The following is a 54,306-nucleotide window of genomic DNA, read 5'->3' as shown; positions in this document are numbered from 1 at the left end:
TACCGTTGTGGGACAGTTCTACTTCGACCCAGCCCAAGAGGCGGTCGGCTTCATCGGGGATCAAGTCGCCGGCAAGGTTGCGATGGCGGCCAAACACCGGCAGCAGATAGCGCGTGGCGTCATTGTCGGTGCGTTGCAGCAGGTGAGAGCTGTTGCCGGCCGGCGGCTGGTTGAGCATGGTCGGGCCAGCGTGGGCGAGGGGCGTACGGTCCGGCGCAAGGAACGACACGGTGCGCACGTCCAGTTGTTCCAGGGATTGAGTGGCGATGCGCTCCAGCAGGTCAGTGTTCTTGCTGCTTAAAGCAGGAGCCACCAGAGGCGCCAATTGCTCGGTGATCATTTCGCCGCGCTGCAGCAATTGGGTCTGCAACTCCGAGAGTTGCATCCAGGTGAAGTAGCCCCCCAACAATAAGGCCATCAGGCTGGTCGGTAATAAGCTCAGCAACAGTACGCGGCCTTTTATCCCCATTCTTCTAAGCACGCCACTCTCCTGCTACCACACTGAAATCAATCTTCCGCGCCGGCATCCGGCCCGCGCCACCTGCGCAGTGTAGCCATTTGCACGGCCTGGAATCTCGCAAATTGTTGAGAGAGGGCAATCTTCGGCTCGTTTGGCCCCGTAGCGATTGCCTGCGCCAGGGTAATCTTGAATAATCGGCGATTGAGAATGACTTGCAGACGCTAATGAATCCCGCAGCAGTTGGCCTACCCAATATCCTGACCATCGAAGATGATCCCGTGCTGGGCGCCTATGTCCACGAGCATCTGGGGCGCTGTGGCTTCCAGGTCACCTGGTGCCAGAACGGCCAGCAAGGGCTGGCGATGGCGCGCGAACAGGCGTTCGACCTGGTGTTGATGGATATCCTGCTGCCGGGGCTGGATGGTTTGTCGATCTTGACTCATCTACGCCAGAGCCATTCGATCCCGGTAATCCTGATGTCGGCATTGGGTGCCGAGGCCGATCGCGTCAGCGGTTTTCGCCTGGGCGCCGATGACTACTTGCCTAAGCCGTTCAGCATGGTCGAGTTGCGCGTGCGTATCGAAGCCATCCTGCGCCGGGTGGCCCTGGATCGACGCCCGCTGCCGACGCTTGCGCCGGTGCGTGGGGATGCTCGCACACTGCGTTTCGACGATGAGCTGTGCGATGTGTTTCATCAGGAACACTGGGCAGGCCTGACCCGCAGCGAATACCGCCTGTTGGAAACCCTGCACCGCAACACTGAAGAAGTCCTCAGCAAAGCATTCCTTTACCAACATGTGTTGCAGCGCGGCTATGCGCCCCATGACCGCAGCCTCGACATGCACATCAGCCAGATCCGTCGCAAGCTCAAGGCGATCGGCTACAGCGAGCGCGAAGTGCGCACGGTGTGGGGCAAGGGCTATGTGCTCAGTGGTCACGACGATGGGCTTTGAAAGGGCGCTGAAACGGCTGCCGGGCAAACATTCATTATTTTGGAAGCTCGCCTGCCTGTTGATTGCCTTCTGTTTGCTGATGATCTGGCTCAGTTGGTCCTGGGGCCGGTACATGGAGCAAAAGAACGCGTATTTGTCCGACGAGGCGAGGGTCACGCTGAGTGGTTATGCGGTGAGCGCCGAGCAGGCCTGGAACCGTGGCGGCCATGCCGGTGTTGATGCGTGGCTGCAGGCGATGGGCAAACAGGAAAGCACGTGGATCGGCGTAATAGGCAACGACTTGCAGTCGTTGAGCAGCTACCCACTGACCGCTACGGAGAGCCAGCGCCTGACGTTCTTGCGGGGCCTGGATTGGCCGGTCAGCCGCCACGTCAAGGGCTTGCCGTGGCTCAAGATCCCGTTTGCGGTAGATCCGGGTGCCGGTTCGCTGGTCATTGAATTGCCACAGCGTTTTATGCCGGGGCGTTATCAAGTGGTCTGGCGCGTGGTGACCAATGGTGTGATTCCAGGCCTGTTTACCTTGTTGCTGTGCGTCGGCCTGTACCGGCTGCTGATCATGCCTCTCAATCAATTGCGCGAGCAGGCCAATGCCTGGCGTGCCGATCAATTGAACACGCGGATGCCCCTTGACGCCACCAGTCGACAGGACGAATTGGGCGAGTTGGGCCGTGCGTTTGACCACATGTCTGAGCGTTTGCAGGGCACTGTTGTATTGCAACAACAACTGCTGCGGGACATGTCCCATGAACTACGCACTCCGTTGAGCCGCTTGCGCGTGGCCTGCGACAGCGAGCAGGATCTTGCTCAGTTGCGTGAGCGGTTGGGCCGAGAGATTGACGCTATGCAGCGCCTGGTGGAAGACAGCTTGCAGCTGGCCTGGCTGGACACCGAGCGGGCGCCACTGCCCAAGGAGGATCTTCAGGTACAGGCGTTGTGGGACATGCTGCGGGAGAATGCCTGCTTTGAAAGCGATTGGTCCGCATCGAGACTGCCGTGCCTGCTGGGCGCTGACTGTTGGGTGCGCGGTAATCTAAACGCCCTGGCCCAGGCCTTGGAAAATATCTTGCGCAACGCCATACGCCACTCTCCGGAAAACGGGGTTGTGTGTCTGGACGGGCGACGCGATGGGGAGTACTGGCACCTGTGGTTGGAGGATCAGGGCGGGGGGATTGATGAGCGTGATCTGGAGCGGATTTTTGCGCCGTTCACGCGCTTGGACGGCTCACGGCCCGGTGATGGTGGTTTCGGCCTGGGCCTGAGCATCGCGCGCAATGCCGTTCAGCGTCAGGACGGCAGCCTTTGGGCGCAAAACACCGGTCAGGGCTTGCGTGTACACCTGCGGTTACCGGCGCGCTAGGGCTCAGCCCCGGCGCAGCTTGCGCTTCTTCCATTGGCGCGCGACCCACCAGCGCCAATAGCCCATCGTCAGGCAATAGGCCAATGCGCCCAGCACCAGCCCCAACACCACTGAGCCGAGCAAGAAGGGTTGCCACAGCGTACTCAACTGGCCGCTGATCCATTCCCAGGTCAAGTCATCGGGCAAGCTGCGCGGGGGCACGTTCATCAACCAGGCGCCGGTCATGTAAGTACAAACAAATACCACTGGCATCGTGATCGGGTTTGTCAGCCAAACCAGGCTGACGGCGATGGGCATATTGCCGCGCACGGTAATTGCCAGCACCGCAGCCAATAGCATCTGCAACGGAATGGGGATAAATGCTGCGAACAGACCCACCGCCATGGCGCGCGCCACCGAGTGCCGATTCAGATGCCAGAGGTTCGGGTCATGCAGCAGCGTGCCAAGAAACTGTAATGACTTGTGTTCCCTGATACTGGTGGGGTCGGGCATGTACCGTTTGAATAAGCGCCGTGGCATAAGGGGTCCAGGTCAGTTCGAGGGGCAAGTATGCCCGCATTCTATAAACAGAAAATTCAGACTTTGTGACAAAACATCATAGGACTTACCGAGCACCCAGCTAAGACTGAGTGGATCACTTGAAAAGGATGATTCATGAAGACAGGGATGTTCGCGCTGGCGCTGGGCTTGCTTGCCCTGCGTTTCCTACCTGAGTTACCGACCACTGGATGGCTGATAGCCATGCTGGTGCTGGTTTTGATGCTGCTGCCATTTCGTACGTCTCCCTTGGCGTTTTTCCTGCTGGGCTTGAGCTGGGCGTGCATCAGTGCGCAATGGGCGCTGGATGATCGCCTGCCACCGGCGCTCGATGGCCAGACGCGATGGTTGGAGGGGCGCGTCATTGGGTTGCCACAACAGACCGGCACCGGGGTGCGTTTCGATCTGGCCGACAGCCGGTCGCGTAACGCCCGGTTGCCCAAGCGCATCCGTGTGTCCTGGCACGGTGGGCCCGAGGTACGCAGCGGGGAGCGCTGGCGCCTGGCAGTCACGCTTAAGCGGCCGTCCGGGCTGCTAAATTTTCACGGTTTTGATCAAGAGGCATGGTTGCTGGCCCAACGCATTGGCGCCACTGGCTCGGTAAAAGATGGTGAGCGCCTGTCGCCGGCCCGCCATGCCTGGCGCGACACGGTCCGCCAACGGTTGATTGCCGTCGACGCTCAAGGTCGCGAGGCGGGCCTGGCAGCTTTGGTGCTGGGGGACGGTTCCGGGCTGGCAGCCGAGGATTGGCAGGTGTTGCAGGACACCGGCACGGTGCACCTGCTGGTGATTTCCGGCCAGCATATCGGCCTGCTGGCGGGGCTGGTCTACGGGTTGGTCGCGCTACTGGCACGCTACGGTTTCTGGCCCCGAATGTGGCCATGGCTGCCTTGGGCATGTGGCCTGGCGTTTGCGTCCGCGCTGGGTTATGGCCTGTTGGCGGGGTTCGGTGTGCCGGTTCAGCGGGCCTGCGTCATGGTGGGCCTGGTGCTGCTGTGGCGTTTGCGCTTCCGTCATCTGGGCTTCTGGTGGCCGTTGTTGCTGGCGCTCAATGGTGTACTGATCCTTGAACCATTGGCCAGCCTGCAACCGGGGTTTTGGCTTTCTTTTACGGCTGTTGCCGTATTGATCCTGGCTTTCGGCGGGCGCCTGGGGCCGTGGGGTGTCTGGCAGGCCTGGACGCGTCCTCAATGGTTGATTGCCATTGGCCTGCTTCCTGTGTTGTTGGTGCTCGGGTTGCCCATCAGCGTCAGTGCGCCGCTGGCCAATCTGGTGGCCGTGCCTTGGATCAGTCTTGTGGTGTTGCCGCTGGCGTTGCTGGGGACCGCCATGCTGCCGCTGCCATATTTGGGGGAGGGCTTGCTGTGGCTGGCGGGTGGGGCGCTGGATGCGTTGTTCCTGGGTCTGGCATGGCTCGCAGGGCGAGTGCCCGCGTGGATACCTGCCGATGTGCCCTTGGGTTACTGGCTGATCAGTCTGATGGGAGCGGTGCTGTTGTTGATGCCCAAAGGTGTGCCGTTTCGGCTGTTGGGCTGGCCGATGTTGCTGTTGGTAGTCTTTCCACCGCGTGAGCCGGTGCCCCATGGGCGGGTGGAGGTGGTGCAGTTGGATGTGGGGCAGGGGCAGTCCTTGATTCTGCGTACCCGGCATCACACGTTGCTTTACGACGCAGGCCTGCGGTCTGGCACAGTTGATCTTGGGGCTCGTGTGGTATTGCCGTCGCTGAAAAAACTCGGCGTCGAGTCACTGGACATGATGTTGCTCAGTCACGCTGATGCCGATCATGCCGGTGGGGCAGCGGCTGTTGCCCGAGGGGTGCCGATCAAGCGGGTCGTGGGCGGCGAAACCGAAGGGTTGCCAGCGTTTCTCGGAGCCCAGCCATGTATCAGTGGCGAGCAGTGGGAATGGGACGGTGTGTCATTCGAGTTGTGGCAGTGGTCTGAGGCTATTAATGGCAATCCAAAGTCTTGCGTTCTGCAGGTCCAAGCCAATGGTGAGCGGCTATTGCTCACCGGGGATATTGATCGCGCCGCCGAACGGGCATTTCTCGACTCACCACTGGCCGTGCGGACCGATTGGCTGCAAGCCCCTCACCATGGCAGCCGGAGTTCGTCATCCTGGCCTTTTCTACGGCGGGTGGCACCCACGTCAGTGCTGATCTCCCGTGGGCGTGGCAATGCGTTCGGCCATCCTCATCCACAGGTGGTTGAGCGCTACCAGACGCTGGGCAGCCAGTTATATGACAGTGCTGAGCATGGAGCGGTGCGCTTGCAATTGGGGGCTTTCCTGCCACCCATTGTTGCGCGTAGTCAACGCCGTTTTTGGCGCGAAGCGTTACCGTAATTCGACGTTACTATAAGGCTGGAGCCTACGACAGGCGAAGCCATGGCTGACGAACCCCGTTGCCGAACCTGTATGGTAAAGTGGCGCACTTTTTCGAGGGGACATTCACTGTGTGGGAATTGGTCAAATCCGGCGGCTGGATGATGTTGCCGATTATCTTGAGCTCCATCGCCGCACTCGGCATCGTTGCCGAACGCTTGTGGACCCTGCGCGCCAGTCGAGTCACGCCCGAGCATCTATTGGGGCAGGTCTGGGGCTGGATCAAGAACAAGCAACTGGACAAGGAAAAACTCAAGGCATTGCGCGCTGATTCGCCTTTGGGCGAAATCCTCGCCGCGGGCTTGGCTAACTCCAAGCATGGCCGCGAGATCATGAAAGAGTGCATTGAAGAGGCCGCCGCCCGGGTTATTCATGAACTGGAGCGCTACATTAATGCTCTCGGCACCATCGCTGCCATGGCACCGTTGCTCGGTCTGCTGGGAACGGTATTGGGCATGATCGATATTTTCAGCTCATTCATGGGGTCGGGCATGACCACCAACGCGGCGGTGCTCGCCGGGGGGATTTCCAAGGCCCTGATTACCACGGCAGCAGGCCTGATGGTCGGTATTCCTGCGGTGTTCTTCCATCGTTTTCTGCAGCGGCGCATCGATGAGCTGGTGGTCGGCATGGAGCAGGAGGCCATCAAGTTGGTGGAAGTGGTGCAAGGCGACCGTGATGTGGACCTGGTTGGGGGCAAAGCGTGAAATTTCGCCGCAAGCAACGGGAAAATGTCGATATCAACCTCGCGTCGCTGATCGACGTGGTATTTATCCTGCTGCTGTTTTTTGTCGTCACCACCACCTTCACCCGGCAGACCGAACTGCGTGTCGACTTGCCGGAAGCGGTGAGTGGTTCGCCAGCGGAAGACCAGGAAATCAAGCAACTGGACATCGCCATCAGCGCCGACGGCGTGTTCTCGGTGAATAACCAGTTACTGGAGAAAAACGATCTCGCCAGCCTGATGGTCGCCCTGGAGAAAGAATCCGGAGGAGACACCAAGATGCCGTTGTCCATCAGTGCTGATGGCAAGACCCAGCACCAGGCCGTTATCACCGCGATGGACGCCGCCGGCAAGCTCGGTTTCAGCCATCTGCGCATGAGCACTGTCGAGGCGGCGAGCCAACCCTGATGTCCATGTCCGATCGTTTGCTCAAGGCCTGGTACGAGGGTCATCCGGCGCTCGCGTTATTGCGGCCGTTGGAGTCTTTGTATCGCCGCGTAGTGCAGCGCAAACGCGCGCGGTTCGTGGCGGGCGAGGGCGACATTTATCAATCACCCGTGCCGGTGGTGGTGGTCGGTAACATCACCGTAGGCGGTACCGGCAAGACGCCGTTGATCCTGTGGTTGATCGAACACTGTCGGCGCAATGGCTTGCGTGTAGGTGTGGTTAGTCGAGGGTACGGCGCCAAGCCTGCGCAACTGCCATGGCGCGTCGAGGCCAGCCAAAGCGCCGAAGTGGCGGGTGACGAACCTTTGTTGATCGTGCAGCGTTGCGGCGTGCCCATGATGATCGATCCCGATCGCAGCCGTGCGGTCAAGGCACTGTTGGCCAGCGAGCCGCTGGACCTGATTCTTTCCGATGATGGTCTGCAACACTATCGCCTGGCCCGTGACCTGGAACTGGTGTTGATCGACGCCGCCCGTGGCCTTGGTAATCGTCGTTGCCTCCCGGCCGGGCCGTTGCGCGAGCCGGTCGAGCGCCTGCAGAGTGTAGATGCGCTGCTCTATAACGGCGCAGTATCAGATCGCGACGATGGCTTTGCCTTCCGCCTGCAGCCTACGGCACTCGTCAACCTGTATACCGGCGAACGCCAGTCGGTGGAGTATTTTCAAGCAGGTCAACGGGTGCACGCGGTCGCCGGTATCGGCAACCCGCAACGTTTCTTCAACACCCTTGAAACGCTACACTGGCAACCGATACCCCATGCGTTTGCCGACCATGCGCCCTACAGCGCCGAAGTCTTGAATTTTACTCCGTCAGTGCCGCTGGTAATGACCGAGAAGGACGCGGTGAAGTGCCGCGCCTTTGCCCAGCCCGACTGGTGGTACCTTGCGGTGGATGCGGTGCCGTCACCGGCGTTCGTCGCGTGGTTCGACACGCAGCTGACGCGCTTGTTGCCCGCCCGTCTCTTGCCTTAAAACACTTCTTTCCAGGAAACATTCATGGACACCAAACTGCTCGATATCCTTGCTTGCCCGATCTGCAAAGGCCCGCTCAAGCTCAGCGCCGACAAAACCGAGCTGATCAGTAAAGGCGCGGGCCTGGCATATCCGATCCGTGATGGCATCCCGGTAATGCTGGAAAGCGAAGCCCGCACCCTGACCACCGATGAGCGCCTGGATAAATGACCACCGCCTTTACCGTTGTCATTCCCTCGCGTTACGCATCGACCCGCCTGCCAGGCAAGCCGCTGCAATTGATCGGCAGCAAGCCGATGATCCAGCTGGTGTGGGAACAGGCCTGTAAAAGCAGCGCTGATCGGGTGGTTGTAGCGACTGACGATCCACGCATTATTGACGCGTGCAAAGGCTTTGGCGCCGAAGCGGTATTAACCCGCGAAGACCATAACTCCGGCACCGACCGCCTGGCCGAAGTGGCCACGCAGCTTGGTCTGGCGCCTGACGCCATCGTGGTCAATGTACAAGGCGACGAACCGTTGATTCCGCCGAGCGTGATCGACCAGGTGGCCGCCAACCTGGCTGCCCATGGTGAAGCGCGCATGGCCACCCTTGCCGAGCCGATTCACGATATTGAAACCCTGTTCAACCCGAACGTGGTGAAGGTGGTCAGTGATGTGAATGGCCTGGCGTTGACCTTCAGCCGTTCCACCTTGCCCTGGGCGCGTGACGCCTTTGCCAAGAACCGAGACGTGTTGCCGGAGGGCGTACCGTACCGCCGGCATATCGGCATCTATGCCTACCGCGCAGGTTTCCTGCATGACTTCGTCAGTTGGGGACCGTGCTGGTTGGAAAATACCGAATCCCTGGAACAACTGCGGGCCCTGTGGCACGGCGTGCGTATTCACGTAGGCGATGCGTTGGAAGCGCCGCCTGCCGGTGTCGATACCCCGGAAGACCTTGAGCGCGTCCGTCGCCTGCTGGGGGCCTGATGGAGGTTCTGTTTGTCTGCCTGGGCAATATCTGTCGCTCGCCCACCGCTGAAGGCGTCCTGCGCCATAAATTGCGCGAAGCCGGGCTGGCCGGACAGGTCGAGGTAGCTTCTGCTGGCACCGGCGACTGGCATGTCGGTAACCCGCCGGACCAGCGCAGCCAGCGTGCAGCGTTGGTCCGCGGTTACGATTTGTCGGGCCAGCGTGCCCAGCAGGTCTCCCGTGCTGACTTTGCGCGTTATGACCTGATCCTGGCGATGGATAGCAGCAACCTGCGCAACCTCAAGGCGCTACAGTCAGGGCAGGGTAAGGCCGAACTGGATTTGTTTCTGCGCCGCTACCACTCGGAAGTGGACGACGTGCCAGACCCGTATTACGAGGGCGAGCAAGGCTTCGAGCGAGTGCTGGACCTGATCGAGCGGGCCTGTGATTTATTGGTGATCGAATTGAAGGGGCGATTATGACCTTGCAAGTGCATACGCAGGTTTCGCTCAAGCCATTCAACAGTTTTGGCATCGACGTGCGCGCCCGGCTTTATGCCGAGGCCCGCAGCGACGCCGATGTGCGAGAGGCATTGGCTTACGCTTCGGCGCAAACGTTGCCCTTATTGGTGATCGGCGGTGGCAGCAATCTGCTGCTGACCCAGGACATACCTGCGTTGGTGCTACGTATGGCCACCCAGGGCATTCGCGTGCTGCACGATGACGGCGTGCATGTGGTGGTTGAAGCCGAGGCGGGCGAGGCGTGGCACCCATTTGTACTTTGGACATTGGCGGAGGGCTTTTGCGGTCTGGAGAATCTCAGTCTTATCCCTGGGACCGTTGGGGCTGCCCCCATGCAGAACATTGGCGCCTACGGTGTGGAGATCAAGGATGTATTTGCCGGCCTGACCGCACTGGATCGTCATACCGGTGAGCTACGGGACTTCAGCCTGCAAGAATGCAACTTTGCCTACCGTGACAGCCTGTTCAAGCACGAAACCGGACGCTGGTTGATCCTGCGGGTACGCTTTGCCCTGAGCCGCGTCAGCCACCTCAAACTCGACTATGGTCCGGTACAACAGCGCCTGGCAGGACAGGGCATCACTGACGCGACGCCAAGCGATGTCAGTCGCGCGATTTGCAGCATTCGCAGCGAAAAATTGCCAGATCCGGCAGTACTGGGCAATGCCGGCAGCTTCTTCAAGAATCCGCTGGTGACCAGGGTATTGGCTGAAGAACTTCGAGCGCAGTATCCGGACCTGGTGGCCTACCCCCAGGGGGATAGGCACATGAAGCTTGCCGCCGGTTGGCTGATCGACAAGGCCGGCTGGAAGGGCTTTCGTGAGGGTGACGCGGGCGTGCACAAGCTGCAGGCGCTGGTGCTTGTCAACTATGGCAACGCCACAGGGCATGATATTGCGCACCTGGCCCAGCGTATCCAAAAGGATATCGTTGAGCGTTTCAAGGTCGAACTGGAAATGGAACCCAACCAGTACTGATGCCTTGCTGCTGATAAGTAAAAAATAAAAATGCCCCGTATCTTTCGATACGGGGCATTTTTTATTCGGCTAACAATCAGTCATCGCGGCTCATGATGCCGAAGATCTGCAACAGGCTGATAAACAGGTTGTAGATCGACACATACAGGCTAACAGTGGCCATGATGTAGTTGCGCTCACCGCCGTGGATGATGGCGCTGGTCTGGAACAGGATGCACACCGAGGAGAACAGCACAAACCCCGCGCTGATCGCCAGTTGTAGGCCACTGATCTGGAAGAACATGCCTGCAACCACCGCTGCCAGCAACACGAAGAAGCCTGCGGTGATAAAGCCGCCCAGGAAGCTCATGTCCTTACGGGTAATCAGCACGTAGGCCGACAGACCGCCAAACACCAGGGCCGTCATGGCAAACGCCGAGCTGACCACTTCCGCTCCGCCAGCCATGCCGAGGTAACGGTTGAGGATAGGGCCGAGGATGAAGCCCATGAAACCGGTCAAGGCAAACGCCGACACCAGGCCCCAGGCCGAGTCACGCAGCTTGTTGGTCAGGAAAAACAGACCATAGAAGCCAATCAGCACGACAAAGATATTTGGATAGCCGACGCGCATCTGCTGCGCTACGAACGCCATCACGCCGCTGAATGCGAGGGTAAGGGCGAGCAGGCCATAGGTGTTGCGCAACACGCGGCTGACTTCAAGCTGCTCAGCCTGCGCGTTACCATTCACTGCGTAATTCTGTTCGCGCATGGCGACACTCCTTCGGTTTTGAAACGTTCAGTCGCAAAGATCATAACAGACGCTCTGTAACAAGCGATGGCGAGAGTTTGACAGTGTGTTTCATTCGGGTATTATGGCGCCCGCTGAGACAGGATGACCTACTATAATCCTGTGACGCAAAAGGGAAATTGGCAGAGTGGTTGAATGCACCGGTCTTGAAAACCGGCGGACGTTAATAGCGTCTCCAGGGTTCGAATCCCTGGTTTCCCGCCAAGATTCAAACGAAAGCCCCGCGAACGCGGGGCTTTTGTGTTTTTGGGGTTTGGGTAGATAACGCCGGTTTTGGATAGGCGTTCCGAAACTTTCGGGCAGGGGTTCCGAAACTTTGTCTATTTTGATGGTTTAGCAGTGGCGCCAATCCTCCTGTAAACCCGTTTGGTGATCTCCTGTTTGCTATGTCCCAGCAGTAGGCTTGCGTCGCCAATATCGATGATTTCCGATGCCGCCTTGGGTCGGATGTCACGAAACTGAAACCCTCCAATCTTTGCTGCGAGCATAGGGTCGCCCTGATCCAGCGCTTTTTGCTGCGCCTTCTCCCTTGCCTTATCCCAGCGCAGGCGCAACATGCCTTTCGTCATCCTTTTTCCGTACTGGTTGATTAGTAGGTACTTGGAGGGGTGGTGTGCATTTCTTTCGGTTATCTCTCTAACCAATTTCCCGAGACTGTTTTCTCCGGATTCTGTCCGCATCAGAATTCTGAGTTTCTGCCCGGTTTTACCCTGGGTGACCAGGAAATAATCACCCTCAGTATCGTCGCTACGCATGATGATCACATCGGCAGGTCTCTGGCCGGTCAGGTAGGCCAGGTCCATGGCTTCCTTGAGTTCCGGGCCCGCCATACCGTAGACGGCGTCCCAAACCACCGCATTGGCGTAGTAGTCGCGTGGCACCTCCTTATTCTTCCTGACGCCTTGGCAAGGATTCTCCCTCTCAGTGAGGCCCCACTCGCGTGCCATATTGAACACGTGAGACAGAAGGGCAATTTCCCGGTTGGCCCTAACCTTGGCCGTGCGTGCATCGCGATACCCGGCGATATTTGCCGGCGTGATTGAATCGATGGGAGCCCCATCGAACGTGGGGCGTAGCTGTTTTAGTTCGGCCAGATTGTCTTTTTGGGTACGCTCTCCTTTTTTCGGAATGACGTCGCGGGCGTACCGATCAAAGATCCCCTTCATCATCGTCAGGTCTGCGGGTTTTTCCTTAGCCTCAAGCTCTGCCCACTTCAATCTCGCTTTACTCAGATCTCCACCTAGCGGGATCTCCTTTCCTGTCGAGTCTTTGTAGTAGTAGCCGACCCACACTTTGCCATTCTTGCGAGGGCGTTTGCGCCGCACCATTCCAGGCGGTAAGTCCCTGTTTTCTGTGTTTCTAGGTCGCATCTCAGTTCACCCTGGAGAAGTCAGGCGTCCAAACTGGTCGCGCCGGCGGCGGGCTTTGTTCAATGGGGGCTGTATTGATCATGCCAAGCTTCATGCGAGCGTACATGCGCCCAACCAGCGGACGACCCCCGCGACTCTCAACGAATACCCAATTGCGGTCAGTTAGCCACTTCCGTTGATGGGCTCGCTGCTTATAGCCAGTAAGGTCGGCCAGTTCATCGTCCGAGAAGATTTCAGCCTCTATTGCTTTGGGGAGTGAACGGTGCGTATACCCCACGACAGGCTGCGCGAGCGGGCGTTCCTGAGCGTTTAGCGTCGCATCAGCGAGCGCTGCCCCGCGCAGCTTTTCGTGGGGTATAAGTGCCTCTGCGGTGGCATTAGGAGGAGCAATAATGCCTGCTGCTGCGCAGCAGAGACTGTTTGTTTCTAGCGTGTCGACGCCTCTGTCAGCGCGAAGCAAAGCGGGCAGTGCGCTGGTGTTATCCTGGTGGTTCTTCATGCCGCTTTCCTCCGGTGTTCGAGAGCAAGTTGGTCCATCAGCCGCTGGTGGTAGATGAGTCGGGCTTCGGCGGCCGGCCAGGGGCGGATGGTTTCAGCCATAGGTTCGATGCCGACCAAGCAATCCCAGATAGCCGGATCGGGTGGCATGAGGTCGCGGCGTTCGGTAGCAAGTGCAATCAAATCGGCCTTGGAGATGCAGGCGGGGAGTTCTGGAGCGATGTCGAACCGCTCGCACACGCGCCACCAGATACAATCCTCGAAGTGCTGGTAGGCGCTAATCCACTGCTTGAGTGGCCGCGTCATGTCGCCCACGTACGCCTCGGCGGCGTCGTGAAGTAAGGCCGCGAGTTTCTGTTCTTCCGGCACCAACTCGGCGACGATGCAGCTGTGTTGGGCCACGCTGTAGAACTCACGGGTGTGGCCGTTGAATCGGCACAGGTGGGCCAGTGCGTGCGAGATGTCCCGTGGGTCGATCATGTCGGCGTAAGGCTCGAACAAGTCGAAGCGCTTGCTGGTGGAGGTGAGGATCCAATTCATGCGGCTTCCCTCACAATGTCGGCCAGCAGCAAGGCGTCGTCGGTTGCCTTGTGCAATTGGTGCAGAGCTTCATAGCCGATCGGGGCTTTCAACTGGCGGCCGAACTCTTTGCTGTAGCGGGTCAGAGCGCGCAGTTCCTTGGTGGCCTTGGCGTGTTGCTGCTGTAGTGTGCCGGCGGCTTTGGGTGTCAGGCGCAGCATAGGGATGGCTCGGCTCATTCTGCATCCCCCTTCAACTCGAAGCCATCCATCATCGCAGCCATATTCAGTGCCTTGTCACGTAGCGCAAGCGCCTGAGTTGCTTGGGTTTCGGATCTGACAGCGCGGAAGGTGTCTGCGGCGAGCTTCAGCTTTTCGGCTATGGCCAAAAGGGTGTAGCGGTCTTGCGGTTCCCGGCTCAATAGGAGTTCGGTGCGCATGTATTGATCTGACATATCTTTGAGAGAGGCCGCGTATGCGGCTGAAGCGTCCTCTCGGCCCGAGACGTACTCGTCGGCATAGCGTTCGTCGTAGCCATCATCTTTGCCGTCGGTAAGGCCGCCTTGGTAGCCGACCCAGTAGAGGATGCCGGCAGCGATTACGATGCCGATCAATGCGCAGATTTGGATTGCAGTCATGTGGTGTGCTCCTGGTAGTTACGTTGGCTGGTGGTGGCAGCCGTTGGGGTTACTGGTCCTGCTCGGTTAAATCGTTTTGCGGTCGCGGCATGTCCTCGTCTGCTCTGTAGGCGCGGATGTCGATCAGAGCTGCGACGTGTTTGATATGGGCGTAACGCAACGCCTTGACGCTATGGTCCAGAGTGGTCACCGGCAGTTGAATCCGCCCGCTGTTGATCGCCTCAGTGAAGGTCTTTTCGTTGAGGTTCTTGAAGTAATGCACGCGCAGCTTTTCCAGGGGGATAAGCACGTCGCCGAAGAGTTGGTGCAGCATCTCGACGGTTGCGCTATCCGGTGCGGGTTGCAGTCGTAGCGGTGTTTGACTGGTGTTGCTCATGGGCGGCGGCCTCCTTGCGTTTGAGTCGTGAAGGGTGGTTCCAGGCATTCAGGCAATGACGTTTGGTCAGCTCCCGCAGATGCTCCGGCACTTCGAGGAGCGCAGCGTTGCGCTCCTCGCGTGTGCCCATGGCGACGATCTGGCGGGCGTACTCCCTAGGCCACGTCACGGTTGTCTGCCGGGATGGCTGGCAGTTCGAGCCCCAACTGTGCGGCGAGCCATCGGATACCGGCTTGGCGGACCTTGGTCGACTGGCTGTACTGCATGCCGGCGGTTTCGTGGTACCAGTTGCTGTCCTTGACTCGTAGGTACTCTCGATCACGCACCGGGAAGGCAGGTAGGTTGCGGTCGTTGAGCAGGCCCTTTGCACGCATGAGTGCGATCAGCTTGGGGCGAGTGAGGCCGAAGTACTTGGCGGCTTTTTCCAGGCTACGTTCCATCGCGACCTCCTAGGCTGCATGCGCGGCGGGTGTCGACACGGCAGCCAGGTGGGTGATGGACTCGGCCACCATGGAGTAGATCTCCACGTCACTGCCGTACACCGTGAAGCACTTGGTGTGCGGCTTTCTGACGCCGATGCTCATGATGGTGGTGATGCCGGCGCGGGTTTTGCTGCGGTGGATTGCCAAGTTGATCGGTTGCTCGAAGCCCATATCGATACTGAGAGCGCCACCGGTTTGCACCAGGTCGAATACCTGCTGCTTGTGTTCAGTCTTGAACACGCCGTAGCGGCGGTCTGAGTGCGGCAGGGACGATGGATCGGTTGGGGTGGTTGGCCCGTTGACGATCTCCTCAATGAAGTCCGCAAGCTTGAGGTGCATCTTCTTGGTGTTGGCCAGGGTTAGCGTGTGGCGTTCGCTGCCAAGCTCGACGGTGAAGTGCGTGTCGATTTTGCGGCGCTCGACGTTCAGGCGGAAGGCTAGGGCCTCACGCTGCGTTTCGGTGCGCAAGAGGTGGTTGAAGGTTTCGGTCAAGCTGACTTGGGCCTTGAGTAGGCTCAGGATGCGTTTGTCGAGTTTGTACTTTTTCATGCCGCGTGCCCTCCACCGTTTGGATCAAATGGGACAGGCGCGGAGCGGTGTTTCAGCTTGGGTTTGGACGCGATGAAGGCGCAGCCGCAGTCTTGTGCCAGGCGGCGGATTTCGAAGATGCGGGAGGGTTTAGCAGCGGCCGGATGGACGTGCAGGGTGGCTGTGGTGTGCATGGTGTTGCCTCGCTCTGTGGTGGAAGAGTGAGGAAAATATCAACCAGCGGTTGTTAAATGTCAACTGATGGTTGATTGTTTGTTTGTGCTTACTGGTAGATTTTTTCCGTAATGCAAATCATGATTCAGGCAATGTGATACGGAAGTCTTGAGAGGATTAGTTAGTGACCAATCGTTATATAGAAAGTCTACATGTTGATCATGTAAGAAAATTTAGTCGATTAGATATGAGTTTTGGACCTGGATTCAATTTTATTGCGGGTCCTAATGGATGCGGAAAAACATCTGTACTAGTGTGCATTGCCCATTGTTTTGATACGTCAGGATTGAGCTACTCTACTGTTAGTAAGGAATCTGCATTCTGGGTAGATATGACTGATGGGAAAGAAAAACTTCGGATTGGTCTCGGACGCAATAACGTTCATGGCGGCTATCGACAAGGCTCTCTGAACTTAACGGGAGGTGTGCCTTTACAAGGAGAAGGGCGGGTCGTTATCAGACCTTATGAGGATAAGGTGAAATTCCTATGTCCATTATTTATTGGTGCGAGCAGAAATATAACCTATTCTTTGATAGGTGGCGTTTCGCGTGAACTGCCACCCGATGAGGCTGCTAAGCGATATAAGCAAGGTAGTGTAAAGTCGTTATATGGCGAGTGGGATGGAAATATAAAGCAGTGGCTCATTAATCGATATTTTATTATTGATAAGCCTTGGGCAGAGGTTGAAAGGAAAAATTTTGAGCGGTTAGAAGCGGCGCTTAAATATATTGGTCCCAGCGATAGTGAATTTGCATTTGTTGAAATTGGCCGTGATCTTGAACCTATTTTTTCAATTTATGGTCAGCGTTGCTATTTGGAAGAATTGTCTTCCGGTTTTCAGGCGGTATTTACAATTATTGCGATGATTTTCGAGTGGATTGAAATAGGCGGCAATAGTGAGCGTTTAGTCGAGTCTGCGTATGGCACTGTGCTTATTGATGAGTTGGACTTGCACTTGCATCCTGAATGGCAGTTTACGCTGCGTGACGGGCTAGCAAAATTGTTTCCAAAACTGCAATTTATTGTGACCACGCACTCTCCCCATTTGCTTGCTTCTGCAAAAAAAAGTGAAGTACTCATAATGCCTGTTGGTTCGGTTGAGCGCGATATCCACGCCTCTGATCAGATTTACTCAGGATGGACAACTGATCAGATTCTATCTGAAGTTATGGACGTAAAAAGTCTAGAGAATAAAGATCATCATCGCTTAGTTACAGCTGCTTTGGCACAGGCGGAACTTAAAAGTTTGAAAGGCTTAGAGCAGGCTATAATAAACTTGGAAGCAGTATCACATCCGAGCGATACTATTGTGACGGTTCTGAAAACAAAGCTAGCTTCACTGGTGGCGCTTAAAGATGATTAAACTTGCCAGAAGTCCTGAGCCGCAGTATTTAAAAGACAATAAGAACGAGTTTTGGGTTTCGTTGGAAGATGCAATTAATAAGTATGGGTCTTACAAGCTGATTCCTAAGCTCGAAAAAGAAAAGTTGGTTGGGTTTTATCGGCATCCTGAAGTCAAGGTTCCTCTAGTTAAGTCTTCAAATGGAAAGTGTGCATTTTGCGAATGCATCCCATCTGAAGGAGGCAATGTTGAAGTTGAGCATTACAGACCCAAATCGCTTTACCCTGAACTGACATTTGAGTGGGGGAATCTTTTACCTGCATGTCATCGTTGTAATGGCGACAAGTTTGACCATGATACAGGCGTTGAACCTATTGTTAATCCATTCGATTGTGATCCTAAAGATTACTTTTATTTTGATGGATTAAATATAAAGGGCTTGCAAGGGGTGGGTAATGAAATTGCTGAGCGCACAATTGAAGTGTGTGGATTGAATTCGTTGCGTCTTTGGGAGCCTCGCTCAAAAATTTATGTAAGTTTGCATGATTTTGAAGCGTCTCTTTTTACAGCGATAAATAACTATAATGAGGCAGTTACTCCAGTTAAGAAAAGAAATAGATTGAAGTCTATCCGTGAGTCGGTTGATAGGATCGAGATGTTGGCTAGGGAGGGTGAAAGGTACTCTAGTTTTTGCGCCTCTTATTTAAATGGGTCTGAAATATATAAGGGCGCTAAAAAATTAATTTCCGAGTAGTTTGATTGTTTATTTGTTATTCTGGAATGAATGATCCAACTACTTTCCCACAGATGTGTGTTTCCTCCGTAATGTCAATGATTGGATATTGCGGATTAATTGGCCTCAAAAACTGGCGCCCAGCGTCCGCCACTAATATTTTGAAGGTTGCTTCATTCGTGCGAGGAACTCGGGCTATTACACGATCTCCTGTCTTGGTTTCAGCTTCAGGATCCACAAAAATAATGCATCCCGTTGGGTAACTTCGGCCAGGTCCAGGATTCGTCATTGAATCCCCAAGTACTTTCAGCGCATAACCGCTCTCACTAATCGGTACCGGGCACGACAGCCATGATTCTCCGTCATGCTGTTCAAAATTCGACTCACACCATGCGCCGGCCTGCACCCAAGAGATTAATGGGACTTTTCCAAAGCGTCGAGTTATCTCTCTGACATTGCTGTCACTGCCTGCGCCCAACTGATGGATATTGTTACCCCCGGTTGGCTTTTTAGGTAGCACTCCGTACTGCAACCATTCCTGCCTCACCTTCAACCACGAGCACAACACAGCCATGCTGTCCGGCCCAGGCACAGCGTCGCCATTCAGCCACTTGCTAATAGCCTGTGGCTTTTTTTCAGCCCCAACCTTCACTAAATGTCTATGAATGTCCGCCCCACGTCCCCGGGCGCGTACACCGGCATCGTCGAGTGCTTCGTGAAGGCGCGCCGTGAAAGCTGCCCGTAGCTCGTTCTTATCAACCATGAGTTGATACTCTCACAGGGGGTGCGCAATAGTCAGTTGATGTTAATATCAACCGAGAGTTGATAAATGGAGGTTGCCATGTTGGACCCCGCAGATTTTCCGAACGCCATCGCGTTCGCATTTGAAGCAGTAGGCGGCATTGGTGCCGCCGCCAAGGTGTGTGAAAGGAGTTATCAGGCGCTCAACAAATGGCGCCTGGCAGCCAGTCTTCCCCGCACCGATTACACCGGTGAAACCCACTACGCCAAACTTTTGGCGAACGCTGCAAAGCAGAAGGGCAACGCGTTTGACGCTGCCTGGTTGCTTGATGCATCGCCGCCGCAGAAAGCGGCAGTGTAGATAGAAAAAAGGCGACCCAAAGGCCGCCCAGTTCCTCCCGGCACACACCACCACAGTGCTGTCGGGTCGCGATAAAGGTAGGAGGGCACACCACATGCAAACCACCTCCCTTTATCGCGCTGCCAAGACACGGATGTCTTGGGTTGCTGCCTTTTCCACCACAGATTAGGCAGCTGTTGCGCCAGAGGTGAGCAACGGATTGTTCGCCTCGGCACGGTGCCGGTTTCGATCCCTAGATCTACCCGGCGTTTGGGCCCTTTCAAGCCTCGCGGCAAATGTAACACCACTGCATGTCGCGGGGCACTGGCAACTTAGTAGGATTAATGCCATGAGCCGAGTAGCTTTAAGCTGTGTTGATCGAGCGCAAAGGGAAGTACTGACGCTCGAATTAGCGCTGTACCACGCCGCACGGGACTATCCCGGTGGTGCCGCTGCAATCGCGGCCACCACCGGTAGAAATGCCACCACGCTGCAGCACAAGTTGTCTCCCACCCATCCTTCCCACACGGTCAACATTCAAGAGTTCGGCGAAATCCTTGAGCTGACTAAAGACCGGCGCATTCTCGATGCAGTGCACGGCCTTGTCGGCGACACGATCTGGCAGGAGCTGGCCGAGGCCTACACCAATGACATGCCCGAAACCCTCACCACGGGTATCGCGCAGTTCTTCCGGCAAGTCGCGGATTTGTCTGAAACCTGGGCCAAGCACATTGGCGACGGCAAGGTCGACGATGGCGAGCTGGCCGAGATCCGTCAGTTGGTGTTTCGCGGCATTCAGGGATTGTTGGGCATGTACAACCGCGCCCGGTACGTCAACCAGACGACCCGCGGGGTGGAACGTGGCTGATATCGCTGACTTTGCCAACGACCTGGTGCAAGAGCGCCTGGATCAGGCACTTGCTGCACGTAATGCCAATAAACCTGCCGTTGCTCCGCATTCATTCATGTTCTGTGAAGGATGCGAGACGCCAATCCCATTGGAGCGCCGCCTTGCCATTCCTGGCTGCACCCAATGTGTGATTTGCCAATCCATCGACGAAGCCAGGAAGGCCCGCCATGCTCGATGATGTACTGAATCAGTTCGCGGACTACGGACTTGAACCCGCTCAACCTCTGGTGTTCGGCAAACTCACCCGCTGCAAAACCACCCAGGATAAGGGCAAGGAAAAGAATGGCTGGTACGTCATCCACGAACACCGCACCGAAAAGAACGATACGCTAATCTTCGGCAGTTTCGGTGACTGGCGCTCCGGCGACACCCAAAAGATCAAGGTCAAAGCAGGGCGTATGAGCCCCGAAGAGCGTGAAGTCATGCGCGCTCGCCAGGAAGATGCCAAGCGTAAGGCCGCCGAGATCGCGACCAATGCTTCACGTCGAGCGGCCAACCGTGCTGCCGGCCTGTTCAAGCGCATGCCCGAAAAGGGCAAGAGCGCCTACTTGGATCGAAAGCAGATCGTCGGCTTCAAGGTTCGCTATGCGCCACGTACTGGCGCATTTTTAGTGCCCATGTGCAACGTGCGCGACCATATCGTCGGCCTGCAGGTAATCTTCCCCACGAAGCAAGGGGACACTGGCCGCGACAAGGCGTACTGGCCCTACGGCATGTCAAAGGAGGGCGCATTCCACCTGATCGGCCCTCACCCCGAACCGGGCGAGCCGGTGCTGGTGTGTGAGGGCTACGCCACGGGCGCCAGCCTGCACATGGCGACTTCGCTCACCGTCGCCATTGCCTTCGACGCGGGTAACCTGCTGCCGGTCTCCAAGGCCATGCGCGAGCGCTTCCCCGGCTGCCCGCTGATCATCTGTCGAGATGATGACTGGAAGACCAAACGCCCCAACGGCGATCCCTGGAACCCTGGCGAAGAGAAGGCCAACAACGCCGCGCTGGTTGTCGGCGGCCAGGTGGTTGCCCCTGTGTTCTCCTGCGAGCGCGAGATCAAGTGGACGGACTTCAACGACCTGCACGTCGCCGAGGGTTTGGAGGCCGTCCGCCGCCAGGTGCTGGCGGTGGTCAAGCCTCCTGCTGCTGGGGGCTGGAAAGACCAACTCGCCCGCACCGAAAACGGCTCCCTGATCGCGCACATGCAAAACGTCGAGCTGATTCTGGGCAATGATGAGCGCTGGTCCGGTGTCATCGGTTACAGCGTGTTCAGCTCCAAGATCGTCAAGCTGCGTTCCGCGCCCTTCGGTGGCGGTGCCGGCGATTGGGCCGACATCGACGACATGCGCGTGATGAAGTGGCTTGCGCAGCAATACAACCTGCGGGTCAAAGCCTCCCACGTGATCGAAGCGGTCAGCGTGGTTGCCCACGACCATGCCTTCCACCCGGTGCGCGAGTACCTGGAGAAGCTGGAATGGGACCGCGTACCCCGCATCGAAACCTGGTTGACGGACGTGCTAGGCGTCCAGGCCAGCGAGTACTCGGCCAAGGTCGGTAAGCGCTGGCTGATCTCGGCTGTTGCGCGGGTGATGCGCCCAGGCTGCAAGGCCGACTCGGTGATGATCCTCGAGGGCGGGCAGGGCGCTGGTAAGTCCACAGCCATGGGCGTCCTCGGCGGCGAGTGGTTTATGGACACGCCTTTTGCCCTCGGCGATAAGGACAGCTTCCAGGCGATTCGTGGCAAGTGGATCGTCGAGCTGGGGGAGCTGGACAGCTTCAACAAGGCGGAAAGCACCAAGGCCAAGCAGTTTTTCTCAGCGTCCACCGACACCTACCGCGAGAGCTACGGCCGCAGAACGAACGACGTGCCACGCCAGTGTGTTTTCGTGGGCACCACAAACCAAGAGGAATACCTCAAGGACGCCACGGGCAACCGTCGCTACTGGCCGGTGTTCTGCAACAAGGTTGATCTAGAGCAACTACGCGAGATCCGCGACCAGCTGTGGGCCGAGGCACTGTTTTGCTTTGAGGCCGGCGATATCTGGTGGGTGACCAAGGATGAGTCCTGGATGTTCGCTGAGGCCCAGGACGAGCGCTTCGTGGTGGACGAGTGGGAAGGCCCAATCCTGAACTGGTTGGAAGAGTCGCAACTGGGCGAAACCGCCACCGGCAACGAGATCCTGACCCAGGCGCTCAAGCTGGACTTCGGCCATTGGGGCAAGCCTGAGCAAATGCGCGTCGGGGCGATCATGCACCGGCTGGGCTGGCGGAAGAAGCGCATGCCAGCGCTGGCGAAGAGTGGTGTGCGGCCTTGGTCCTACCAGAAGCCCGCGACCTGGGGACGGACGTCGGCATTGCAGCAAACGGAGATCGAGGAGCCATGCTTCGATGATTAAGCGAATCGACGAGATGCTCAAACTATGGGCGCAGGATCTGCATTCGCCTGTGCCGGAAAACGTAGGTGGCCCGAGTGGCGGCAACATGATCGCCATGCTGATGGAGTGCAAAGGGGAGTTGATACGTGGCACGCGTGGTAGTCGGGTGCTGCTGGATGAATCGGCCGACATCGAGCTAATCGTCAACAAGCACTTGCCGCCGCAGCTGTCGGTCGTCGTGCGCGAGCACTACTGCAACCACGAAAGCCTCCTGTCGCAGAAGTACACCCACTGCGGATGCGGTCGGGATACCTACTACCAGCGTCTGCACGAAGCCCACCTGCACATCGCCGGCATGCTGATGGGGAAGGCTGCATGACCCCTGGCGTCACTCCGCGTGCCTATGTCCTACTGTCCGGCCTTGTCCGACTGCCATTTAGCGCAGTAGGACAGGTACAGGCCGCGCCGTCGTTGGTCTGTCCTACCGTCCAACCTTCACCCGCCCCACGCACACATGAGCATAGCGGGCACGTAATCGCGCCCATGGCGCGCACGCGTGCTTTTAGCTTTATCTCTATACACAAGAGAAAAGTAAAAAAGGTAGGACAGTAGGGCAGAGCCCCTAATCTAAGCGCCTGTAGCTGTCCTACTTCGATCAAGAATAGTGGGACAGGTCAGACAGGGCACCAGAAGCGATAGCCGACTGAATGCGTTGTCCCTGTGTTGCACCTGCGTCATACCTGTATTGCACCCGTATTGCGCCATGGCATTAAAACTCCCTTGCTGCCACCGGAATCGACCTGTAAAAAGTACCCATCTTCGATAGGTGCGACCAGATCAAGTAGTACAGAGAACCGGCCAATAGCCGGTTTTTTATTGCTTGTTTTTTGCGCCTCGCCCCAGGTTTGCAAGTAGGTAGAAACCAGCCCATGTGAATCCACAGATGGACAGGATGTTGATAATGACATCAATGATTTCTAGTCTCGTAATCAGAGCCTTGCTGCGTGCGAATTGGACGACTTCTTGCCCCGACATGTAGATAAGGGCTGCCAAGACTATGTAAAAAGCTCCGATCATTACGGTCGAGCTAATGGCACGTAAGCCGTTACGTAGCTGCTTTCTTCTTTCAGGCTCTAAGCCATACAGCCCCAACAAAATCGCAATGACTGCGCATGCTGTCTGGATCAAATCGTGTACTGCCAAAGGTTATTCCTCTTCTTGGGGATAGTCGTGCCAAGTCATGTTTGAAAGATCGTTCTAAGTTTTACGGCCACACATCCTTTTTCCTTAATTTTCCGAGGGTTCGCTTATGACGAACGAGCAGCAAGCGCTTATTGAGATGCCGATCTGGATGGTGATCGTACTGTCCCTGGTCGGCGGAATTTCCGGCGAGGCATGGCGGGCCGATAAGGCGGGGGTGAGCGGTTGGTCTTTGGTTCGCCGCTTGCTGCTTCGATCCGGGGCCTGTGTGGTCTGCGGAGTTTCCACCGTGATGTTGTTGCACGCCTCTGGCATGTCGGTCCTGGCGGCGGGGAGCATCGGCTGCCTCACCGCGATGGCCGGTGCCGATGTCGCCATCGGCCTGTACGAACGCTGGGTCGCCAAGCGGTTGGGCGTGTGCGATGTGCCGCCCTCCGGTGGTGGTCAGGGGTGATTTTCTGAAGGCCACGGAATACGTGGCTTGTAGCGACTCGCACCAAAATGAAGCGCCGAAAGATCGCCGGCGACCCTGGCGGCATTCGAGGGACACGGGGCATGAAACCCGCGGGAAAGCGTTAGCGGGTGATTTTTCTACGTTGGTTGACAGAGGTTGACGGTGGTTGACAGTCCTAGGTTGACAGGAGGTTTACATGACCATTTTAAGTCGCACGGAGTACGCGAACAGTAAGGGGTGGTCCCGGCAATACGTTGGAAAGTTGGTGCAGCGTGGCCGATTGGTACTCACCCTCGACGGCAAAGTGGATGTTGAGGCAAGTGAACGATACCTGGCGATGACCAGCGATCCCTCCCGTAGTAACTCTCTTGGCAAGGTGCCGCTGGTTCTCGGCCACCAAGAGCCAGAGTCCGCGATCCCGTATGTAACACCTGCCGCGACTTCCACGGCTGCGCCGGACTACCAAAAAGCTAGAACCAGGCTCGCGCTGGCCCAAGCCGAAAAAGCCGAGAGCGAGGTACTGCAAGCGAACGGTGAGTTGGTAGAGAGAGCAGTTGTTGATGAAGCTGCTTTCGCATCGGGCCGGATGGTGCGTGATCTACTCCTGGCGCTGCCGCCCCAACTCGCCCCCGAACTGTCCGCAATGAATGACCCTTGGGATATCGAAAAATATCTAATGAAAGAACTTCGTGGAGCGCTTGAGGATGCCGAGCGTATTTCCACCGAGGACTTTGTTCACGCCTTAACAACTACGAGTTAGACCTATGCCTGCTGAATATGCCAATGGTGCAGAGGTGTACCGCGAGGCGTATTACCGTGGGCTGCGCCCGGAGCCAGCGCTCTGGGTTGATGAATGGGCCGACGAGTACATGCGTATCCCGCGTGATACTGGTGCTGCCGAACCAGGTAAATATCGTACATCCCGAACGCCTTATGCCCGTGAACCTATGCGGTGTTTGTCACCTTCACATCGCTGTAAACGTGTCGTCACCATGGTGGCGTCGCAGTTGATGAAAACGCAGATTGCTTTGAACTGGATAGGCGGCTTGATTCACATGGCTCCGTCCAACATTCTGACCCTATTGCCAAGCCTCGGTCTGGCAAAGCGAGTGTCCTCTCGAATCGGCAAGACGATCAAAGCCACTCCTGTTCTGCGGGAGCGTGTGGCGTCTAGCCGCTCGCGAGATTCGCGCAACACGATGGACACCAAGGAGTTCGAAGGCGGCTCGCTGTACGTCACCACTGCTGGCTCTGCGGCCAACTTGGCGGAGCTGTCGGCACGGTATGTGTACGGTGATGAGATCGACCGCTGGGAAGTCGACGTAGGCGAAGAGGGCGACCCCATCGAGCTGGCAGAAACGCGGGGCAGTACCTTCGGCCGTAACGCCAAGTTCTACTTTTCCAGCTCGCCGACGATCAAGGGCGCCTCGCGCATCGACGATCTGTTTGAGGGCAGCGACCAGCGTTATTACTACGTGCCGTGTCCGACGTGCGGGCACATGCAGATCCTGGAGTGGGAACGGCTGCATTATTCCCAGGACTTCAACGTTGTGCACTACGAGTGCGCTGGGCCTGACTGCGATGTGCTGATCGAGGAACACCACAAGGGCGACATGCTCGCCCGTGGCGAGTGGCGTGCCCATGCCAAGGGCGACGGCGAGACGGTAGGCTTCCACCTCAACGCGCTCTATTCGCCGTTGGGTTGGACGGGCTGGAAGTCGCTGGCGAAGCAATTTGAGAAGGCGAAAAAGGCCCAGGCCAAGGGTGATCTTGAGCCCATGCAGGTGTTCTACAACACCCGACTGGCGAAGGTCTGGGACAGTGCGCAAGAGCAGACCAAGGCGTCGGTGCTGATCGAACGGGCACGCCGCGAGGGGTTCTCCCTCGGTGCAATGCCTGCCGCCGTGATGATGGTCACGGGCTCCGTGGACGTGCAGGCCGACCGCTTGGAGTTCATGGCAATGGGCTGGGGCGTAGGGATGGAGCGCTGGGTCATCGATCACCGGGTGATCGCGGGCGACCCTTCGGACGAGCGCACTTGGGCTGTTCTGGATGAGCTGCTCAAGGAGCGCTACCGACATCCGTGCGGCGTAGGCCTGGGCATTCTCGCGGTCGCCGTTGACTCCGGCGGTCACCACACCGATGAGGTCTACCAGTTCTGCCGTGTGCGGCGCTGGCGCAACATCTTCGCGATCAAGGGCGCGAGCAAACCCGGTAAACCGGTAATCGCTCAGCGGCCGTCCATGGTCGATGTGACCTGGAAGGGCCAGACCGAGCGGGGCGGCGCAGAGCTGTGGTTTGTCGGCACCGACACGGCAAAGGACTGGATCTACAACCGCTACCCGTTCGAATCCGGGCCAGGCGCGCTGCACTTTGCCAACGACCTGCCGGACGAGTTCTTCGCCCAGTGCGTGGCTGAGCGCAAAGTCGCCAAGTACGTGCGGGGCCACAAGAGAATCGAGTGGATCAAAGGCAAGGCCGAGCGCAACGAAGCGCTCGATCTGATGGTGTACAACCTGGCAATGGCGCATTACCTCGGCATCAACCGTTATCAGGAACATGACTGGGAGCGGGTGCGGAACTCGCTGGCCCAGGCCGGTTTGTTCGATGAAAAGGTGGTTGCAGCCGAACGTGTCACTGTCACCGAGCAGGCCCCCGCGACACCGAAGCCAGCACCGCAACCCGTCGTCCCCCCACAACGCCGCAGCTCCACCAGCGGTTATCTGAAGAGACGCTGATATGTCGTTTACCCCCAAGCACCTCGAAGCCATCGAGCGCGCCATCGCACGCGGTGAAAAAACCGTGCGCTACAGCGACCGCACGGTGGAGTACCGCTCTATCGACGAACTGCTCAAGGCCCGCGACGAGATCCGCACGTCGCTGAGCCAAGCCGCCGGGCCGCGCTCTCGCGTGATCCGGCTCACCCATGGAGGCAAGGGAATCTAATGGCCCGACATTATCCGACGCTGACCCGTAACGGATTCTTGCTGCCGTCGAATATCAAGGCCAGTTACGAAGGCGCCGGTGAGGGCCGCCGCTCGGCCAGTTGGGAAGCCACCGAAAACGGCATCAACAGCATCAACACCCCAGCGCTGCGCAACCTGCGGGCGCGCTCGCGGGCGGCGGTGCGCAATGACCCGTATGCGTTCAACGTCATCGACAAGCGCGTCAGCAACCTGATCGGCACGGGCATCACGCCCAGGCCGACGACTGAAGACGCCGATCTGCGCAAACTCCAGCAGCAGCTTTGGGATGACTGGGTGGACGAAGCGGACGCCGATGAGTTGACCGACTTCTACGGCATGCAGGCACTGGTGGCGCGCACCGTGGAAACGGCCGGCGAGTGCTTTGTGCGGTTGCGACCGCGCAGCCCCAGTGACGGTTTGGCGGTGCCGCTGCAGCTGCAGGCGTTAGCCCCTGAGTTTGTCCCACACGACAAGTTCGAGACGGCCAAAAACGGCAACGTGATCCGCGCCGGGATCGAGTTCAACCCGGCCGGCAAGCGTGTGGCTTACTGGATGTACTTGTCGCACCCACGCGACTCGTCGTCGTTGAATGCGGGTTACAACCAGTTGGTGCGTGTGCCGGCGGCGCAGGTGCTGCACATCTTTGAACCGATGGAACCGGGGCAGTTGCGCGGCGTGCCGCGTTTGGCCCCGGTGCTGAAGCGCCTGCGCAGCCTGGACAACTACGACGACGCGGTGCTGTTCCGCCAGGAAGTAGCGAACCTGTTCGCGGGCTTCATCAAGCGCCCTGCGCCGGACGCTGTGCAGCAGCCTCGCGATCCCACTACTGGCATGCCATTGGTCCTTGATCGCGACGGTTTCACGCCGATGGTGGCCTTGGAGCCCGGCACCATGCAGGAGCTGGCACCAGGTGAAGAGGTGGAGTTCTCCAAACCACCGGACGCCGGAAACAACTACCCGGACTTCATGCGTCAGCAGCTGATGGCTGCGGCGGCAGGTTCGGGCACGCCTTACGAGATCCTCACCGGCGATATGCGCGAGGTCAACGACCGGGCGCTTCGGGTGGTGCTCAACGAGTTTCGGCGCCGTTTGGAGCAACTGCAATTCGGCGTGTACGTGCATCAGCTGTGTCGCCCGGTGCGCGCTGCCTGGATGGACATGGCGGTATTGTCCGGCGCCCTGGTGCTGCCGGACTACGCGCAACGCCGCCGCGAATACCTGCGTACACGTTGGGTGCCGCAAGGCTGGGCCTACATACAGCCAGTCCAGGACGTTCAGGCGCGGCGCATGGAAGTGCAAGCGGGCTTTGGTTCACGCAGTGAGATGTGTCTGCGCAACGGTTACGACGCGGAAACCATCGACGCTGAAAACGCTGCCGACCTCGCTAGGTCCACGGATCTCGGCCTCAACTACACGACTCTTGATGCCATCGAGCCTATTGATGACAAGGAACAACCATGAGCAAAAAAGCCAAGCCCCGCGTTTATGACAAGGCGGGCAAGCAGGTCAAGGTCGCCGACAAAAGCTGGTACACCCTCCAGGCCAGCGGCGAGGCTGAGCAACGCAATATCGAGATCTTCGTGTACGGCGAGATCGGCGCCTGGGGCGTCACTGCCAATCAATTCGTGCAGGATCTGCGCGCCATGGATGACGGCGCGTCCCCGGTGATAGTCGCGTTCAACAGCATTGGCGGTGATCTCTTCGACGGTCTCGCGATCCACAACGCGTTGTCCCGGCTGGGCGAGCGCTGTACGGGTCGTATTGATGCCCTCGCGGCGAGCGCGGCCAGTGTTGCGGTGTGCGGCGCTCACCGGGTAGTGATCGCGGCCAACGCCATGCTGATGATCCACAACCCCTACACCTTCACCGGTGGAGATTCTGAAGACTTCCGCCGCGTCGCCGATGTGCTGGACCAAACGCTGGAAGCAATCATCGCTGCCTACAAAGCCAAGGCGCCCGACATCGACGAAGCCGAGCTGCGGCGCATGGTCAACGCTGAAACCTGGCTCACGGCCAACGAAGCGGTGGCGCTGGGCCTGGCCGATGAAGTGGGTGACGGCCTCAAGGTCAGCGCCTGTCTAGGCCAGGGTAGCGTCCTGCAGCGTTTCCAGAATGCCCCGCCTGAATTGCTCGCCCAGTTGGATGAAGAGCCGGAAGTAGAACCGTCTGAGCCAGATCCAGCGCCCGTGTTGGACGCGGCCAAGCTGGCGCTTATGGTCACACAGGGATGTGCAGCGGCGGGCATCAGCAACCTGGTGGAGCCATTGCTTGCTACCACAAAGCTGGAAAGCGAAGCCGTGGTCCAGGCCGCGCTGACCAAGGCCAAAGCGCTGCACGGCCTGTGTGTCGCGGCGCGCCTGCCTGAGCTGACCGGTGAGTTCGTCTCGGCGGGGCTGGATGAAGCCGCAGTCCGCGCGCGCTTGTTCGACAAGCTGGTGGGCAGCGGCGGTGGCTTTGAAATCAATAACAGCCTGCCGCTGGACGACGACCCCGCACCCACGGTCAAGGCCAAGCAGGTCGACAGCCAGTCAATCTGGGCCAGCCGTCAGGCGGCACAGAACGGTAACTCGAAAGGAGCAAGAGCATGAAAATTGAATCGATGCACGCAGGCGAGTTCCTGCTGTCTGAGGGCGCTGGCAATATTTCCCGCGAAGCGATCAACGTCGCTGCCGGTGCCGCGCTGGAACCCGGCCAGATCCTGGGCCTGGTCACGCTCACCGGTGAGTTCGCGCCGTATCAGCCAACCGCCGAAGACGGTACCGAAAACGCCATCGCGATCCTCTACGGGCCGCTGGGCGAATCTGACGTGCCGCGCCGCGGTCGTGCCATCGTGCGCTTGGCTGAGGTCAGCGAAGCGCATTTGACCGGCCTCGACCCAGCCGCCGAGAAGGCCCTGGCTACCCACTTCGTGATCGTCCGCTAAGACGCTCACCCTGTTTATCCATCCCGCCGAGTGCGGGATTTTTCGTTTCTGGAGAGTACCCCCATGGCCGAGATCGCCATTTTTGAAGACGATGCGTTCAGCGTTTCCTCGTTGACCGCTGCAATCAATGACCAGGAATACCTGCCGGGCCGTATCAGCAGCCTTGGCCTGTTCCGCGAAGAGGGGATCAGCACCCTGACCGTACAGATCGAGAAGGACGGCGACACCCTGGCTCTGGTGCCGTCGGGTGAGCGTGGCACTTCGGGCATGGTGGTCGGTGCGCCCAAGCGTCAGTTGATTCCGTTCAACACCGTGCACCTGCCGGAACGCTTCACCATCAAGGCCGACGAGATCCAGGGCATTCGCGCCTTCGGCACGCGCACCGAATTGCAGGCCGTGCAGGACGTGGTCAATAAGCGCCTGGCGAAAGCTCGCCGCCAGTTGGATGCCACCCACGAATTCCAGCGTATGGGCGCGTTGAACGGCCAGGTTCTGGACGCCGATGGTAAGACGGTCCTGTTGGACATTTATAAATCTTTCGGCGTGAATCGCCAGAAGCTTCAGATGGGCTTGAACAGTCCAGACACCGAGCTGCGGGTCAAATGCGGCGAAGCGTTGGACATGCAAGAGGAAGCCCTCGGCAGCGTCACTAGTAGCGGCTCCCGCGCAATGTGCGGCAAGAACTTCTGGAACAAGCTCATCGTGCACAAGTCGGTCAAGGAGACCTACCTCAACACCATGCAGGCCGCATCTCTGCGTGGCGATGCCCGTGAAAGCTTCGAGTTCGGCGGGATCGTCTGGGAGCGTTATCGCGGCAAGGTAGCGGGTGTTGCTTTCGTCCACGACGATAAGGCCCTGCTGATCCCTGAGGGCGTGCCGGATCTGTACATCTCGTGCTTCGCGCCGGCCGACTACATGGAAACGGTCAACACCCAGGGCATCCCGTACTACAGCAAGATCGAGCCAATGCAGTTCGGCAAGGGCGTGGCCGGTGAAGCCCAGTCCAACCCGCTGCACCTGTGCACACGACCTCGGGCGCAAATCCTGCTGGAACTCTGACCGTGGCCTTCCGCGAGCTGATCGACGACATCGACGACGTGGTGTTCGACACTTTGGGCGACAGTGCCCTGATCGAGGGCCGCGCCGAGCCGGTACTAGGCATGTTCGCGGCGCCCTGGAAAGCGCCGCAGTTCGGCAAGGTCCACACCGGATTACGCGAGCCTCGCTTTGAGATTCGCGTGAAAGATTCGGACGGCCTGAGCAAGGGCCTGCGGGTCACCATCGACTTGCCGACACTGGACGGCGGGGGCGACTACGACCTGCTGCAGCTGGAGCCCGGTGGCGATGGCCTGGTTGCCCTGATTTTGAGGAAGCGTCCATGAGTGTCGGCACTTACGTTCAGCACAAGCGCGACAGCGGGATGATCAACATTCAGCCGTCAGCGGTGCATTCCCAGGCCTTGCGCGAGTTCGGGCAGTTGGTGCCCAAGGCTGCTGCAGCGGCTCAGCGGCGTGCAATCAACAAGACGCTGGGCTGGCTGCGTACTCATATCGCAAGGGCCGTGGGCAAGCAGGAACGCATCGCCATCGGCGCCGTCCGGCAACGCCTACGGGCTTACCCGGTCAGCGGCGGGGCGATGCGCGGCAAGTTGTGGTTTGGGGTCAACGCCATCGAGGCCAGCCGGGTCGGCAAGGCTCGGCAAACCCGCGCCGGCGTCTCGGTGGCGGGGCGGCGTTATCAGGGGGCGTTCTTCAAGCAAGTGTATGGAAGCAGTCCTGACATCTGGATCCGCACGTCGAGCAAGCACTTCAGCGCCTCGGACTACCCCGGCAGCACTCAGGGCCGGCGCAGCTCGGGCTTTATCGCGGAGAGCGACAACCGCTTCCCACTGGCGAAAGCCAAGGTCTCGCTGGACCAGGTGCGACCGCACTTCGACAGCTGGGTGAAACGCGCTGACGAGCGCTTGCTGGAGATCCTCAAGCAAGAGCTCAACTTTGAACTGCAGAAGTACCTCAAGGGGACCGCCCGTGTCTGATCAACCTTTTAGCCTCGAAAGGCTGTATGAGGCCATTGAGCAGCACCTGCAGGAGAAATTGCCGGGGATCCAGGGGGCATCGTTCTGGCCGGATCTGTCAGCTGACACCAGCATCCCCACGCCTGTGGTGCTGCTGGAAATGGCCGAGATGGAACCCGCACCGGATATCGGTACCGGTGAAACCTCGCTGACCTGCAAATTCGAGGCGCGGATCATCGTCGATTCGATCAGCGGAGATCCGCAACGGCAGGCCGTGCAGTTGGCCTCCCAACTTGCGGTGCTTCTGCGGGGGCAGAGCTGGGGGTTGGAAGTCGACTGCGCCGAGTTCGTGCGCTCCACCCAGGACTGGACCAAACCCGAACTGGACGGCTACTTCGTCTGGCTTGTGGAATGGGACCAGACGGTTTACCTGGGCGCTGAGGAATGGCCTTGGCCGGATGAGCCGCCGGGCTCGCTGGTTATCGACTTGGGACCGGGCGTTGGGCAGATCAAACCGGAGGATCTGCAATGAGCTACCCCAGTGCCCAGCATGACCGCATGATCGCCTCGATGGTGATGCCTTGCGTGGTGGTGGCGGTGGATCTGACCACCGCCATGGTGCGTGTGCAGTCGGGTGACTGGACCAGCGCCTGGGTGCGTTGGCACAGCCAGGCGGCAGGCAAGGCGCGCCACTGGCGGGTGCCGAGCTTGAAAGAGCAGGGCGTGTTGATCAGCCCAAGCGGTGAGCCGGCGATGGGTACCTTCATCCCTGGCTTGTACGGCAATGCAGGCGCCCAGCCGGACAACCGCGACCACGTCGAGGTGTGGCGTTTCGACGACGGTGGTTCGTTGGTCTACGACTGGCAGGCCCATAGCTACACCATCGACCTGCCTGCCGGCAGCGTGACGGTAAAGGTCGGCGGGTCTGTGCTTGAGATGACGCCGGACAGTACGCGCTTGGTGTCGGGCGAGATCAACCTGGTGGGCGCGGTCACCATCGACGGTGCAACCCAGATCAACGGCAAGTTGAATACGACCGGCGACATTTACGGTGCCGGCAAGATCATTGATGCCGGCGGTAACTCGCCGAACCACAAACATTGATTACGACCCGCCCTGTGCGGGTTTTTCGTTTTAGGAGCATTTGTTGATGAGCAAGAACAAAGCCGATGGTCAGGAAGATGCACCGCCTGGCCGCGTTTTCCGCGACACGCTTTACACCTCTCGCACCTTGGTCTTTGCCGATGGCAGTACTGCAGCGGTTGCCAAGGGGCGTGTGACAGCCAGCAGCGATGAGCAATTCGCGCAACTGCAGGCGCATCCGGATCTGGAACTGCTGAAGGAGTAATCCCGATGATCGGAATGGATCGCCACACCGGCAAACCGCTGTCCGGTCTCGACCATCTCCGGCAGTCCATTAGGGACATTCTCGGGACGCCCGTGGGCAGTCGACGGATGCGACCCGAGTACGGCAGCCAGATCCGGCGCTTTGTCGACCTGCCGGTTAACGCCGGTTGGAAGAGTGCGGTGCAGGCCGAGGTGGCTCGCTCGTTGGGGCGCTGGGAGCCGCGACTGAAGCTGGAACAGGTGCAGGTCGTTGCCGTCGTCAACGGCCGCATCGACTTCAAGTTAACGGGTGAGTACCTGGGCGAAAGCCTACTGCTGGAGGTGTCGGCATGAGCACGGTGGATTTATCGGCGTTGCCGGCGCCGCAGGTGCTGGAGTCGCTGGACTACGAGGCGCTGTACGAAGAGGGCCTTGCCGCTTTTCGCGAGTACATGGGCGATAACTGGTCCGCCGCGCTGGAAAGCGACCCAGTGGTCAAGCTCGTCGAGCTGGGCGCCTACGGCAAGATGCAAAATCGCGCACGGGTCAACGACGCGGCCAAGGCGCTGATGTTGGCTTACGCGGAAAAGGAAGATCTGGATCAGCTCGCGGCCAACGTAAAATTGCAACGGCTGGTGATACAGCCGGCCAACCTGTTGGCGGTGCCGCCGGTCGAAGAAGTTAAAGAGTCTGACGACGCCCTGCGTGAGCGTATCCAGCTGGTCTACGAAGGGCTGACTACAGCAGGCCCCCGTAACAGCTATATCTTCCATGCACGCAACGCTTCGGCGCTGGTCGCCGATGCAGCGGCAGAAAGCCCATCACCCGCTGTCGTGGTAGTGACCGTACTAAGCCTGACCGGTAGCGGACTGGCTGATCAATCATTGCTCAACACGGTGCATGCCAAGCTCAGCGACGACAACGTCCGGCCGGTGGGTGACCGCCTCATCGTGCAGAGCGCCGAAATCCTGAACTATCGGGTTGATGCCGTACTGCACATGCAAGGCGCTGGACCGGAAAATGACGCCATCCTGGCCGAGGCAACCCGGCGGCTTGCTGTCTGGATCAACCCGCGCAAACGCTTGGCATTGGAAGTTGCTCAATCTGGTGTCAACGCCCAGTTGCACATCAGCGGTGTTGGCCGGGTAGAGCTGAAGAACTGGAAAGACCTCAAACCCAGCAAATCCCAGGCGGCGTATTGCACAGGCTACAGCGTCGTTCTTGGTGGCACATCATGACCAGTTTACTGCCGCTGAACAGTACGCAGTTGGAGCGCGCTATTGAGGCCGCGCTAGTCGAGAAAACCGCTATTCCTTTGCGCACGCTGTACAACCCGGACACCTGCCCGGCGCACCTGCTGCCGTGGCTGGCCTGGACGTGGTCGGTGGATCGTTGGGACAACAAATGGTCCGAAGCAGTCAAGCGTTCGGCCATCCGCTCCGCGTTTTACGTGCACGCGCACAAAGGAACCATTGGCGCCCTGCGTCGGGTGGTGGAACCGCTCGGTTACCTGATCGAGGTGCTGGAGTGGTGGCAGACCACGCCCAAGGGTATTCCCGGCACCTTCGCCTTGAAGGTAGGCGTGCTGGACACCGGCATTACCGAAGAGATGTACCTGGAGCTGGAGCGCCTGATCGACGACGCCAAGCCCGTCAGCCGCCCCTTGACCGGACTGGCTATCAGCCTCGAAACCCAAGGCGCCATACACATCGGTGTCGCTCTCTATGAGGGCGACGTAATCGACGTCTACCCACCCGTGCAGCGTGACATTGACGTCACCGGTTACATCGGTGTGGTCGGGCGCGAACACAGCATAGACACTCTGGATGTTTACCCATGATTGATCGCAACTCGCAATTTATGGCGATCCTCACCAACGTGGGGGCCGCGAAGTTGGCAAATGCCAATGCCTTGGGGATTCCCTGGAACCTGACACAGCTCGGGGTAGGGGATGCCAATGGCACTGATCCTATGCCCAGCGCAACACAGACCAAGCTGATCAACGAGCAGCGACGTGCGCCGCTGAATCAACTGCGCGTTGATCCGGTTAACGCGGCCGTCATCATTGCCGAGCAAGTAATTCCAGCAGACGTTGGTGGTTGGTGGATCCGCGAGATCGGCTTGTACGATTCGGACGGTGACCTGGTTGCAGTTTCCAATTGCGCACCTAGCTTTAAACCTGCGCTGGATCAGGGTTCAGGCCGTACGCAAATTGTGCGGATGAACTTCATTGTCTCTAGCATCAGCAATATTGTGCTGAAGATCGACCCGGCAATTGTTTTGGCGACCCGCGAATACGTTGACCTGTCGATTACTGAGGCGCTCAACAAGCAGGACTTCAAGCATTCGGTACTCGTGGCTACCACTGCGAACATCGTCCTGAGTGGCCTACAGACTGTCGATGGCGTGGCGCTAGCTGCAGATGACCGCGTACTGGTGAAAGACCAGACTCAGGCGAAAAACAACGGTGTTTATGTTGTCCCGGCAGCCGGTGCGTGGAAGCGCGCTCAGGATGCTGACGCTAGTGTCGAGGTGACACCGGGGCTGTTCGTCAGCGTCGAGAAAGGTACTACAAACGGCGATAGCGTTTGGCAGCTCGTGACAGATGCGCCGATTGTACTTGGCACCACTGCGCTGACCTTTGAAGTGGTTGCCGGTCGCACGGGTATTGTCGCTGGCACCTACCGCAGCTTGACGGTGGACAAGCTAGGCCGCGTTATTGCTGGTACGAACCCCACTACTCTTGCTGGGGCAGGCATTACTGATGCTATCTCGTCCACGCCACAGGGTGTTCTTACTGGGGCAATTGCTGATGTTGCAAAGCATGATATCGGGATTTATTCCGGCCCTACGACCGACAAGCCCACAACTGGCGGTCTTTACGTGCGGTGGAAGTATCCCGGCGCAAATCCATTGGCGTTCGATCTTTATGCTCACATGGCCAGCGGCGCGGACACTTTCGGATTCAGGCGAGTAGGTGCGGACGGAGTTTATATCTGGCGTGAGGTTTATCACTCCGGCAACTTTGACCCGTCTTCAAAAGCCGATAAGTCGCAGCTTGGAACGGCTGCTGCCCTCACAGCGACAACCACAACGTCAGACACTACTGCGGGGCGCGCTCTTAGAGTTGCCGACTTTGGTTTGGGCGGAGCAAGCGCACCCGGTGTTACTGGCGGTGATTGCAACAGCATCGAAGCGACAGGGGTTTACTCTATTGCTGGAGCCACCTTGAACGTGCCTTTGGGTGCGGGCTCTGGATCCATGCTCTTCCATATGAACTACTCGTTGGCTACGGGGAATCGGACGGCGACCCAGGAGATAGTTACAAGGGGCATTCCCGCCCGGAAGTTCTGGCGTGCGCGTGTTGTTGATGTCTGGGGTGGCTGGGTTGAAGGGGCTACGACCGGCGTAAACAGCAGCATTACCGCCCTTACAGGCCTGACTACACGACCTTCGTTTGGGGGGAACTTGGCGTGGGACGCGGGGAACTTCGACCCGTCGTCGAAAATTAACAAAGACCAATCTCAGGCAGTCGGTTTTTTTGGGGGAGCTAAGACTGCGCCTTACCTCCTGCACGCTGACGGGACATTTGTTTATTTGCAGGTTGATCGGCCCAAAGATACCGCCCTACTTACGGCAAATGGCTGGAGTAAGAACGCAGACACCGGCGAAATTATTCAATGGTGTGAATACGCTATCGGCGACGCACAAGGTGCTGCCAGCTCTATCGCTGTGACTTGGCCTTTTCAATTCCCAACACAATGTCTAAACATCCGAACGAGCTTTAGAGTTGCATCAGGTTCGCCTAGCCGGATGGTTGCGTCGTCATATCCTCTTACTCTTAGTGGCACCACGATCCTACTGGAAGAGGCGACGACTGCGGTTCAATCAGGACTTGTTTTGATGATCGAAGTAAGGGGCAACTAGGCAATGATAATTTTCTACAGTGCAAAGCAAAACGCGTTCTTCAACGATGTTTTTCACGGCACTCGGACTATTCAGATTTCCGATCCCGAGTGGATACGACCAACCATATCTGTTCCCGACCCGGAGTGGACTCACCCAAACATTTCAGTGCCCAATCCGGCGTGGTTTGAGGGGGAGGAACCCGATGCTCAAACTGAGCCTGAAACTGTTTTGATTCCTGACCCTGATGCAGTGCATCCAATGATTGAGGTGCCGGATGAGCAAGCCTCGGCCCCGCTCATTACCGTACCCAACCCCGCATGCTTGCTTCCACCTGAGTCGGAGCTTGTCGACGTATCGCAGGACGAGCATGACGAGATATTCCGAGTGCTTGCGCTCGGCGGCTCGGTGCTTGCGCCTGGTAAAAAAGGGCGCCCAGGTACAGCTCCAGCGCCGCCGCCGACAGAGGAAGAGCTTAAAAGCCGTGAGCGTGCAATCCGCGACCGTGCGCTGCTGCTCACTGACCCGTTGATCTCGCGTCACCGAGATGAGGTAGAGGCCTCGCGGCCAACAACTCTCACTGCTGAGCAGTACACGCAGTTGCAGGGCTACCGACAGGATCTGCGGGGCTGGCCTGAATCGGTGCACTTCCCAGCAGTTGGGTACAGGCCAGAGCAGCCGGTGTGGCTGGCTGAGTTGATTCAATAACGCCCGGCACTTACCGGGCGTTTTCTTTCCCGGTTCACGTAACAAAGCATATTCCCATGGCCTCGCATTTGCGGGGCTTTTTCGTTTCTGGAGTTCAGCTATGAGTACTGCAGGTGGTTTTTTTCACGGCGTCACCGTGACCAACGTCGACACGGGCACGCGACCTATCGCCGTGCCGTCGTCGTCCATCATTGGCCTTTGCGACACCTTCACCCCTGGTCCTGATGCCAGTGCCTTGCCCAATCAACTGGTGCTGATTACCCGCGAGAGCGAAGCCATCGCTGCCTGGGGCGCAGAAGCTGCAATCACCAAAGCGGTGCAGGCCATCTACGTTCGCTCCAAGGCGGTGATCGTAGCCTGTGGCGTGGCGAAGGTGGCAGACGCCGCCGCGCAGACCACGGCCATCATTGGCGGCGTCCTGGCGAACGGCACGCGCACTGGTATGCAGGCGCTGCTCGACGGCAAGAGCCGATTCAACGCGCAGCCCCGCTTGCTGGCCGCACCCAAGCATACCGCGACCTTGCCCGTCGCCACGGAGCTGGTGGCGCTGAGCGAAAAGCTGCGTGCCATGGCGATCATCGACGGACCTAACACCACCGACGAAGCCGTCATGGAGTACCGCGAAAACTTCGGCAGCAAGCGCGTGTTCCTGGTCGACCCCGGCGTGCAGTACTGGGACACCGCACTCAGTGCCACCGTCGATGCACCAAGTTCTGCCTGGGTGGCCGGACTCTTCGCCTGGACCGATTCGGAGTACGGCTTCTGGGCCTCGCCTTCGAATAAGGAGTTTGCCGGCCTCACCGGTACCGGGCGGCCTATCGAATTCCTCGACGGCGACGAAACCTGCCGGGCCAACCTGCTCAACAACGCCCAGATCACCACGATCATCCGGGATGACGGGTATCGCCTGTGGGGCAACCGCACCTGTTCCAGCGATCCGAAGTGGGCGTTCGTTACCCGCGTGCGGACCATGGACATCGTCATGGACGCGATTCTCTACGGCCATAAATGGGCTGTTGACCGCTCGATCACAAAGACCTACGTCAGCGACGTCACGAACGGCCTGCAGGCCTTTATGCGTGACCTAAAAAATCAGGGCGCGGTGATCAACTTCGAGGTGTTCGCTGACCCGGAGTTGAACACGGCCAGCCAGCTGGAGCAGGGCAAGGTGTACTGGAACATTCGTTTCACCGACGTGCCGCCGGCAGAAAACCCCAACTTCCGGGTCGAGGTCACCAACCAGTGGCTGACCGAAGTTCTCGACACCAACGCATAAAGGAGAGCCCTCGATGGTTCCGCAAACGCTCTACAACATGAACGCCCATATCGATGGCCTCAGCTTCAACGGGGAAATCACCAGCCTAACGCTCCCCAAGCTCACCTTGAAAACTGAGGAACATCGAGCTGGCGGCATGGATGCCCCGGTGGAGATGGATCAGGGCATGGAAAAACTGGAGGCCAGTTTCGCTGGCAAAGGTGCGCGGCCCGAGATCATGAAGTTTTACGGCCTGGCCGATCAGACTGCGTTCAACGCGGTGTTCCGGGGTTCCTTCAAAGGCCAGAAAGCCGCGACTACGGCAGTGGTCGCCACCCTGCGCGGCATGCTCAAAGAGATTGATCCAGGCGACTGGAAAGCCGGTGAGGCCGGTGAGTTCAAGTACGCCGTGGCGGTCAGCTACTTCAAGCTCGAAGTCGGCGGCCGGCTGATGTACGAGATCGATCCAATTAACTGCGTCCGGGTTATCAACGGTGTCGATCAACTTGCCAGCGTTCGCCGCGACCTGGGCTTGTAAAGGAATTGCTCTCATGAAAAAACTGAAACCACTGCCTTCCTGGCTCATCATTGAGGCGGATAGCGCGACCATCACTTTGACGCGGCCCAGCGATGTTAACGGCGTGAAGGTCGACCAGCTGACCCTGCGCGCGCCGCTGTTGCGCGAGGTGCGCGCCTCTGACGCCATCAGTGGCAATGACGCTGTGTTGCGCGAAGTGACTTTGTTCGCCTCGCTGTCTGATGCCGGCACCAAGGACATCGAAGGGCTCAAACTGACGGACTATGCACGGGTACAAACCGCGTATTCGCGGTTGATCTTGGACGCGGGTATCCCTGAGAAAAAAGACGAGACCCCGACTTGGTTGGTCGTTGGCACCGACGGCGCCATCGTCACGCTGTCCAAAGCGTATGACTTCAAAGACATGAAGCTCGACCGCCTGCCGTTGCGCGCCCCCACTGTGCGCGACGTGCGGGCCGCGACCTCGGCGTCCAATGGCGACGACGAGCAGCGCGAGACCATCCTCCTGGCCGACCTGTCTGAATCCGACACCAAGGATCTGGAGGGGCTCAAGTTGACGGACTACCAGCGGCTGCAAGCCGCCTACTTTCGCCTGGTGCAGGACGACGGGGTTTAACGCCGAACTGCAGAAGCAGGTCGCGAAGCGCTTGGCGACGCAGTATTCATTTGCCGCCAATGAAATCGAGACCATGCCCTTTTCCACGATGATCTGGTGGCTCATGGACTGAGCCCCGCATCTCTGCCTGGAGTGTTCTCATGGCAAATAACCTGGCGCTCGGCCTGGTCATCGGCGGCGTCGTCAGCTCCACGGTCGGCGCCGCCTTCAAGGATGTTGAAGGCCGTATCAAGAAACTCGGCGAAACCGGCACCAAGGCTCGCGTGCTGCAGAGCACTATCGGCGACACCATCCGCTTGCGGGATGAGTGGAAAAAAGCCCACGACACCGGTGCGGCGTCGGCTGATGGTCTGCTGCGAAAGCTCGAAGGCAACCTCAAAACCCTAAAAGAGCAGGGCATTGAGGTCAGTAAGTTGCGCAAGGAATACCAGGCTCTTGGGCAGGTAGCGCGGGGTGCTGAACTCAAGGCGCTGGGCCATACGCAGATCCAGCAAGGCAAAGAGGGGATGAAAAATTCCCTCGGCCAAGCGGCGGTACTCACGGGCGCGTTGGCGATCCCGACTAAGATCTCCGGCGATTATCAGGCGCAGGTCCGCCAAATGTCGTTGTGGGCTCACACGGCCGGCACTGGCGATGAGGCGGAGCTGGCAGCCAGCATCAGCAAGGTCGCGGCTGATAAGGGTATGAGCCAGCAACTGTTGGCGCAGTCGGTGGGTGCCTTGATTGAAAAAGGCGTCGAGTGGGACGTTGCCACTAGTTACGCCGGTCAGATCGCTGACCTGATCGACGGCCAGGGCATGGAGCCCGATACGATTGCAACGCTGATCAACTCCTTCAAGGAAGCCGGCGTAAAGCAGGGTGACATGGCGGCCATGCTTGGTCAGGTGGCTGCGGCGGGTGACATCGGCGCGTTTGGTCCAAAGGAGATGGCGAAGTATTTGCCGGCGATGCTTGGCAATATCAAGCGTCTGGGCATGGAAGGCCCCGAGGCAGTGCGTTTCCTCGGTGCAAGCCTGCAGTCGCAATACTCGCAAACTCAGGATTCGGCGGCTGCAGCCACCAACATGAACAACCTGCTCAACGCAGTGATCAGCAGCACCAGCCAGGAACGGTTCGCCAAGGAAGGCTACGACCTAACGGGCTCGATCCTCGCTGCGACTAAAAGCGGTAAGGCTGCCAACCCGGTCGATGCGTTCATCATGCTCAGTGAGCAGTTGATCAAAAAGCAGGATCCGGCAAAGGCCAAGAAAATTGAAGCGCTCAAGGCCAAGATCAAGTCGTCGGTGGATGGTAGTGCCGAGGAAGAGCAGGCCATGATCGCCCTGACTGAAGCTGCCGGGCTGGCGACCATCGTCAGCGACCAGAGCGCCAGTGCTGGTCTGCTTGCGCAGATCAAGTACGGCGACAAAATCAAGGCTGATATGTCGACCATTGAAGCCACGGACGGCAAGGCTAAGATTGAGGCGGATGCAGCGAAGGCGAGGGAAACGTCCAACCGGAAGTGGGCAACGGCAACTGCCGGCATTGAATCCTCGATGACTCGCATCGGTGATGCGTTGCGGCCGCTGACGGATGTGGCGGCAGACGGGCTGGCGAAAGTTGCCTATGGGCTTGGCGAGTTGGCGGGTCGGTTTCCGACAGTGGTCAGCGGGGCGGCTGTGCTGGCTGCTGGTGTTGTCAGCCTGGGCGCCGCGATCAATGCGATCAAGATCGGCAAGGGCCTGCTGAACGTTGCTCGTGGGTCGCTGATGGGCAATCCAAACGTGATCCAGCGGGTCTTTGTCACCAACCCCTCTGGCGGCGCTGGCGGGGTCGACGTAGGTGATGGAAAGCGGCGACGTGGAAAGGGCAAGCGTGGTCGTGGTGGTCGAGGCGCGCCCGTCAGTCCCCCTGCACCTTCAGCGCCGATTGGCCCAACGGCCAGCCGGTTCGCGCCCAAGACCATGATGGGTAAGGGCCTCGGGTTCGCTAAGGTCGGCGCGCCCATGGCGCTGATCGAGGCGGGTTTGATCGCTGCTGATACCTATCAAAATGCGGAGACCCGCGATGAAAAAGCCGAGGGCTACGGCAATGCCGCTGGCACCTTGGCCGGAACGTTGGCGGGTGCTGCAGCGGGTGCCGCGATTGGTTCGGTGGTGCCGGTGATCGGGACTGTCGTTGGCGGATTGATCGGCGGATTCCTTGGCAGTTGGGGCGGCGGCGAGTTGGGCGGCGCTGTGGGCAAGGCTGCCTTCGGTGGTCCGGACGCCCCGGCCGAGCGATTGGTGCTGCCGGATCAGCCGTCGCCGTTAAGGTTGCCACCACCAGGTGCGGCGGCTATGCCGCTTCTGTCCCAGATGGCGCCGGCGTTATCGCCCGGTCCGTTGATGCTCAAAGCACCGGCAGCACCGGGGCCAGCCTTGGGGGATGTCTCGCGTTCGTTGGCGGCGGCTCCCACAGCAACTACGGCTCCGGCCGTGCTGGCTGCTGGACTCGCCGCGAAACCGGAGCCGACTCGGGTAGACCAGCAGTGGACGTTCTCCCCGACCATGCCGGTTACGGTTCAGGGTGACGTCAAGGATCCACGGCAATTGGCGCAGGAATTGATGCCGCACATGCGGCAAATGTTTGAGGAGTTCAGCCGAGAGCAAGCCCGGCGCAACCTGTTCGATGCCCCTCACGTTTAAGGAGTTGTCATGGCTTACATGGAGCAACTGCAATCGGGCTTCAAATCCCTTGTCCAGGCCGGCGAGGCGGGGCGCCATAGCATCGACGACATGGTCGGCCCGGTGAACGGCGCCATTGGCGAAATCACCGGGGCGGCGGATGAGCTGTCCAGCATTCCCGGCGTGCCACCCGGTGTCGGCGAAAAACTGCAACGGGTGATGCGCGGGATAAACGCGGCGCAGGCTAAGGTCGGCACGGTACTGGCGACCTACAGCAAAGCGACGCGCGCGTTGTCGGCAATTGACGAGCGCCTGGGCACGTTGAAGGAACAAGCCGCCCGTGCCAGCACCGCAATCAATCAGATCGCCGGCAAAGTCAGTCCGCGCCTGGCGAACATTTTGCCCACCAGCGCATTGGCGCCCAATGCCACGCCCCTGGCGGAAGCGGTCAAACCGTTTCCGCACCTGCTGATCCTTCAGCCGCTGCAGGCGAATGCGCAGCCGTTCTACTTCAACCTGGACACAGCAGCGTTTAACGAACTACGACGGCAGACGGAATTCCGCTGGGCCTCGCAGGAGCGGCTCAGTCGTCGGCCAGCGCAGCAAGCCGTGGGCGTGGGAGAAGATAAGCTCAGTCTCAAGGGCGTAATTTTTCCCACGTTCAAGGGTGGGCTGAAGCAGCTCGACACCCTACGTTCAATCGGTGGGCAGTTGCTGCCTTTGAACCTGACCACCGGCTACGGCGTTGTACTCGGCACCTGGTGCCTGCGCAGCATGGATGAGGAGCAAGGCGTGCTGCTGGCCGGCGGGATCCCGCGCAAGCAAACCTTTAGTTTGGAGTTCTCGCGCTATGGCGATGATATGCAGAACGTCTGACGGCGACCTGCTGGATACCCTGTGTTATCAGCATTACGGTCACCTAAATGGCACGGTCGAGGCGGTGCTTGCTGCGAATCGGCTGCTGGCAGATGAGCCGCAACCGTTGCGTACTGGGCTGCTGATCACCTTCCCGGATATTGAGCGGCCAACAGTCGAGCAGGTGCAGTTGTGGGATTGATGGCTCGTTGCCCATGAAATCGACGCGCTGATAGACTCCTTCGTTTATTTGCATGGATGGAGTCTTCTATGGAAAGAGTCAGCGAAATTCGGCTGGTCAAACGGAGTTTTTGGGGCGAGCTTAGCTACCGCTCAAACTGGTTTGTCTTCGGTCTGATTGCGTGCATTCTTTTGGCATTCATTCCGATTGTCGGTTGGTTCATGGCTGCCGGCGTGTTCCTGGCGATGGTGTGGAAAACCCTCGGTCTCAGGGAAAAGCAGAAGGTCGGTGACTGTCCTGTGTGTACCCAGACCCTGTTGATTGAGCCCAAGGTTGAAGGCATTGATTGCCCTGTTTGCCAAAGCTACGTCGAGATCAGCGACAACCGGTTGATTGTCGATGACTGATGTCGCCGTTCGCAATACCACTTCCAGCCCCGCCATCGTGCGGGGCTTTGTTGTTTTGGAGGTTTACTTTTGAAGCCAATCTTTCGGATCGTCGCCGACGGCGCTGACATTACAGCGTTGATCAACGACCGCCTGTTGTTGCTGCGCACCCTCGACAAACCCGGCATGGAGTCCGACGAGTTCGAGCTGCGCATCGATGACCGTGACGGCGCCGTGTCCCTCCCCAAAAAAGGAGCTGCCATACAGATCTACCTGGGCTACGACAGCAAAGCACTTGCCCGCGTCGGCCGCTACACGGTCGACGACATCGAGGTCTCCGGTCCGCCTGATACCCTCGTCATTCGCGGCAAGGCTAGCGACATGCGTGGCAGCGGCAAGACCACCCGTAGCGGCAGTTGGGAGAATGTGCCGCTGTCGAAGATCGTCAGCGACATTGCTGCGCGCAATGGGTGGAAGCCTGAATGCCCGGTCGCCACGGTCGTGCCCAGAGCTGATCAGATGAACGAGTCGGACTACAACTTCATCACCCGGCTCGCCAAAGATCACGACTGCACAGCCAAGGTCGCGGACAGCAAGCTACTGGTGCTGCCTCGCCAAAGTGGACAGACCGCCAGCGGCAAGAGCCTGCCGGCGATCACCCTCCGGCGCAGTGACGTCAGCCGCTGGCAATTCCGCTTCCCCGACCGCACCACCCAGAAGGCCGTCAAGGCCAAGTACCAGGACAAGAAAACCGGCGAACTGGTCAACCTGACCCTGGACAACGACGACGCACCTGCCGGCTTACCGCCGGTTCACACCGACCGCCATATCCATCCGAACAAATCCGCCGCCGAGCAAGCGTTGAAGGCCCGGCTCGCCGCGTTCAACCGCTCGACCGCTGAGGTGCGGCTGGAGATGGTGGGGCGCACGGACCTGTTTGCAGAACGGCAGATCAACGCGCAGGGTTTCAAGGACGGATTGGACGGCGAGTTCCTGGTCGATTCCGTGGAGCAGGTGTTCACCCAGTCCGGCTGGAGTACCACGGTCGAATGCAATGCAGGGAAGAAGGGCAAGGCCAAGGCGGCTCGCAAGAAAAAGAAGAAGTCCAAGGAGGTCAAAGTCCTGGAGTTGTAACTGGCCGAACCTGCTTCACCACCCGCCGCCATCGAGCGGTATTTTTTTGCCTGGGAAAAAGCGATGTCCATTACCGAGCAACAACTTCAACGCATCATGCCCAACGCCCGCCGCCAAGCGGGCGTTTTTGTATCCGCGCTCAACGCCGCCATGACCAACCGCAAGATCGATACGCCGAAGCGGCAGGCAGCGTTCCTCGCCCAGATCGGCCACGAGTCAGGCCAGCTGCAATACGTGCGTGAACTGGGGGGCGATCAGTACCTCAGCAAGTACGACACCGGCCCGCTGGCCGCCAAGCTGGGGAACACGCCGGCAGCCGATGGTGACGGCCAACGCTATCGCGGCCGTGGGCTGATCCAGATCACCGGCCACGACAACTACCTGCGCTGCAGCCTGGCGCTGTTCGGCGATGAGCGATTACTGCGCACGCCGGAACTGCTCGAACTGCCGCAATGGGCCGCTGAGTCGGCCGCGTGGTTCTGGTCGATAAACGGATTAAACGCGCTCGCGGATCAAGAGCAATTCAACACCATCACCCGGCGGATCAACGGCGGCCTCAACGGCCTGGAGGATCGGCTGCAACTGTGGGCCAGGGCGAGGGCGGTGTTATGCGTCTCTTCGACCTGATCCCCACGCAATACCGGATTGCGGCGGTCGGCCTGCTGCTGGTGATGTTAGCTGCCGGATCTGCTGTCCTGGCCTGGACCGCTCAAGACTGGCGCTACGGCAAGCAGCTGGAGCACCAGGCCCGACTCCATGCCGACACCCTCGGCGAGTTATCCCAAGCCGCTGCCGCCCTGCAACGCAAAGAGCAGGACAAACGCTTCGCCCTGGAGCAGCGCCTGCACAACAACGACGAAACCCACCACAAGGAATTGACCGATGAGCAAACGAAGCAGGCTCGTCTGCGTGATCGCCTGGCTACTGCTGATCTGCGGCTGTCAGTCGTTCTCGCCGCCACCGAAACCACCAGCAGCTGTGCAGTGCCAACCACCACCGCCGCCGGCCGCGTGGTTCATGGCCCCGCAAGAGCCCAACTTGACCCAGCGCATGCTCAACGAATTATCGGCATCACCGATGCCGGTGACCAAGGACTGATCGCGCTGCGGGCCTGTCAGGCGTACGCAAAAGAAATCTCTACACCGAAGTAAAAGGAGCGGCCGGGCCGGATGCGTCAACATCCAGCCGGCCACCTTCCCCGCAGATTGTCCCTGCAAGTCCAGCCAAGGCTCCTGCTTCGTGCACAAAGCGGAGCGAGCCTAGCACTGTTTATCCATACAGCAAAGGTCTTGCTTTTATATGTCCACACCCATCATCCCTTGGGTGGGCGGCAAACGCCGCCTGGCCGACCGCCTTATCCCGCTCTTCCCACCTCACGAATGCTACGTCGAAGTGTTTGCCGGCGGAGCTGCGCTGTACTTCATGCGTCCCCAGGCCGCGCCGGTTGAAGTCCTCAACGATATCAACGGCGACCTGGTGACGCTGTACCGCGTCGTGCAGAACCACCTTGAGGAGTTCGTGCGCCAGTTCAAATGGGCGCTGAGTTCTCGGCAGGTGTTCGAGTGGCAGAAGATGACCCGTCCTGAAACCCTCACCGACATCCAGCGTGCGGCCCGGTTTTTCTATCTGCAGCACCATGCGTTTGCTGGCAAGGTGACGGGGCAGACTTTCGGCAGCGCGACGACTGGGCCGGCAATCAACTTGCTGCGGATCGAGGAAAACCTGTCTGCAGCGTGGCAGCGGTTGTCCGGCACCTACGTTGAAAATCTTCCCTGGCTTGCTTGTGCTGAGCGCTACGACCGTGCCCATACCTTCCACTACATGGATCCACCCTACTGGCAGACCGCCGGGTATGGCGTGGATTTTCCCTTTGAAAATTACGAGCGCATGGCGGACTTTATGCGCCGCTGCAAAGGCAAGGTCATGGTCAGCATCAATGATCACCCGGACATTCGGCAGGTCTTTGATGGCTTCCATTTTGAAACCGTTGATATTCGTTACAGCACAACCAACCAGCGGCTCAGTAAGGTTGAACCCAGTGGGGAGTTGGTGATAATGAACTGGGAGCCAGCAGCACTGGGAGGGTTATTCTGCTGAAACATCACCCGCGGCGTGCTTGAGGCCTTTGTGAGTAGATCAGTTTGCGTTATCGTGTGATGGGGGGCTTGGGAGAACATACCGGCGACTTACCCAAAGCCCGTCATGTACGGGCTTTGGTGTATGGGTGTATAGATGCTCCTGCATATATTCGCTATAGACTGTATTAAACAGCCAGTTGTAGTTTTTTAAATGTATTTTCAAAGCAGAGTGGTATTAGTTTGGGAAACTCATCGTAAATCCGGAATAAGACTTTTTCTGTCAGTTGGCCGTTTTTATGATATTGTTTCAGTCCGTCGATTTTAGTAATTAATATTTTTTCAAGGTCATGCCCTCGATATGTCAGGTATGACCTGGGGATCGAAATTTTTTGTCCTCCGGAATACTTGCATTCTATTAGTTCTGAGTCGAGGTTATCAATGTGTGGTTTAAGCTGTTGTATGATGTAATTTGCAATTTTTTGTAGCCGTGAGTCGGGCATTTGTATTATGTCGGAAGCTGTTTCATTCTTGGCTAATCCCAATTTTTCTCTGTCAATGCTTTTGTCTTGGAATAAAAGTAAAGCTACTAATAAAGGATCTAGGATGTAATTTTCTATGGAGTGTCTTCTGTTTTCTCCTAGAACTTCTATGTGGGAAGTTGAGGTGTTATTGCAGTCCCAGTCTATCAATCCTTTGATGGTGTTGTTGCCATGTAAAGCAAGATTTTCAACAATGGTTTTTACGTGTTCGCAGCCTCCCGCTGCTGTTTTTGATTTCTTTGATGCGATAAAGCTGAGTGAGACTTCTGGGAGGAGGCGGTGTTTAATTTTTTCTAGTATTGCATCATAATATTTTGCATCCAAATAGCTTTCTACGAATACTTGTCGTCTGTTTTCGTAGCTAATGCTAATGCTAGGAACGCCTGATAGCAGTAGAGATAGGGCGACGTCTTTGCTGGCTTTTTTTAAGCGGTCGGGACCCTCTTTGTTCATGACGTAAACAGCCTCGTCTGGGCATAAAGCCACAGTGGAGGGTGAGTGTGTTGTTAATATTACTTTTATTTTTTGCTCATTTACTAATACTGTTTGGATTGTATCCAGTAACGATTTTGTCATCGACGGATGCAGTGGTGCGTCGATCTCATCAAAAAGTAGCACTGAGGGATAGTTGGTTCTGCCTTCTGTACCCTTTGTATAGTAAAGACACAATGCAAAAGACATCAAAATCCTTTCGCCAGACGAGAGGTCGTTGAATTTGACTTTTGCGTTAGTAATGGTGTCAGTCAAGATTGGTTCGTAAGGTCTATCCTCAGTCTCGTGTGGTTTGTTTATTCTGAAAGGTAGATTTCCAGTTTCAAATATGTCATTCAGAAAGTCCCATGGTGGCATGCCGTATCTTTTATAAAACTCCACTTCGCTGAGTGCTGTTATATCCTCTCCGCGTGCGTTACGTCGGTACTCACTAACTAAGTTTTCAGTAAGTTTTCCCTGATACTCTGAAAATATTTTTGCGAAAGACTGTTGGAATATATCAACTTGCTGCCATGATATAGGATAGTTATCGTAAAACATGTCAGCATCGAAGCCGATTAAAGGTGTTGAGCTATTATTTACTAGGAGTTTTACAAGGTTTGGGTAGTGATCGCGGTTCTGAATTATGAATTGATTGGTTAGGTTTTGGTCGATGGCAGAGAGATTGCTTTTTAGTTCTGAAAAAATTGTATCTAATTCTAGCTCTGGAATGTCGTATTTGCGTAGGTCTTCTCGATTGATTTTTAATAGGTCTGTAATTTTTAGCAAGGCTAGTTTTGGGTGCTGTGCAGTGTAACGTTCAAGTTCGGCTCTGTTGTTTTCTAATAATTCAGATAGCAAACTCCATATATTGTCTCTCTCTTGTCTTGCTTGAAAGCTTGAAGATGTTCCAGTATCTTGTGGTACTAAAGTATTTGCGTCGAATAATTTTATGGTTACAGGGCCTTGAGGGTGGTGCTCGATACCTTCAATGGATATTGTACCTTCAGTAAGGGCATTTAGTAGATGGCTTTTTCCTGCTCCATTTGTACCTGTAATTACCGTGAAGTCAGGTAGTTCTAATGCGTCTAGAGAACGTATAGATTTAAATGGGCGTTCAAAATTTAACTTCATGAGTGATCTCTTACGAGTAATGGCAAGGTGCGGTGAGTTCGTGAGGCGGCAGGTCACAGGGCTGTTCGAACGTTCATGCCGCTTTCTTCTATTCGAACTTGGGGTGAGTGCAGATTAATAGCTTGGTTGATAGCTGCTCGATCATCATTGGAGATGTTGGAACCCAAAGTGACAACCATTTTGTCCAAGGCGACTTTAGCTAGCGGAAGGTCAATGTACTTTATCTTAGGTGGTGCTATGCTCTGGCTATGATACCCCTCGAACAAGTCTAGCAATGCCGTTTCATACGAGTCCCGGCAAACTGATTGATCTAAGTCCGCCCCTTGGTAAGCCATCAGTACAAAACGATATTCGAATTGGTCTGCCCATGCATCCGATTTTATCCGTCCGAGTTTACTTGTGTTGTGGATAGTGGTTTCGCATTCAGTGTGAGAGATTAGTTCTTGCACACGCTTTTGCGGATTTTCAACATACTCTACAGCTCCCCCGAAATCCTTGCTCATGTCATGACTGGAAGGATTTAGGACGTACCCGTTCCCTAGCATCTCAGTGATTGTAAAGGGTATCGTAATATCTATAAGTTCAATACCAACCTTTCCTCTAGAGAGTTTCCAGCTTACACGATGGTATTCAAATGGCTCGTGCGGAAGCGTAATTCTGATGCCTCGGTGCTGATCTCCATAGCGGAACCATTGCCCGGAGTGTTCGCTGACACTACTGGTCCATGAGCTGACGAAGAAGTTTTGAGCATCAACGTGCGCGGTTTTAAAGGGCATCTCACTCCCATCATCGAGTTGATCTGCCCGAGTAAAGCGGATTTTGCCGCTTTGGAGGATCAGTGGAAGGGTCGATGCTCGCGTGTAGTGGTGGATATCCATATCGGTTAACTCTCAAATTGGGGGCTAATCAGCCTCATTGAAAGTAACGTATCGTTGGTCGAAACGTCCAGAATCAGATTCATCAATCTCTTGGCATTGGTTTGCCGTTTGGGGAGTCGACAAACCTAGTTTGACGTTCAACAGTTTTGTTTGGTATGAACAATTCCTCGGTAGCTACACTGAGCATGGGGGCGGAAGTGGCTACTTAGAAATTGCTACGCAAGCTTGCGCAGGGAAGGCTGGAGCCACGTGAGTCTAGATTTCAGTCGAGCCACGCTCAAGCCATCATGGACGGATCGTTCCAATGGAACCTCAAGCACCAAGCATGGGGCAAAAATGGAGCAAACCGCACGCCAATCAATGCCAATTAAGCAGTTATGCAGCTGTCAGCATGTGCTCGTTCCAGCCAGCAACCACGGGCCTTCCCCCCAAAATTCCCCACATACCCCTACACAATCGGGGTGTGCAGCACTTGCACCCGTGGTGTTGGAGAGACGTTGTAGCTATTGATGGGCACGGCGCCGTACCGACTGAATAGCTTCATCTGTGGGTTAAGCCCTTCGATAAAAATCGCCATCCCTTCGTAGTGCACGAATCGCCCACACATACGCCGCTCTCCATCTGTCGAAATTTCCCACAGAAAAATTGACCGCAAGCGTTCTACAAAGTTAACTGTACATTCGTACAGTATATGTAAAAGGTCGCGCCATGAGCTTTACCATTTTGGGCCCCATTGCTGAAGTCGGCGCGAAGCTGCCTTTGTGCTCGTTCCAGGTTCCGGCCGGCTTTCCATCGCCGGCAGCGGATCACATAGAGCAGCACATCTCGCTGGATGAGGTTTGAACATCCGTGCGCCTCATGTGTACCTGGTAGCTATCACCGGTGAAAGCATGCAAGGCGTCGGGATTTTCGATGGAGACCTCGCCGTGGTGGATCGTGCCATCGAGCCGATCCACGGGCATGTGGTGGTGGCATTGCTCAACAATGAGCCCGTGTGCAAGCGCCTGTGTAAGCGCGGCCAGGAGGTGGTGCTGCTTTCCGAGAACCCTAAATTCCCTACGCGCTACGTTCTCGAAGGCGACGAGCTGTCGATCTGGGGAGTGATCACCAGCACAGTGCGCAGGCATGTCTAAGCCAGAGCCGACTTTTGCACTGATCGACTGCAACAGTTTCTACGCCAGTTGCGAGCGCGTATTCCGGCCCGACCTGGCTAAGGTGCCCATCGTGGTGCTGAGCAATAACGACGGCTGTGTCATCGCCCGTAGCTACGACGCCAAGCCTTTCATCAAGATGGGCGAGCCGTATTTCCAGATCAAGCACAAGCTCAAACAGCACGGCATTGTCCCGTTCTCCTCGAACTATGCGCTGTACGGCGACATGAGCGAGCGCGTGATGAGCCTGATCTAGGCGATGGTGCCGGCAGTTGAGGTGTACAGCATTGATGAGGCATTCGCTGACCTGACTGGTAGGGGAACGCTGCGCTCGGCTTGTGTGCCGGCAGATCCTGATTGGGGCATGCGCCGCGATATGATGAGTCAAAGTTATACTACGAAGCTTGATCAGCTCTGGTCTGTAGCCTGTAGTTAGCGGCAGCTTTCGGCGAAAAGCAGACCATGGACACGCTGCTAATACGCCAGTATTGTGTGCCAAGTAATGTCGTTTCTCCTTCTAGCCCATGTCGCGTTCTGGCGCGACAGTTAAGCTAATCAGGGAGTTACGTATGCACCAGAAAAATTATCAGACACAATCGTCGGAAAACCTTACGCCACTTGTGTCGTCTAATAATCGTTATACGCAAGAGGATGTGGTTTGATAAATCTATTGATTGGGGGGATTCTTGGTCTCATTATTACTACGGTAGGTTTTGATATCATTCAAAGCCAAGATAGAAATTTAACGATTCAAACAATGACCAATATCGTAATCGCCCTTGCTACTGTGGTTGCTGTCGCCATAAACTATCTTTCCGTAAAAAGTCAAAAAGAAAGTCGGCGCTGGGAGGTTAACAAAGACGCACTAATTAACGTTAGCACCACGTTATCCGACTTGATGTCGCAAACCGGAAAGCTATCTGATAATGCATTTAATGGTGCGCAAGGCATCCCTGAAGAACACAAATTCACACCTGACAATTCTATATATTCAAAATTTGACAAATATCTAGCCCATACCGTCACTGTTTATGGTCCGCTGTTGAATAAAGATATAATTTCAGCTATAGAAAAATACAAAAAAACTGATTCGGATATCACGCATGCATACAATATTGATGAATATGATATTTTCCAGGCATATGATGCTTCCTATGCTGCCCAAGAAAAACTCATGAATACATTAAACAAAAATATCAAAAAATATGCATCCATATAAACGTATAACAACTGGCTCAAATCGTTCGCTTCGCTCGTTGGGGCTTTCTAACGCAAGTCCCTTTGAGTTTGCATAGCGGTCTTGAAAACAGGCGAACGTTAATAGCGTTCCCAGGGTTCGAATCCCTGGTTCCCGCCAAGACTCATACGAAAGCCCCGCAATGCGGGGCTTTTGTGTTTCTGGGGTTTGGGTGGAGCGCAACGGTTTTTCAGAGGCGTTCCGAAATTTTCGGGTAAGCGGGCCAAACGCACAATAAGATCGCAGTCATCGCAATGAACAAAGCTGCCGCACTGGAGCCTTGCCTGGCTGGTTATGCGTACTTCCTGACCACCTTCTCCCTGGAAGAGCTAACCGCATTGTTCGGCTTATGTACCTTGGACGGCCTCCCTCGTAAGGACTACCTCCAGGAAATGAAACGCCGGGCCATCCGTCCAGCTAATTTAGTCTTGCAGACTGTGAAAATCGTCTCACAGTTGAGCTCGCGTGAGGATCTGTGGCCTACTGCCAGCAGGTAGAACTCAGGACAAGAACAGCTATGACCCCCGATGCATTCACTCATGATGATCAGCCGGTCTACGCGGGCGACTATACTACCCACGAGTGGGACACCCTGAAGGCCCAGAGTCTGGAAAACGCCTCAGCATTCAAAATGGGCTGCTGCTCGTCCCGTGCAGTTCTCAAGACCAGCATCAACGGCCTGCGGTTCTTCGCTCACTACTCAGACGAATGCGCTACTGCACCTGAGACCAAGTGGCACATCGCCGGCAAAGACATGATTCTCGGCGCGCTCAACCTCTGCGGGGTTAGTCCACTTGTGGAAGTGCCAGGTGGTATAGGAAAGGATCGCTGGAAGGCTGACGTGTATTTCGAGGTCGGTGACCGCAAGATTGCCATCGAACTCCAACGTTCCTATCAGCACCTTCGGGATTTCGTTCGTCGTCAGGAGCGGTACGAACGTTATGGCGTCGAGTGTTACTGGCTGGTCAGGGACGAGGTGGCCAAGCCTTTGTGCAAGTCGATTCTCCGCAAACGATGGATCGAGGAATTCAACCGCACGATGCCTTCTGACGGCTTTTTTGTGAGTCTTCCTACGTTCTTCTTCGGCATCCTAAATCCCGAGGCTGACGCTCACGTGAATGTTCATTCCCCTCGGTTGTCGACAAGTCACCTCGAACTGCTGGCCGCAATCTCCAATAACGATCTCCGCTGGAATGGTCAGCACTGGTCTATCACGCCGGATGCAGCTATGTAGCCTCTGTTCCATCAGACCTGTTCCCTATACTCGCAACACCAAATATCTGAGGTGTTAGGTGTCCCGTCTTGTTGAGTTTCGTCAACTCGAAAAAAACCTGACTGAGCAACTGGCTGACCTGGAAGCAATGAAAGCCTGAAAAAGGAAGTCGATTTCGAGACCTCGCTTCGCGAGTCGGCTCACAACCACGATGGCAAAGCAGTGTGAGTTTAAACGCCAATAACCAGGCCCCTGCGGGGGTATTGTATTGTGACTGCGGGAAGAGGTAGCAATGTTGGATTGGTGGGATAAGTATCGAGATAGGGCATTACTGTGCGGCTCCGTGATCGCGT

65 protein-coding genes, 1 tRNA gene and 4 pseudogenes (2 of these 70 only partly in view) are annotated in these 54,306 nt (G+C 57.3%); 53 read left to right on the top strand and 17 right to left on the bottom strand.

Annotation, left to right across the window (positions count from 1 at the left end):
- Positions 1-481: the beginning of a response regulator gene (locus BW43_RS06905; protein WP_032889648.1), read on the bottom strand. 2,273 nt of this gene lie to the left of the window's left edge; only the first 481 of its 2,754 coding nucleotides appear in the window; it begins with the start codon at positions 479-481; the stop codon falls past the left edge of the window.
- 203 nt (positions 482-684) lie between these two features.
- Between BW43_RS06905 and BW43_RS06910 the strand changes: the two genes are divergently transcribed.
- Positions 685-1,413 carry a response regulator transcription factor gene (locus BW43_RS06910; RefSeq protein WP_032889647.1) on the top strand — a complete coding sequence of 243 codons (729 nt, stop codon included), beginning with the start codon at positions 685-687 and terminating at the stop codon, positions 1,411-1,413.
- Complete coding sequence (locus tag BW43_RS06915) at positions 1,403-2,770, top strand: sensor histidine kinase (RefSeq protein WP_032889646.1); 1,368 nt, start codon at positions 1,403-1,405, stop codon at positions 2,768-2,770. The genes BW43_RS06910 and BW43_RS06915 overlap by 11 nt, the downstream gene beginning before the upstream one ends.
- Before the next feature lie 3 nt (positions 2,771-2,773).
- Here BW43_RS06915 and BW43_RS06920 read toward each other — a convergent pair whose 3' ends face one another.
- Positions 2,774-3,289 (bottom strand): DUF2062 domain-containing protein, encoded by a 516-nt coding sequence (locus tag BW43_RS06920; RefSeq protein WP_032889645.1) that lies wholly within the window; start codon positions 3,287-3,289, stop codon positions 2,774-2,776.
- Positions 3,290-3,424: 135 nt separating this feature from the next.
- On the opposite strand from BW43_RS06920, the gene BW43_RS06925 reads away from it, so the two are divergent.
- The 8 genes from BW43_RS06925 (at position 3,425) to murB (ending at position 10,282) form a co-directional block, all read left to right on the top strand.
- Complete coding sequence (locus BW43_RS06925; protein WP_256226748.1) at positions 3,425-5,650, top strand: DNA internalization-related competence protein ComEC/Rec2; 2,226 nt, start codon at positions 3,425-3,427, stop codon at positions 5,648-5,650.
- Positions 5,651-5,760: 110 nt separating this feature from the next.
- Positions 5,761-6,396 carry a MotA/TolQ/ExbB proton channel family protein gene (locus BW43_RS06930; RefSeq protein WP_032890033.1) on the top strand — a complete coding sequence of 212 codons (636 nt, stop codon included), beginning with the start codon at positions 5,761-5,763 and terminating at the stop codon, positions 6,394-6,396.
- Entirely contained in the window at positions 6,393-6,821 is a 429-nt protein-coding gene (locus tag BW43_RS06935) for a biopolymer transporter ExbD (RefSeq protein WP_032889643.1), read from the top strand. The genes BW43_RS06930 and BW43_RS06935 overlap by 4 nt, the downstream gene beginning before the upstream one ends.
- Positions 6,821-7,831 (top strand): tetraacyldisaccharide 4'-kinase, encoded by a 1,011-nt coding sequence (gene lpxK, locus BW43_RS06940; protein ID WP_032889642.1) that lies wholly within the window; start codon positions 6,821-6,823, stop codon positions 7,829-7,831. The genes BW43_RS06935 and lpxK overlap by 1 nt, the downstream gene beginning before the upstream one ends.
- A 24-nt stretch (positions 7,832-7,855) precedes the next feature.
- A complete protein-coding gene (locus BW43_RS06945; protein ID WP_003174668.1) occupies positions 7,856-8,041 on the top strand; it encodes a Trm112 family protein in 186 nt (61 codons plus the stop codon).
- Complete coding sequence (gene kdsB, locus BW43_RS06950) at positions 8,038-8,802, top strand: 3-deoxy-manno-octulosonate cytidylyltransferase (protein ID WP_032889641.1); 765 nt, start codon at positions 8,038-8,040, stop codon at positions 8,800-8,802. The genes BW43_RS06945 and kdsB overlap by 4 nt, the downstream gene beginning before the upstream one ends.
- Positions 8,802-9,266: a low molecular weight protein-tyrosine-phosphatase gene (locus tag BW43_RS06955; RefSeq protein WP_032889640.1), complete on the top strand. Its 465-nt coding sequence runs from the start codon at positions 8,802-8,804 to the stop codon at positions 9,264-9,266. The genes kdsB and BW43_RS06955 overlap by 1 nt, the downstream gene beginning before the upstream one ends.
- Positions 9,263-10,282: a UDP-N-acetylmuramate dehydrogenase gene (gene murB / locus BW43_RS06960; protein ID WP_032889639.1), complete on the top strand. Its 1,020-nt coding sequence runs from the start codon at positions 9,263-9,265 to the stop codon at positions 10,280-10,282. The genes BW43_RS06955 and murB overlap by 4 nt, the downstream gene beginning before the upstream one ends.
- A 76-nt stretch (positions 10,283-10,358) precedes the next feature.
- On the opposite strand, the gene BW43_RS06965 is transcribed toward murB, so the two are convergent.
- A complete protein-coding gene (locus BW43_RS06965; RefSeq protein WP_003174664.1) occupies positions 10,359-11,030 on the bottom strand; it encodes a Bax inhibitor-1/YccA family protein in 672 nt (223 codons plus the stop codon).
- A gap of 152 nt (positions 11,031-11,182) precedes the next feature.
- Between BW43_RS06965 and BW43_RS06970 the strand changes: the two genes are divergently transcribed.
- A tRNA-Ser gene (locus tag BW43_RS06970) sits at positions 11,183-11,273 on the top strand.
- Between the two features lie 116 nt (positions 11,274-11,389).
- On the opposite strand, the gene BW43_RS06975 is transcribed toward BW43_RS06970, so the two are convergent.
- From BW43_RS06975 to BW43_RS07005, 9 genes are all read right to left on the bottom strand, one after another.
- Positions 11,390-12,439: a tyrosine-type recombinase/integrase gene (locus tag BW43_RS06975; protein ID WP_032889638.1), complete on the bottom strand. Its 1,050-nt coding sequence runs from the start codon at positions 12,437-12,439 to the stop codon at positions 11,390-11,392.
- A 1-nt stretch (position 12,440) separates the two neighbouring features.
- Complete coding sequence (locus tag BW43_RS0127770) at positions 12,441-12,683, bottom strand: DUF4224 domain-containing protein (RefSeq protein ID WP_032890031.1); 243 nt, start codon at positions 12,681-12,683, stop codon at positions 12,441-12,443.
- Positions 12,684-12,934: 251 nt separating this feature from the next.
- Positions 12,935-13,477: a phosphohydrolase gene (locus BW43_RS06980; RefSeq protein ID WP_032889637.1), complete on the bottom strand. Its 543-nt coding sequence runs from the start codon at positions 13,475-13,477 to the stop codon at positions 12,935-12,937.
- A complete protein-coding gene (locus tag BW43_RS06985) occupies positions 13,474-13,695 on the bottom strand; it encodes a hypothetical protein (protein WP_032889636.1) in 222 nt (73 codons plus the stop codon). The genes BW43_RS06980 and BW43_RS06985 overlap by 4 nt, the downstream gene beginning before the upstream one ends.
- Entirely contained in the window at positions 13,692-14,093 is a 402-nt protein-coding gene (locus BW43_RS06990; protein ID WP_032889635.1) for a hypothetical protein, read from the bottom strand. Before BW43_RS06990 ends, BW43_RS06985 begins: the two co-directional genes overlap by 4 nt.
- 49 nt (positions 14,094-14,142) lie before the next feature.
- Positions 14,143-14,469 (bottom strand): pyocin activator PrtN family protein, encoded by a 327-nt coding sequence (locus BW43_RS06995; RefSeq protein WP_032889634.1) that lies wholly within the window; start codon positions 14,467-14,469, stop codon positions 14,143-14,145.
- Entirely contained in the window at positions 14,420-14,638 is a 219-nt protein-coding gene (locus tag BW43_RS28545) for a hypothetical protein (RefSeq protein WP_080923185.1), read from the bottom strand. The genes BW43_RS06995 and BW43_RS28545 overlap by 50 nt, the downstream gene beginning before the upstream one ends.
- On the bottom strand, positions 14,625-14,909 hold the full coding sequence (locus tag BW43_RS07000; RefSeq protein ID WP_032889633.1) for a phage antirepressor KilAC domain-containing protein: 285 nt from the start codon (positions 14,907-14,909) through the stop codon (positions 14,625-14,627). The genes BW43_RS28545 and BW43_RS07000 overlap by 14 nt, the downstream gene beginning before the upstream one ends.
- 9 nt (positions 14,910-14,918) lie before the next feature.
- Positions 14,919-15,500 carry a hypothetical protein gene (locus BW43_RS07005; RefSeq protein WP_032889632.1) on the bottom strand — a complete coding sequence of 194 codons (582 nt, stop codon included), beginning with the start codon at positions 15,498-15,500 and terminating at the stop codon, positions 14,919-14,921.
- 337 nt (positions 15,501-15,837) lie between these two features.
- Here BW43_RS07005 and BW43_RS07010 point away from each other — a divergent pair, with 337 nt between their 5' ends.
- Together BW43_RS07010 and BW43_RS28540 are read left to right on the top strand one after the other, a co-directional pair.
- Positions 15,838-17,076 carry an AAA family ATPase gene (locus BW43_RS07010; RefSeq protein WP_032889631.1) on the top strand — a complete coding sequence of 413 codons (1,239 nt, stop codon included), beginning with the start codon at positions 15,838-15,840 and terminating at the stop codon, positions 17,074-17,076.
- Positions 17,069-17,809: an HNH endonuclease gene (locus tag BW43_RS28540; RefSeq protein ID WP_081797809.1), complete on the top strand. Its 741-nt coding sequence runs from the start codon at positions 17,069-17,071 to the stop codon at positions 17,807-17,809. The genes BW43_RS07010 and BW43_RS28540 overlap by 8 nt, the downstream gene beginning before the upstream one ends.
- Before the next feature lie 16 nt (positions 17,810-17,825).
- Here BW43_RS28540 and BW43_RS28535 read toward each other — a convergent pair whose 3' ends face one another.
- Complete coding sequence (locus BW43_RS28535; RefSeq protein WP_032889630.1) at positions 17,826-18,551, bottom strand: LexA family transcriptional regulator; 726 nt, start codon at positions 18,549-18,551, stop codon at positions 17,826-17,828.
- Positions 18,552-18,629: 78 nt separating this feature from the next.
- Between BW43_RS28535 and BW43_RS07020 the strand changes: the two genes are divergently transcribed.
- The 5 genes from BW43_RS07020 to BW43_RS07035 all read left to right on the top strand — a co-directional run bounded on the left by BW43_RS07020 (position 18,630) and on the right by BW43_RS07035 (position 22,524).
- Positions 18,630-18,890, top strand: coding sequence for a hypothetical protein (locus BW43_RS07020; RefSeq protein ID WP_032889629.1), 261 nt, complete (start codon positions 18,630-18,632; stop codon positions 18,888-18,890).
- Between the two features lie 328 nt (positions 18,891-19,218).
- Positions 19,219-19,737: a phage regulatory CII family protein gene (locus BW43_RS07025; RefSeq protein WP_032889628.1), complete on the top strand. Its 519-nt coding sequence runs from the start codon at positions 19,219-19,221 to the stop codon at positions 19,735-19,737.
- Positions 19,730-19,957: a TraR/DksA family transcriptional regulator gene (locus BW43_RS28530; RefSeq protein WP_032889627.1), complete on the top strand. Its 228-nt coding sequence runs from the start codon at positions 19,730-19,732 to the stop codon at positions 19,955-19,957. The genes BW43_RS07025 and BW43_RS28530 overlap by 8 nt, the downstream gene beginning before the upstream one ends.
- On the top strand, positions 19,947-22,166 hold the full coding sequence (locus tag BW43_RS07030) for a VapE domain-containing protein (RefSeq protein WP_032889626.1): 2,220 nt from the start codon (positions 19,947-19,949) through the stop codon (positions 22,164-22,166). Before BW43_RS28530 ends, BW43_RS07030 begins: the two co-directional genes overlap by 11 nt.
- Positions 22,159-22,524 carry a hypothetical protein gene (locus BW43_RS07035; RefSeq protein WP_032889625.1) on the top strand — a complete coding sequence of 122 codons (366 nt, stop codon included), beginning with the start codon at positions 22,159-22,161 and terminating at the stop codon, positions 22,522-22,524. The genes BW43_RS07030 and BW43_RS07035 overlap by 8 nt, the downstream gene beginning before the upstream one ends.
- A gap of 494 nt (positions 22,525-23,018) precedes the next feature.
- On the opposite strand, the gene BW43_RS0127755 is transcribed toward BW43_RS07035, so the two are convergent.
- Positions 23,019-23,348 (bottom strand): hypothetical protein, encoded by a 330-nt coding sequence (locus BW43_RS0127755; RefSeq protein ID WP_032889624.1) that lies wholly within the window; start codon positions 23,346-23,348, stop codon positions 23,019-23,021.
- Between the two features lie 106 nt (positions 23,349-23,454).
- Here BW43_RS0127755 and BW43_RS07040 point away from each other — a divergent pair, with 106 nt between their 5' ends.
- From BW43_RS07040 to BW43_RS07160, 30 genes and pseudogenes are all read left to right on the top strand, one after another.
- The gene (locus BW43_RS07040; RefSeq protein ID WP_032889623.1) at positions 23,455-23,799 is read left to right on the top strand and encodes a phage holin family protein; all 345 of its coding nucleotides are present in this window, start codon (positions 23,455-23,457) and stop codon (positions 23,797-23,799) included.
- 196 nt (positions 23,800-23,995) lie between these two features.
- The gene (locus BW43_RS07045) at positions 23,996-24,559 is read left to right on the top strand and encodes a hypothetical protein (RefSeq protein WP_032889622.1); all 564 of its coding nucleotides are present in this window, start codon (positions 23,996-23,998) and stop codon (positions 24,557-24,559) included.
- Positions 24,560-24,563: 4 nt separating this feature from the next.
- Positions 24,564-26,537, top strand: coding sequence for a phage terminase large subunit family protein (locus BW43_RS07050; RefSeq protein WP_032889621.1), 1,974 nt, complete (start codon positions 24,564-24,566; stop codon positions 26,535-26,537).
- A gap of 1 nt (position 26,538) precedes the next feature.
- On the top strand, positions 26,539-26,745 hold the full coding sequence (locus tag BW43_RS07055) for a phage head-tail joining protein (RefSeq protein WP_032889620.1): 207 nt from the start codon (positions 26,539-26,541) through the stop codon (positions 26,743-26,745).
- Positions 26,745-28,226 carry a phage portal protein gene (locus BW43_RS07060; protein WP_032889619.1) on the top strand — a complete coding sequence of 494 codons (1,482 nt, stop codon included), beginning with the start codon at positions 26,745-26,747 and terminating at the stop codon, positions 28,224-28,226. Before BW43_RS07055 ends, BW43_RS07060 begins: the two co-directional genes overlap by 1 nt.
- Complete coding sequence (locus tag BW43_RS07065; RefSeq protein ID WP_032889618.1) at positions 28,223-29,353, top strand: head maturation protease, ClpP-related; 1,131 nt, start codon at positions 28,223-28,225, stop codon at positions 29,351-29,353. The genes BW43_RS07060 and BW43_RS07065 overlap by 4 nt, the downstream gene beginning before the upstream one ends.
- Entirely contained in the window at positions 29,350-29,688 is a 339-nt protein-coding gene (locus BW43_RS07070) for a head decoration protein (RefSeq protein ID WP_032889617.1), read from the top strand. The genes BW43_RS07065 and BW43_RS07070 overlap by 4 nt, the downstream gene beginning before the upstream one ends.
- 63 nt (positions 29,689-29,751) lie before the next feature.
- A complete protein-coding gene (locus tag BW43_RS07075; protein ID WP_032889616.1) occupies positions 29,752-30,747 on the top strand; it encodes a major capsid protein in 996 nt (331 codons plus the stop codon).
- Between the two features lie 2 nt (positions 30,748-30,749).
- Positions 30,750-31,070: a hypothetical protein gene (locus BW43_RS07080; protein ID WP_032889615.1), complete on the top strand. Its 321-nt coding sequence runs from the start codon at positions 30,750-30,752 to the stop codon at positions 31,068-31,070.
- The gene (locus BW43_RS07085; protein ID WP_032889614.1) at positions 31,067-31,723 is read left to right on the top strand and encodes a hypothetical protein; all 657 of its coding nucleotides are present in this window, start codon (positions 31,067-31,069) and stop codon (positions 31,721-31,723) included. Before BW43_RS07080 ends, BW43_RS07085 begins: the two co-directional genes overlap by 4 nt.
- Positions 31,716-32,234 carry a hypothetical protein gene (locus tag BW43_RS07090; protein WP_032889613.1) on the top strand — a complete coding sequence of 173 codons (519 nt, stop codon included), beginning with the start codon at positions 31,716-31,718 and terminating at the stop codon, positions 32,232-32,234. Before BW43_RS07085 ends, BW43_RS07090 begins: the two co-directional genes overlap by 8 nt.
- Positions 32,231-32,806, top strand: a complete 576-nt coding sequence (locus tag BW43_RS07095) for a phage baseplate assembly protein V (RefSeq protein WP_032889612.1) — start codon at positions 32,231-32,233, stop codon at positions 32,804-32,806. The genes BW43_RS07090 and BW43_RS07095 overlap by 4 nt, the downstream gene beginning before the upstream one ends.
- A gap of 46 nt (positions 32,807-32,852) precedes the next feature.
- Positions 32,853-33,050 (top strand): hypothetical protein, encoded by a 198-nt coding sequence (locus tag BW43_RS07100; protein ID WP_032889611.1) that lies wholly within the window; start codon positions 32,853-32,855, stop codon positions 33,048-33,050.
- A 5-nt stretch (positions 33,051-33,055) separates the two neighbouring features.
- On the top strand, positions 33,056-33,382 hold the full coding sequence (locus BW43_RS07105) for a GPW/gp25 family protein (protein WP_032889610.1): 327 nt from the start codon (positions 33,056-33,058) through the stop codon (positions 33,380-33,382).
- Positions 33,379-34,266 carry a baseplate J/gp47 family protein gene (locus tag BW43_RS07110; protein WP_032889609.1) on the top strand — a complete coding sequence of 296 codons (888 nt, stop codon included), beginning with the start codon at positions 33,379-33,381 and terminating at the stop codon, positions 34,264-34,266. Before BW43_RS07105 ends, BW43_RS07110 begins: the two co-directional genes overlap by 4 nt.
- Complete coding sequence (locus BW43_RS07115) at positions 34,263-34,868, top strand: phage tail protein I (RefSeq protein ID WP_032889608.1); 606 nt, start codon at positions 34,263-34,265, stop codon at positions 34,866-34,868. Before BW43_RS07110 ends, BW43_RS07115 begins: the two co-directional genes overlap by 4 nt.
- A pseudogene (locus tag BW43_RS29370) lies at positions 34,865-35,686 on the top strand (phage tail protein); the annotation flags it as partial. The gene BW43_RS07115 and the pseudogene BW43_RS29370, both read left to right, overlap by 4 nt.
- Before the next feature lie 1,272 nt (positions 35,687-36,958).
- Positions 36,959-37,642 carry a phage tail assembly chaperone gene (locus tag BW43_RS29365; RefSeq protein WP_256226734.1) on the top strand — a complete coding sequence of 228 codons (684 nt, stop codon included), beginning with the start codon at positions 36,959-36,961 and terminating at the stop codon, positions 37,640-37,642.
- Between the two features lie 100 nt (positions 37,643-37,742).
- Positions 37,743-38,918 carry a phage tail sheath family protein gene (locus BW43_RS07120; protein ID WP_032889607.1) on the top strand — a complete coding sequence of 392 codons (1,176 nt, stop codon included), beginning with the start codon at positions 37,743-37,745 and terminating at the stop codon, positions 38,916-38,918.
- A gap of 13 nt (positions 38,919-38,931) precedes the next feature.
- The gene (locus tag BW43_RS07125) at positions 38,932-39,435 is read left to right on the top strand and encodes a phage major tail tube protein (protein ID WP_032889606.1); all 504 of its coding nucleotides are present in this window, start codon (positions 38,932-38,934) and stop codon (positions 39,433-39,435) included.
- Between the two features lie 13 nt (positions 39,436-39,448).
- Positions 39,449-39,718 (top strand): annotated as a pseudogene (locus tag BW43_RS29360) (phage tail assembly protein); the annotation flags it as partial.
- 27 nt (positions 39,719-39,745) lie between these two features.
- On the top strand, positions 39,746-40,051 hold the full coding sequence (locus BW43_RS29355; RefSeq protein ID WP_032890022.1) for a phage tail assembly protein: 306 nt from the start codon (positions 39,746-39,748) through the stop codon (positions 40,049-40,051).
- Between the two features lie 140 nt (positions 40,052-40,191).
- Positions 40,192-42,717: a phage tail tape measure protein gene (locus tag BW43_RS07130; protein ID WP_032889605.1), complete on the top strand. Its 2,526-nt coding sequence runs from the start codon at positions 40,192-40,194 to the stop codon at positions 42,715-42,717.
- A 9-nt stretch (positions 42,718-42,726) separates the two neighbouring features.
- Positions 42,727-43,572 carry a phage tail protein gene (locus BW43_RS07135; RefSeq protein WP_032889604.1) on the top strand — a complete coding sequence of 282 codons (846 nt, stop codon included), beginning with the start codon at positions 42,727-42,729 and terminating at the stop codon, positions 43,570-43,572.
- Positions 43,547-43,753, top strand: a complete 207-nt coding sequence (locus BW43_RS28515; RefSeq protein ID WP_081797803.1) for a tail protein X — start codon at positions 43,547-43,549, stop codon at positions 43,751-43,753. Before BW43_RS07135 ends, BW43_RS28515 begins: the two co-directional genes overlap by 26 nt.
- Before the next feature lie 68 nt (positions 43,754-43,821).
- A complete protein-coding gene (locus BW43_RS07140) occupies positions 43,822-44,139 on the top strand; it encodes a hypothetical protein (RefSeq protein WP_032889603.1) in 318 nt (105 codons plus the stop codon).
- A 69-nt stretch (positions 44,140-44,208) separates the two neighbouring features.
- On the top strand, positions 44,209-45,252 hold the full coding sequence (locus tag BW43_RS07145; RefSeq protein ID WP_032889602.1) for a phage late control D family protein: 1,044 nt from the start codon (positions 44,209-44,211) through the stop codon (positions 45,250-45,252).
- Between the two features lie 63 nt (positions 45,253-45,315).
- A complete protein-coding gene (locus BW43_RS07150) occupies positions 45,316-45,879 on the top strand; it encodes a glycoside hydrolase family 19 protein (protein WP_032889601.1) in 564 nt (187 codons plus the stop codon).
- The gene (locus BW43_RS07155) at positions 45,861-46,403 is read left to right on the top strand and encodes a lysis system i-spanin subunit Rz (RefSeq protein WP_032889600.1); all 543 of its coding nucleotides are present in this window, start codon (positions 45,861-45,863) and stop codon (positions 46,401-46,403) included. The genes BW43_RS07150 and BW43_RS07155 overlap by 19 nt, the downstream gene beginning before the upstream one ends.
- Positions 46,404-46,551: 148 nt before the next feature.
- The gene (locus tag BW43_RS07160) at positions 46,552-47,349 is read left to right on the top strand and encodes a DNA adenine methylase (RefSeq protein WP_032889599.1); all 798 of its coding nucleotides are present in this window, start codon (positions 46,552-46,554) and stop codon (positions 47,347-47,349) included.
- Positions 47,350-47,515: 166 nt separating this feature from the next.
- Here BW43_RS07160 and BW43_RS07165 read toward each other — a convergent pair whose 3' ends face one another.
- The 3 genes from BW43_RS07165 to BW43_RS28855 all read right to left on the bottom strand — a co-directional run bounded on the left by BW43_RS07165 (position 47,516) and on the right by BW43_RS28855 (position 50,959).
- Positions 47,516-49,474 carry an AAA family ATPase gene (locus BW43_RS07165; protein WP_032889598.1) on the bottom strand — a complete coding sequence of 653 codons (1,959 nt, stop codon included), beginning with the start codon at positions 49,472-49,474 and terminating at the stop codon, positions 47,516-47,518.
- Positions 49,475-49,527: 53 nt separating this feature from the next.
- Positions 49,528-50,352 (bottom strand): DUF2971 domain-containing protein, encoded by an 825-nt coding sequence (locus BW43_RS07170; RefSeq protein WP_032889597.1) that lies wholly within the window; start codon positions 50,350-50,352, stop codon positions 49,528-49,530.
- Positions 50,353-50,800: 448 nt separating this feature from the next.
- A complete protein-coding gene (locus BW43_RS28855; RefSeq protein ID WP_155989982.1) occupies positions 50,801-50,959 on the bottom strand; it encodes a hypothetical protein in 159 nt (52 codons plus the stop codon).
- A 101-nt stretch (positions 50,960-51,060) separates the two neighbouring features.
- Here BW43_RS28855 and BW43_RS0127730 point away from each other — a divergent pair.
- The 5 genes and pseudogenes from BW43_RS0127730 to BW43_RS27980 all read left to right on the top strand — a co-directional run.
- Positions 51,061-51,485 (top strand): annotated as a pseudogene (locus BW43_RS0127730) (LexA family protein).
- Positions 51,478-51,939: pseudogene (locus BW43_RS28510) on the top strand (DUF4113 domain-containing protein). The pseudogenes BW43_RS0127730 and BW43_RS28510 overlap by 8 nt, the downstream one beginning before the upstream one ends.
- Positions 51,940-52,161: 222 nt before the next feature.
- Positions 52,162-52,722, top strand: a complete 561-nt coding sequence (locus BW43_RS07180) for a hypothetical protein (RefSeq protein WP_032889595.1) — start codon at positions 52,162-52,164, stop codon at positions 52,720-52,722.
- A 535-nt stretch (positions 52,723-53,257) separates the two neighbouring features.
- Positions 53,258-53,974, top strand: coding sequence for a competence protein CoiA family protein (locus BW43_RS27985; RefSeq protein WP_050442859.1), 717 nt, complete (start codon positions 53,258-53,260; stop codon positions 53,972-53,974).
- Positions 53,975-54,245: 271 nt separating this feature from the next.
- Positions 54,246-54,306, top strand: the 5' end (the start) of a protein-coding gene (locus tag BW43_RS27980) for a hypothetical protein (protein ID WP_050442858.1). 677 nt of this gene lie beyond the right edge of the window; the window shows 61 of its 738 coding nt (coding positions 1-61); the start codon lies at positions 54,246-54,248; its stop codon lies off the right edge, out of view.

Source organism: Pseudomonas sp. RIT357 (assembly GCF_000632245.1).
Classification (GTDB): domain Bacteria; phylum Pseudomonadota; class Gammaproteobacteria; order Pseudomonadales; family Pseudomonadaceae; genus Aquipseudomonas; species Aquipseudomonas sivasensis.
This window is presented reverse-complemented; position numbering and strand designations above follow the sequence as displayed.

Excerpts from the sequence above, each read along its gene's own strand:
- BW43_RS07070 (WP_032889617.1), top strand. The coding sequence starts at position 29,350 with ATGAAAATTGAATCGATGCACGCAGGCGAGTTCCTGCTGTCTGAGGGC.
- BW43_RS07160 (WP_032889599.1), top strand. The coding sequence starts at position 46,552 with ATGTCCACACCCATCATCCCTTGGGTGGGCGGCAAACGCCGCCTGGCC.
- BW43_RS07115 (WP_032889608.1), top strand. The coding sequence starts at position 34,263 with ATGACCAGTTTACTGCCGCTGAACAGTACGCAGTTGGAGCGCGCTATT.
- BW43_RS07135 (WP_032889604.1), top strand. The coding sequence starts at position 42,727 with ATGGCTTACATGGAGCAACTGCAATCGGGCTTCAAATCCCTTGTCCAG.
- murB (WP_032889639.1), top strand. The coding sequence starts at position 9,263 with ATGACCTTGCAAGTGCATACGCAGGTTTCGCTCAAGCCATTCAACAGT.
- BW43_RS07110 (WP_032889609.1), top strand. The coding sequence starts at position 33,379 with ATGAGCACGGTGGATTTATCGGCGTTGCCGGCGCCGCAGGTGCTGGAG.
- BW43_RS06975 (WP_032889638.1), bottom strand. The coding sequence starts at position 12,439 with ATGCGACCTAGAAACACAGAAAACAGGGACTTACCGCCTGGAATGGTG.
- BW43_RS06990 (WP_032889635.1), bottom strand. The coding sequence starts at position 14,093 with ATGACTGCAATCCAAATCTGCGCATTGATCGGCATCGTAATCGCTGCC.
- BW43_RS06955 (WP_032889640.1), top strand. The coding sequence starts at position 8,802 with ATGGAGGTTCTGTTTGTCTGCCTGGGCAATATCTGTCGCTCGCCCACC.
- BW43_RS06985 (WP_032889636.1), bottom strand. The coding sequence starts at position 13,695 with ATGAGCCGAGCCATCCCTATGCTGCGCCTGACACCCAAAGCCGCCGGC.
- BW43_RS06910 (WP_032889647.1), top strand. The coding sequence starts at position 685 with ATGAATCCCGCAGCAGTTGGCCTACCCAATATCCTGACCATCGAAGAT.
- BW43_RS07035 (WP_032889625.1), top strand. The coding sequence starts at position 22,159 with ATGATTAAGCGAATCGACGAGATGCTCAAACTATGGGCGCAGGATCTG.
- BW43_RS07020 (WP_032889629.1), top strand. The coding sequence starts at position 18,630 with ATGTTGGACCCCGCAGATTTTCCGAACGCCATCGCGTTCGCATTTGAA.
- BW43_RS07155 (WP_032889600.1), top strand. The coding sequence starts at position 45,861 with ATGCGTCTCTTCGACCTGATCCCCACGCAATACCGGATTGCGGCGGTC.
- BW43_RS06995 (WP_032889634.1), bottom strand. The coding sequence starts at position 14,469 with ATGAGCAACACCAGTCAAACACCGCTACGACTGCAACCCGCACCGGAT.
- BW43_RS07170 (WP_032889597.1), bottom strand. The coding sequence starts at position 50,352 with ATGGATATCCACCACTACACGCGAGCATCGACCCTTCCACTGATCCTC.
- BW43_RS06915 (WP_032889646.1), top strand. The coding sequence starts at position 1,403 with ATGGGCTTTGAAAGGGCGCTGAAACGGCTGCCGGGCAAACATTCATTA.
- lpxK (WP_032889642.1), top strand. The coding sequence starts at position 6,821 with ATGTCCATGTCCGATCGTTTGCTCAAGGCCTGGTACGAGGGTCATCCG.
- BW43_RS07025 (WP_032889628.1), top strand. The coding sequence starts at position 19,219 with ATGAGCCGAGTAGCTTTAAGCTGTGTTGATCGAGCGCAAAGGGAAGTA.
- BW43_RS29365 (WP_256226734.1), top strand. The coding sequence starts at position 36,959 with ATGATAATTTTCTACAGTGCAAAGCAAAACGCGTTCTTCAACGATGTT.
- BW43_RS06965 (WP_003174664.1), bottom strand. The coding sequence starts at position 11,030 with ATGCGCGAACAGAATTACGCAGTGAATGGTAACGCGCAGGCTGAGCAG.
- BW43_RS07045 (WP_032889622.1), top strand. The coding sequence starts at position 23,996 with ATGACCATTTTAAGTCGCACGGAGTACGCGAACAGTAAGGGGTGGTCC.
- BW43_RS06945 (WP_003174668.1), top strand. The coding sequence starts at position 7,856 with ATGGACACCAAACTGCTCGATATCCTTGCTTGCCCGATCTGCAAAGGC.
- BW43_RS07060 (WP_032889619.1), top strand. The coding sequence starts at position 26,745 with ATGGCCCGACATTATCCGACGCTGACCCGTAACGGATTCTTGCTGCCG.
- BW43_RS07150 (WP_032889601.1), top strand. The coding sequence starts at position 45,316 with ATGTCCATTACCGAGCAACAACTTCAACGCATCATGCCCAACGCCCGC.
- BW43_RS28540 (WP_081797809.1), top strand. The coding sequence starts at position 17,069 with ATGATTAAACTTGCCAGAAGTCCTGAGCCGCAGTATTTAAAAGACAAT.
- BW43_RS07105 (WP_032889610.1), top strand. The coding sequence starts at position 33,056 with ATGATCGGAATGGATCGCCACACCGGCAAACCGCTGTCCGGTCTCGAC.
- BW43_RS07125 (WP_032889606.1), top strand. The coding sequence starts at position 38,932 with ATGGTTCCGCAAACGCTCTACAACATGAACGCCCATATCGATGGCCTC.
- BW43_RS07040 (WP_032889623.1), top strand. The coding sequence starts at position 23,455 with ATGACGAACGAGCAGCAAGCGCTTATTGAGATGCCGATCTGGATGGTG.
- BW43_RS07085 (WP_032889614.1), top strand. The coding sequence starts at position 31,067 with ATGAGTGTCGGCACTTACGTTCAGCACAAGCGCGACAGCGGGATGATC.
- BW43_RS07005 (WP_032889632.1), bottom strand. The coding sequence starts at position 15,500 with ATGAAAAAGTACAAACTCGACAAACGCATCCTGAGCCTACTCAAGGCC.
- BW43_RS07165 (WP_032889598.1), bottom strand. The coding sequence starts at position 49,474 with ATGAAGTTAAATTTTGAACGCCCATTTAAATCTATACGTTCTCTAGAC.
- BW43_RS27985 (WP_050442859.1), top strand. The coding sequence starts at position 53,258 with ATGACCCCCGATGCATTCACTCATGATGATCAGCCGGTCTACGCGGGC.
- BW43_RS07000 (WP_032889633.1), bottom strand. The coding sequence starts at position 14,909 with ATGGAACGTAGCCTGGAAAAAGCCGCCAAGTACTTCGGCCTCACTCGC.
- BW43_RS28855 (WP_155989982.1), bottom strand. The coding sequence starts at position 50,959 with ATGTGTGGGCGATTCGTGCACTACGAAGGGATGGCGATTTTTATCGAA.
- BW43_RS07055 (WP_032889620.1), top strand. The coding sequence starts at position 26,539 with ATGTCGTTTACCCCCAAGCACCTCGAAGCCATCGAGCGCGCCATCGCA.
- BW43_RS07120 (WP_032889607.1), top strand. The coding sequence starts at position 37,743 with ATGAGTACTGCAGGTGGTTTTTTTCACGGCGTCACCGTGACCAACGTC.
- BW43_RS07100 (WP_032889611.1), top strand. The coding sequence starts at position 32,853 with ATGAGCAAGAACAAAGCCGATGGTCAGGAAGATGCACCGCCTGGCCGC.
- BW43_RS28535 (WP_032889630.1), bottom strand. The coding sequence starts at position 18,551 with ATGGTTGATAAGAACGAGCTACGGGCAGCTTTCACGGCGCGCCTTCAC.
- BW43_RS07030 (WP_032889626.1), top strand. The coding sequence starts at position 19,947 with ATGCTCGATGATGTACTGAATCAGTTCGCGGACTACGGACTTGAACCC.
- BW43_RS07095 (WP_032889612.1), top strand. The coding sequence starts at position 32,231 with ATGAGCTACCCCAGTGCCCAGCATGACCGCATGATCGCCTCGATGGTG.
- BW43_RS07065 (WP_032889618.1), top strand. The coding sequence starts at position 28,223 with ATGAGCAAAAAAGCCAAGCCCCGCGTTTATGACAAGGCGGGCAAGCAG.
- BW43_RS06925 (WP_256226748.1), top strand. The coding sequence starts at position 3,425 with ATGAAGACAGGGATGTTCGCGCTGGCGCTGGGCTTGCTTGCCCTGCGT.
- BW43_RS07075 (WP_032889616.1), top strand. The coding sequence starts at position 29,752 with ATGGCCGAGATCGCCATTTTTGAAGACGATGCGTTCAGCGTTTCCTCG.
- kdsB (WP_032889641.1), top strand. The coding sequence starts at position 8,038 with ATGACCACCGCCTTTACCGTTGTCATTCCCTCGCGTTACGCATCGACC.
- BW43_RS06920 (WP_032889645.1), bottom strand. The coding sequence starts at position 3,289 with ATGCCACGGCGCTTATTCAAACGGTACATGCCCGACCCCACCAGTATC.
- BW43_RS28515 (WP_081797803.1), top strand. The coding sequence starts at position 43,547 with ATGGCGATGATATGCAGAACGTCTGACGGCGACCTGCTGGATACCCTG.
- BW43_RS06980 (WP_032889637.1), bottom strand. The coding sequence starts at position 13,477 with ATGAATTGGATCCTCACCTCCACCAGCAAGCGCTTCGACTTGTTCGAG.
- BW43_RS07130 (WP_032889605.1), top strand. The coding sequence starts at position 40,192 with ATGGCAAATAACCTGGCGCTCGGCCTGGTCATCGGCGGCGTCGTCAGC.
- BW43_RS07050 (WP_032889621.1), top strand. The coding sequence starts at position 24,564 with ATGCCTGCTGAATATGCCAATGGTGCAGAGGTGTACCGCGAGGCGTAT.
- BW43_RS07140 (WP_032889603.1), top strand. The coding sequence starts at position 43,822 with ATGGAAAGAGTCAGCGAAATTCGGCTGGTCAAACGGAGTTTTTGGGGC.